51 protein-coding genes, 1 tRNA gene and 1 riboswitch (1 of these 53 running past the window's edge) are annotated in these 56,274 nt (G+C 68.7%); of the genes, 27 read left to right on the forward strand and 25 right to left on the reverse strand.

Annotated features, from left to right (window positions below):
* The 3 genes from ACQGNW_RS15965 to rimO all read right to left on the reverse strand — a co-directional run.
* On the reverse strand, positions 1-155 hold the start of the coding sequence (locus tag ACQGNW_RS15965) for an ADP-ribosylglycohydrolase family protein (RefSeq protein ID WP_426664216.1). 874 nt of this gene lie to the left of the window's left edge; the window shows 155 of its 1,029 coding nt (coding positions 1-155); the start codon lies at positions 153-155; the stop codon falls past the left edge of the window.
* 104 nt (positions 156-259) lie between these two features.
* Positions 260-1,105, reverse strand: coding sequence for a DUF3025 domain-containing protein (locus ACQGNW_RS15970; RefSeq protein WP_426664217.1), 846 nt, complete (start codon positions 1,103-1,105; stop codon positions 260-262).
* Between the two features lie 94 nt (positions 1,106-1,199).
* A complete protein-coding gene (rimO, locus tag ACQGNW_RS15975) occupies positions 1,200-2,537 on the reverse strand; it encodes a 30S ribosomal protein S12 methylthiotransferase RimO (protein ID WP_426664218.1) in 1,338 nt (445 codons plus the stop codon).
* A 269-nt stretch (positions 2,538-2,806) separates the two neighbouring features.
* On the opposite strand from rimO, the gene ACQGNW_RS15980 reads away from it, so the two are divergent.
* Positions 2,807-3,484, forward strand: coding sequence for a dienelactone hydrolase family protein (locus ACQGNW_RS15980; RefSeq protein ID WP_426664220.1), 678 nt, complete (start codon positions 2,807-2,809; stop codon positions 3,482-3,484).
* Positions 3,481-3,948 (forward strand): HIT domain-containing protein, encoded by a 468-nt coding sequence (locus ACQGNW_RS15985; protein ID WP_426664222.1) that lies wholly within the window; start codon positions 3,481-3,483, stop codon positions 3,946-3,948. The genes ACQGNW_RS15980 and ACQGNW_RS15985 overlap by 4 nt, the downstream gene beginning before the upstream one ends.
* A 65-nt stretch (positions 3,949-4,013) precedes the next feature.
* On the opposite strand, the gene ACQGNW_RS15990 is transcribed toward ACQGNW_RS15985, so the two are convergent.
* The 4 genes from ACQGNW_RS15990 to apbC form a co-directional block, all read right to left on the reverse strand.
* On the reverse strand, positions 4,014-4,523 hold the full coding sequence (locus tag ACQGNW_RS15990; RefSeq protein WP_426664223.1) for a hypothetical protein: 510 nt from the start codon (positions 4,521-4,523) through the stop codon (positions 4,014-4,016).
* Positions 4,524-4,618: 95 nt separating this feature from the next.
* Positions 4,619-5,188 carry a dCTP deaminase gene (dcd, locus tag ACQGNW_RS15995; RefSeq protein WP_426664224.1) on the reverse strand — a complete coding sequence of 190 codons (570 nt, stop codon included), beginning with the start codon at positions 5,186-5,188 and terminating at the stop codon, positions 4,619-4,621.
* Between the two features lie 91 nt (positions 5,189-5,279).
* A complete protein-coding gene (locus ACQGNW_RS16000; protein ID WP_426664225.1) occupies positions 5,280-5,816 on the reverse strand; it encodes an NADPH-dependent FMN reductase in 537 nt (178 codons plus the stop codon).
* Positions 5,813-6,907, reverse strand: coding sequence for an iron-sulfur cluster carrier protein ApbC (gene apbC, locus ACQGNW_RS16005; protein WP_426664226.1), 1,095 nt, complete (start codon positions 6,905-6,907; stop codon positions 5,813-5,815). The genes ACQGNW_RS16000 and apbC overlap by 4 nt, the downstream gene beginning before the upstream one ends.
* A 154-nt stretch (positions 6,908-7,061) precedes the next feature.
* Here apbC and ACQGNW_RS16010 point away from each other — a divergent pair, with 154 nt between their 5' ends.
* Positions 7,062-7,529: a DUF2147 domain-containing protein gene (locus ACQGNW_RS16010; RefSeq protein ID WP_426664227.1), complete on the forward strand. Its 468-nt coding sequence runs from the start codon at positions 7,062-7,064 to the stop codon at positions 7,527-7,529.
* 52 nt (positions 7,530-7,581) lie between these two features.
* On the opposite strand, the gene ACQGNW_RS16015 is transcribed toward ACQGNW_RS16010, so the two are convergent.
* On the reverse strand, positions 7,582-8,214 hold the full coding sequence (locus tag ACQGNW_RS16015) for an HAD family hydrolase (RefSeq protein WP_426664229.1): 633 nt from the start codon (positions 8,212-8,214) through the stop codon (positions 7,582-7,584).
* Positions 8,215-8,388: 174 nt separating this feature from the next.
* On the opposite strand from ACQGNW_RS16015, the gene metG reads away from it, so the two are divergent.
* The 3 genes from metG (at position 8,389) to nth (ending at position 11,901) form a co-directional block, all read left to right on the forward strand.
* Positions 8,389-10,476: a methionine--tRNA ligase gene (metG, locus tag ACQGNW_RS16020; RefSeq protein ID WP_426664230.1), complete on the forward strand. Its 2,088-nt coding sequence runs from the start codon at positions 8,389-8,391 to the stop codon at positions 10,474-10,476.
* A 53-nt stretch (positions 10,477-10,529) separates the two neighbouring features.
* Positions 10,530-11,135 carry an RnfABCDGE type electron transport complex subunit B gene (locus ACQGNW_RS16025; RefSeq protein ID WP_426664231.1) on the forward strand — a complete coding sequence of 202 codons (606 nt, stop codon included), beginning with the start codon at positions 10,530-10,532 and terminating at the stop codon, positions 11,133-11,135.
* 127 nt (positions 11,136-11,262) lie between these two features.
* On the forward strand, positions 11,263-11,901 hold the full coding sequence (gene nth, locus ACQGNW_RS16030; protein WP_426664783.1) for an endonuclease III: 639 nt from the start codon (positions 11,263-11,265) through the stop codon (positions 11,899-11,901).
* Between the two features lie 204 nt (positions 11,902-12,105).
* Here nth and ACQGNW_RS16035 read toward each other — a convergent pair whose 3' ends face one another.
* Complete coding sequence (locus ACQGNW_RS16035) at positions 12,106-13,428, reverse strand: OprD family outer membrane porin (protein WP_426664233.1); 1,323 nt, start codon at positions 13,426-13,428, stop codon at positions 12,106-12,108.
* Between the two features lie 245 nt (positions 13,429-13,673).
* Between ACQGNW_RS16035 and rnt the strand changes: the two genes are divergently transcribed.
* The 6 genes from rnt to phoU all read left to right on the forward strand — a co-directional run bounded on the left by rnt (position 13,674) and on the right by phoU (position 19,033).
* Positions 13,674-14,333, forward strand: coding sequence for a ribonuclease T (rnt, locus tag ACQGNW_RS16040; RefSeq protein ID WP_426664234.1), 660 nt, complete (start codon positions 13,674-13,676; stop codon positions 14,331-14,333).
* 134 nt (positions 14,334-14,467) lie between these two features.
* Positions 14,468-15,484, forward strand: coding sequence for a phosphate ABC transporter substrate-binding protein PstS (gene pstS, locus ACQGNW_RS16045; RefSeq protein WP_426664784.1), 1,017 nt, complete (start codon positions 14,468-14,470; stop codon positions 15,482-15,484).
* Between the two features lie 163 nt (positions 15,485-15,647).
* On the forward strand, positions 15,648-16,613 hold the full coding sequence (gene pstC / locus ACQGNW_RS16050; RefSeq protein ID WP_426664785.1) for a phosphate ABC transporter permease subunit PstC: 966 nt from the start codon (positions 15,648-15,650) through the stop codon (positions 16,611-16,613).
* On the forward strand, positions 16,613-17,479 hold the full coding sequence (pstA, locus tag ACQGNW_RS16055; protein ID WP_426664236.1) for a phosphate ABC transporter permease PstA: 867 nt from the start codon (positions 16,613-16,615) through the stop codon (positions 17,477-17,479). Before pstC ends, pstA begins: the two co-directional genes overlap by 1 nt.
* A complete protein-coding gene (pstB, locus tag ACQGNW_RS16060; protein ID WP_426664237.1) occupies positions 17,472-18,290 on the forward strand; it encodes a phosphate ABC transporter ATP-binding protein PstB in 819 nt (272 codons plus the stop codon). Before pstA ends, pstB begins: the two co-directional genes overlap by 8 nt.
* Positions 18,291-18,301: 11 nt before the next feature.
* Complete coding sequence (phoU, locus tag ACQGNW_RS16065) at positions 18,302-19,033, forward strand: phosphate signaling complex protein PhoU (protein ID WP_426664238.1); 732 nt, start codon at positions 18,302-18,304, stop codon at positions 19,031-19,033.
* Between the two features lie 72 nt (positions 19,034-19,105).
* On the opposite strand, the gene ACQGNW_RS16070 is transcribed toward phoU, so the two are convergent.
* From ACQGNW_RS16070 to rnr, 3 genes are read right to left on the reverse strand one after another with little or no spacing between them, the layout of a single operon-like run.
* The gene (locus ACQGNW_RS16070) at positions 19,106-19,366 is read right to left on the reverse strand and encodes a CBU_0592 family membrane protein (protein ID WP_426664239.1); all 261 of its coding nucleotides are present in this window, start codon (positions 19,364-19,366) and stop codon (positions 19,106-19,108) included.
* Positions 19,363-20,109, reverse strand: coding sequence for a 23S rRNA (guanosine(2251)-2'-O)-methyltransferase RlmB (gene rlmB / locus ACQGNW_RS16075; protein ID WP_426664240.1), 747 nt, complete (start codon positions 20,107-20,109; stop codon positions 19,363-19,365). The genes ACQGNW_RS16070 and rlmB overlap by 4 nt, the downstream gene beginning before the upstream one ends.
* Positions 20,106-22,712 carry a ribonuclease R gene (gene rnr, locus ACQGNW_RS16080; RefSeq protein ID WP_426664241.1) on the reverse strand — a complete coding sequence of 869 codons (2,607 nt, stop codon included), beginning with the start codon at positions 22,710-22,712 and terminating at the stop codon, positions 20,106-20,108. Before rnr ends, rlmB begins: the two co-directional genes overlap by 4 nt.
* Before the next feature lie 135 nt (positions 22,713-22,847).
* Between rnr and ACQGNW_RS16085 the strand changes: the two genes are divergently transcribed.
* Both ACQGNW_RS16085 and ACQGNW_RS16090 read left to right on the forward strand, forming a co-directional pair.
* Positions 22,848-22,932: transfer RNA gene (locus tag ACQGNW_RS16085), tRNA-Leu, on the forward strand.
* A gap of 76 nt (positions 22,933-23,008) precedes the next feature.
* Positions 23,009-23,635 carry an HAD family hydrolase gene (locus ACQGNW_RS16090; RefSeq protein ID WP_426664243.1) on the forward strand — a complete coding sequence of 209 codons (627 nt, stop codon included), beginning with the start codon at positions 23,009-23,011 and terminating at the stop codon, positions 23,633-23,635.
* Here the strand turns inward: ACQGNW_RS16090 and ACQGNW_RS16095 are convergent.
* Positions 23,623-24,033, reverse strand: a complete 411-nt coding sequence (locus ACQGNW_RS16095) for a VOC family protein (RefSeq protein WP_426664244.1) — start codon at positions 24,031-24,033, stop codon at positions 23,623-23,625. The genes ACQGNW_RS16090 and ACQGNW_RS16095 overlap by 13 nt on opposite strands.
* Before the next feature lie 188 nt (positions 24,034-24,221).
* A riboswitch (glycine riboswitch) is annotated at positions 24,222-24,321 on the forward strand.
* Positions 24,322-24,359: 38 nt separating this feature from the next.
* Here ACQGNW_RS16095 and gcvP point away from each other — a divergent pair.
* From gcvP to ACQGNW_RS16120, 5 genes are all read left to right on the forward strand, one after another.
* Complete coding sequence (gene gcvP / locus ACQGNW_RS16100; RefSeq protein WP_426664245.1) at positions 24,360-27,248, forward strand: aminomethyl-transferring glycine dehydrogenase; 2,889 nt, start codon at positions 24,360-24,362, stop codon at positions 27,246-27,248.
* Between the two features lie 473 nt (positions 27,249-27,721).
* Positions 27,722-29,866, forward strand: a complete 2,145-nt coding sequence (gene ovoA / locus ACQGNW_RS16105; RefSeq protein WP_426664246.1) for a 5-histidylcysteine sulfoxide synthase — start codon at positions 27,722-27,724, stop codon at positions 29,864-29,866.
* 241 nt (positions 29,867-30,107) lie between these two features.
* A complete protein-coding gene (locus ACQGNW_RS16110) occupies positions 30,108-31,271 on the forward strand; it encodes a MalY/PatB family protein (protein ID WP_426664248.1) in 1,164 nt (387 codons plus the stop codon).
* A gap of 212 nt (positions 31,272-31,483) precedes the next feature.
* Positions 31,484-31,660, forward strand: coding sequence for a hypothetical protein (locus tag ACQGNW_RS16115; RefSeq protein ID WP_426664250.1), 177 nt, complete (start codon positions 31,484-31,486; stop codon positions 31,658-31,660).
* Positions 31,661-31,873: 213 nt separating this feature from the next.
* The gene (locus tag ACQGNW_RS16120) at positions 31,874-32,500 is read left to right on the forward strand and encodes a hypothetical protein (protein WP_426664251.1); all 627 of its coding nucleotides are present in this window, start codon (positions 31,874-31,876) and stop codon (positions 32,498-32,500) included.
* Positions 32,501-32,715: 215 nt separating this feature from the next.
* On the opposite strand, the gene ACQGNW_RS16125 is transcribed toward ACQGNW_RS16120, so the two are convergent.
* Positions 32,716-35,370: a M1 family metallopeptidase gene (locus tag ACQGNW_RS16125; RefSeq protein WP_426664253.1), complete on the reverse strand. Its 2,655-nt coding sequence runs from the start codon at positions 35,368-35,370 to the stop codon at positions 32,716-32,718.
* A gap of 220 nt (positions 35,371-35,590) precedes the next feature.
* On the opposite strand from ACQGNW_RS16125, the gene ACQGNW_RS16130 reads away from it, so the two are divergent.
* From ACQGNW_RS16130 to ACQGNW_RS16140, 3 genes are all read left to right on the forward strand, one after another.
* Entirely contained in the window at positions 35,591-36,853 is a 1,263-nt protein-coding gene (locus tag ACQGNW_RS16130; protein ID WP_426664254.1) for a sensor histidine kinase, read from the forward strand.
* Positions 36,850-37,620 (forward strand): LytR/AlgR family response regulator transcription factor, encoded by a 771-nt coding sequence (locus ACQGNW_RS16135; RefSeq protein WP_426664256.1) that lies wholly within the window; start codon positions 36,850-36,852, stop codon positions 37,618-37,620. The genes ACQGNW_RS16130 and ACQGNW_RS16135 overlap by 4 nt, the downstream gene beginning before the upstream one ends.
* 65 nt (positions 37,621-37,685) lie before the next feature.
* Positions 37,686-37,904: a hypothetical protein gene (locus ACQGNW_RS16140; RefSeq protein WP_426664257.1), complete on the forward strand. Its 219-nt coding sequence runs from the start codon at positions 37,686-37,688 to the stop codon at positions 37,902-37,904.
* Here ACQGNW_RS16140 and msrA read toward each other — a convergent pair.
* The 4 genes from msrA to ACQGNW_RS16160 form a co-directional block, all read right to left on the reverse strand.
* Positions 37,901-38,410, reverse strand: coding sequence for a peptide-methionine (S)-S-oxide reductase MsrA (gene msrA, locus ACQGNW_RS16145; RefSeq protein WP_426664258.1), 510 nt, complete (start codon positions 38,408-38,410; stop codon positions 37,901-37,903). The two genes, ACQGNW_RS16140 and msrA, sit on opposite strands and share 4 nt — an antisense overlap.
* The gene (gene msrB / locus ACQGNW_RS16150) at positions 38,410-38,856 is read right to left on the reverse strand and encodes a peptide-methionine (R)-S-oxide reductase MsrB (protein ID WP_426664259.1); all 447 of its coding nucleotides are present in this window, start codon (positions 38,854-38,856) and stop codon (positions 38,410-38,412) included. Before msrB ends, msrA begins: the two co-directional genes overlap by 1 nt.
* Positions 38,857-39,058: 202 nt before the next feature.
* Positions 39,059-39,802, reverse strand: a complete 744-nt coding sequence (locus tag ACQGNW_RS16155; RefSeq protein WP_426664261.1) for an anti-sigma factor family protein — start codon at positions 39,800-39,802, stop codon at positions 39,059-39,061.
* Positions 39,799-40,290, reverse strand: a complete 492-nt coding sequence (locus ACQGNW_RS16160; protein WP_426664262.1) for an RNA polymerase sigma factor — start codon at positions 40,288-40,290, stop codon at positions 39,799-39,801. Before ACQGNW_RS16160 ends, ACQGNW_RS16155 begins: the two co-directional genes overlap by 4 nt.
* Positions 40,291-40,411: 121 nt before the next feature.
* Here ACQGNW_RS16160 and ACQGNW_RS16165 point away from each other — a divergent pair, with 121 nt between their 5' ends.
* Positions 40,412-41,653, forward strand: a complete 1,242-nt coding sequence (locus ACQGNW_RS16165; RefSeq protein ID WP_426664263.1) for a S8 family serine peptidase — start codon at positions 40,412-40,414, stop codon at positions 41,651-41,653.
* Between the two features lie 105 nt (positions 41,654-41,758).
* Positions 41,759-42,595 (forward strand): hypothetical protein, encoded by an 837-nt coding sequence (locus ACQGNW_RS16170; protein ID WP_426664264.1) that lies wholly within the window; start codon positions 41,759-41,761, stop codon positions 42,593-42,595.
* Between the two features lie 95 nt (positions 42,596-42,690).
* Here ACQGNW_RS16170 and ACQGNW_RS16175 read toward each other — a convergent pair whose 3' ends face one another.
* The 6 genes from ACQGNW_RS16175 to miaA form a co-directional block, all read right to left on the reverse strand.
* Positions 42,691-43,983, reverse strand: a complete 1,293-nt coding sequence (locus ACQGNW_RS16175) for an adenylosuccinate synthase (protein ID WP_426664265.1) — start codon at positions 43,981-43,983, stop codon at positions 42,691-42,693.
* Between the two features lie 117 nt (positions 43,984-44,100).
* Positions 44,101-44,973 (reverse strand): protease modulator HflC, encoded by an 873-nt coding sequence (hflC, locus tag ACQGNW_RS16180; RefSeq protein WP_426664266.1) that lies wholly within the window; start codon positions 44,971-44,973, stop codon positions 44,101-44,103.
* A complete protein-coding gene (gene hflK / locus ACQGNW_RS16185; RefSeq protein WP_426664267.1) occupies positions 44,970-46,052 on the reverse strand; it encodes an FtsH protease activity modulator HflK in 1,083 nt (360 codons plus the stop codon). The genes hflC and hflK overlap by 4 nt, the downstream gene beginning before the upstream one ends.
* A 175-nt stretch (positions 46,053-46,227) precedes the next feature.
* Positions 46,228-47,667, reverse strand: coding sequence for a ribosome rescue GTPase HflX (gene hflX / locus ACQGNW_RS16190; RefSeq protein WP_426664268.1), 1,440 nt, complete (start codon positions 47,665-47,667; stop codon positions 46,228-46,230).
* A 63-nt stretch (positions 47,668-47,730) separates the two neighbouring features.
* Positions 47,731-48,009: an RNA chaperone Hfq gene (hfq, locus tag ACQGNW_RS16195; protein WP_426664269.1), complete on the reverse strand. Its 279-nt coding sequence runs from the start codon at positions 48,007-48,009 to the stop codon at positions 47,731-47,733.
* 159 nt (positions 48,010-48,168) lie between these two features.
* Positions 48,169-49,116, reverse strand: coding sequence for a tRNA (adenosine(37)-N6)-dimethylallyltransferase MiaA (miaA, locus tag ACQGNW_RS16200; protein ID WP_426664271.1), 948 nt, complete (start codon positions 49,114-49,116; stop codon positions 48,169-48,171).
* Positions 49,117-49,327: 211 nt separating this feature from the next.
* Between miaA and tdh the strand changes: the two genes are divergently transcribed.
* From tdh to kbl, 3 genes are all read left to right on the forward strand, one after another.
* Positions 49,328-50,362: an L-threonine 3-dehydrogenase gene (gene tdh / locus ACQGNW_RS16205; protein WP_426664273.1), complete on the forward strand. Its 1,035-nt coding sequence runs from the start codon at positions 49,328-49,330 to the stop codon at positions 50,360-50,362.
* Positions 50,363-50,559: 197 nt separating this feature from the next.
* A complete protein-coding gene (locus ACQGNW_RS16210; RefSeq protein WP_426664274.1) occupies positions 50,560-54,216 on the forward strand; it encodes a DUF748 domain-containing protein in 3,657 nt (1,218 codons plus the stop codon).
* Positions 54,217-54,298: 82 nt separating this feature from the next.
* A complete protein-coding gene (gene kbl, locus ACQGNW_RS16215; RefSeq protein ID WP_426664275.1) occupies positions 54,299-55,495 on the forward strand; it encodes a glycine C-acetyltransferase in 1,197 nt (398 codons plus the stop codon).
* Here kbl and ACQGNW_RS16220 read toward each other — a convergent pair.
* Entirely contained in the window at positions 55,492-56,241 is a 750-nt protein-coding gene (locus tag ACQGNW_RS16220; RefSeq protein WP_426664277.1) for a hypothetical protein, read from the reverse strand. The genes kbl and ACQGNW_RS16220 overlap by 4 nt on opposite strands.
* Positions 56,242-56,274: the final 33 nt, after the last annotated feature.

Raw genomic sequence — 56,274 nt, forward strand, 5'->3', positions numbered from 1 at the left:
TGCGACGACGCGCCGGCCGGCAATCCCTCGTGATAGCGCCCCGGCTTTGGCGCCGTGTAGTCGCTGATCCAGTCGCCGTAGTCGCGCCGGAGCGCATCGAGGTCGTAGTACCAGTGCGGCCCCAGGGCCAACGCATCGCCGATGAAGGCACCCATCAGGGCGCCCTGGATACGGCTTTTTCTCGAAATGGAAGATGGCGTTTGCGGCATGTCGGTGGGCCTGCGATGCGACGACGGCAAGTCATCGTACGCCTGATTCATCACCGTGCCGCGCAGGTTGCCGTCCCACCGGCCTCGCTGCGCAGTTCAAGCGCCGCGGGATAGCGGCGCCCCGCCCGCGCCGGCAGGAAGCACGGCGCTTCGGCGAAGAACGTTTCGCGCCCGTTGTCGGCATGCCAGCCGGGCACGCCGGCCAGCGGCAGGGGCCGCAGCTCCAGTGGATCGCACAGCAGCTGGCCGGCATGGATCGCCCGCGCGCTGGCGTGGATGACCGGCGCGGTCGAGACATCGGGACCCGCCACCACCAGCGCCTTGCCCACCAGCAACTGCGCAGGCGTCAGCGCGTGTTCCAGCAGGGCGTGGCCGAACAGCTCGACGCGGATGCGGCCGTCCAGCCAGGCCGCGCGTTCGCGCCAGAACAGGCCGTGCCAGTCGTGCGCATCCCACAGCGGGAGCAGCGACGGATCGCGCAGCGCCACCACCACGCCGGCTTCGTCGAAGTGGGTGAGCGCGTATTGGGCGCGCGAGCGTTGCCTGGTGCCCATGTGCGCGATCTCGGCCATCTGCCGCGCGTTGAGGGCGCGCTTCAGGGCGGCATGGCGCAGCCAGACCAGCGCGTTGAACAGGTCGTGCCAGTTGTGTTCGCGGGTGGCAATCTCGCCGCGTTCGGCGATGCGCTGTTCGTAGTGCAGGCCGTCGGCCAGCAGTGCGCGATTTTGCGCCACGAAGCGTTCGCGCATGCCGTCGGGACGAGCGGCGTTGAGCGCCTCGATGTCGGGCCAGTCGCCGCTTTCGACCAGGCCGGCGTACTCGCGCCATGCCGCCAGCGGCATCCGCCCGAACACCTGCGGATCGACCGCATCGCGGACAGGCGCGATGTATTTCATGCGCCCGTCCATGGGCGCGGCATCCCGCTGCTCGTCATGGCACGCGCTCCAGGCTTCGCATCGACGCCAGCAGCGGCCATCCCTGGCCGCACTCTCAAATGATTTTCAACGCGGGATGCGCCAGGCGCGCATGCAGGTCGTGCTCGCTCGCCGCCTCGACCACCACGTCGACGAACTGGCCGGGCTTGAGGCCCTGCCCATCGGCGATCAGCACGCTGCCGTCGATCTCCGGCGCGTCGGCGGCGGAGCGGGCCACGGCGCCCTCGGCGTTCGCCTCGTCCACCAGCACCTTGAGCGTGCGGCCGATCTTGCGCTGCAGCTTGGCGGCGGAGATTTCCGCCTGCACGGCCATGAACTGTTCGAGGCGGTCTTCCTTCAGCTCCTCGGAAACCGCGCCAGGCAGCTCATTGGCCCTGGCACCTTCCACCGGCGAATAGGCGAACGCGCCCACGCGGTCGAGCTCGGCCTCGCGCAGGAAGTCCAGCAGCTCTTCGAACTCCGCGTCGGTTTCGCCGGGGAAGCCGACGATGAAGGTGCTGCGCAGAGTGAGGTCGGGCACCAGCTTGCGCCAGTTGCGGATGCGCTCCAGCGTCTTGTCGATGTTGCCGGGGCGCTTCATCAGTTTCAGGATGCGCGGGCTGGCGTGCTGGAACGGGATGTCCAGGTACGGCAGGACCTTCCCTGCCGCCATCAGCGGCATCACCTCGTCCACATGCGGATACGGGTAGACGTAGTGCAGGCGCGTCCACGCACCCAGCTCGGCCAGGCCCTCGCACAGTTCGGTCATGCGCGTGCGCCAGGCCTTGCCGCGCCACTCGCGCTCGGCATACTTCAGGTCCACGCCGTAGGCGCTGGTGTCCTGCGAGATCACCAGCAGCTCCTTCACGCCGCCCTTGACCAGCTTCTCGGCCTCCAGCAGCACCTCGTCGACCGGGCGCGAGACGAGGTCACCGCGCATCGACGGGATGATGCAGAAGCTGCAGCGGTGGTTGCAGCCTTCGGAGATCTTGAGGTACGCGTAGTGCTTGGGGGTGAGCTTGACGCCGGTGTCCGGCACGATGTCGAGGAACTTGTTGCGCCTGGGCGGCAGCGCCTCGTGCACGGCGTGCATCACGCTGGCGTAGTCCTGCGGGCCGCTGATCGAGAGCACGTCGGGGTAGGCCTCGCGGATCAGCTCGGCGCGCTTGCCGAGGCAGCCGGTGACGATCACCTTGCCGTTCTCGTTGAGCGCGGTGCCGATCGAGTCCAGCGACTCCTGCACCGCGGCGTCGATGAAGCCGCAGGTGTTCACAACCACCGCATCGGCCTCGCCGTAGCTGGGCACGATCTCGTAGCCCTCGACCTTGAGCTGGGTGAGGATGCGCTCGGAATCCACCAGCGCCTTGGGGCAGCCAAGGCTGACGAAACCGATCTTCTGCGTGGCCTGTGACATGGCGGCGGCAACCGAGGGGCAAAGGGGAACGGTGGATTATACGGATATGCAGCCGGGGCCGAGACTTCGGCCACGAACCCGCCGTTCCGGCGCAGGCGGGTTTCCTGAAGGCAGGTGTCTGCCCTCCAGTGGCGGCATGACCCGGACTGGCGCGATCGCCACTGGGTTTCGGCGCGCGCCGTAACGACGACCCGGGCATCGCGCCTTCACCCGCCGCCAGCACGCGCGCGGGCTAGAATCCCCGCACCGCCGCACTGGAGACGCCCGCCATGGGCCAGCACATCAACATCCCCACCTCGCGCACCCAGTGCATCGGCGGTTACCTCGCCAAGCCCGAGGGCGAGCCGAAAGGCGGCATCGTGGTGGTGCAGGAGATCTTCGGCGTCACCGAACACATCCGCGGCGTGGCCGACCGCTTCGCCGCCGCCGGTTACACCGCGATCGCGCCCGCCTTCTTCGACCATCTCGAAGCCTGGCTCGAACTGGACTACGACGAGGTGGGCATGGCGCGCGGCAAGGCGCTGGTGTCCGAGCTGGGCCTGGACCGGCCGCTGGAGGACGTGGCCAGCGCCGCCGAGGCGATCGCCTCGTCCGGCAAGATCGGCGTGGTGGGCTACTGCTGGGGTGGCACCGTGGCACTGCTCGCGGCGCTGCGCCTGGGCCTGCCTGCGGTGAGCTACTACGGCGCGCGCAACCTGTCCTTCCTCGGCGAGAAGCCGAAGGCGCCGGTGATGTTCCACTTCGGCGAGCACGACACCTCGATCCCGGCGGAGGCGGTGGCGAAGCACCGCGAGCTGCTGCCGCAGATGGAGGTGTACACCTATCCCGGCGCGGGCCATGCGTTCAACCGTGACGTGCCGGGCGACAAGCATTACCACGAGGCCAGCGCGAAGCTGGCCTGGGAGCGCACGCTCGCGTTCTTCGACCGGCAGCTGGCCGGCGCATGAGCGAGGCCGGTTTCGCGACCGATCCGCGGCTGCAGGCCGACACCCGCCACGTCGCCACGCTGCCGCTGTGCGACCTGCGGCTGATGGACGACGCCCGCTACCCGTGGCTGGTGCTGGTGCCGCGCCGCGCGAGGATGGTGGAGATCGCCGACCTCGCCGAGGCCGACCAGCAGCAGCTGTGGCGCGAAGCGAACCAGGCCGCCGCCGCGCTGCGCGCCGTGGCGCCCTGCGACAAGCTCAACTTCGGCGCGCTGGGCAATATCGTCCACCAGCTGCACCTGCACGTGGTGGCGCGCACGCAAGGCGACGCGGCCTGGCCCGGCCCGGTCTGGGGCAGCGGCGCCGCCGTGCCGTACGCCACCGGGACACTGGCCGCGCGGCTGGCTGCGCTGCGGCAAAGGCTCGAAGAACAGGATAGTGCGGCCATGGATGGCCGCCCGTTTGACCCTCGCGATCAAGGATGATCGCAAGAGCAAAGCAAAAGCCCGCGGATCGCTCCGCGGGCTTTTCGCCGGACCGGGTGGCGCGCCTACCGCTGCTGCTGCGCGGCCTGGTCCATCGAATCGCAGCCCGCGGCGGTCTTGCACTGCTGGCCGTCGTCTATCTTCACCGGCGCGTGGTGATCCTGCAGCTTGCGCGCCTTGGTGTTGATCGCGTTGATCTCGGTGAGCTGGCCGCCGTTGTCGTAGTACACGGTGAAGCCGTAGTCGATCGCCATGCGCGCCATGTACTGCAGGTGCACCTTGCGGATCTTGGAATCGTCGCTGGGCAGCAGCAGCACCGTCTTGGGCAGCTTGCCGGTGTCCTTGAGGTAGGCGAAGTGGCTGCCGGTGTCCAGCGCCGACAGCACCGCGCCGTCGACCACGAACTGGCCTTCCTTGTAGGCCTCGACGGTGGCGTCGAACTTGCCCTTCCACTGGGCGGTGCTCGCCGCGCCCTTGGTGCCGCCGCCGAACATGTGGCAGCCGCCCAGCAGGAACGCACTGCCAAGCACCAGCGCGGCCGCGGTGCGGGTCAACAGGGTGGAAAGACGGGTCATCGGGATCTCCTGCGCGAAGCGGTCGTGATGGCCCTGCGAGTGTAGCGCCGGGCCGCATGCGTGACGGCCGCAGCACGCGGCCGTGGGGTGCCTGTTCAGGTACGCGGCAGGGTCACGCCCTGCTGGCCCTGGTACTTGCCGCCGCGGTCGCGGTAGCTGGTTTCGCAGGGCTCGTCGGATTCGAAGAACAGCATCTGCGCCACGCCCTCGTTGGCGTAGATCTTCGCCGGCAGCGGCGTGGTGTTGGAGAACTCCAGCGTCACGTGGCCCTCCCACTCCGGCTCCAGCGGCGTCACGTTGACGATGATGCCGCAGCGCGCATACGTGCTCTTGCCCAGGCACACCACCAGCACGTCGCGCGGGATGCGGAAATATTCGACGGTGCGCGCCAGCGCGAAGGAGTTCGGCGGGATGATGCACACGTCCGACACGATGTCCACGAAGCTGTTCGGGTCGAACGCTTTCGGGTCGACGATGGTGGAATTGATGTTGGTGAACACCTTGAACTCGCGCGCGCAGCGCACGTCGTAGCCGTAGCTGGAGGTGCCCCAGGACACCGCGCGGCTGCCGTCCTCGCGCAGCTTCATCTGGCCCGGCTCGAACGGCTCGATCATGCCGTGGCCCTCGGCCATGCGGCGGATCCACTTGTCGGACTTGATGCTCACATGCGCTCCGCGGTCGTGGAGCCCGGCCGGGCCGGGCGAAAGCGGCAAAAATACATGGTCGGGGCGCCTGCGCGCCAGCACGGCGGACCGCTCAGGCCAGTTCGGCCACCAGGCAATCCAGCGCCGCGCGCAGTTCGGCGCAGCGCTCCGCGCTGGCCAGCACCTGCTCCACCGTGCAGCCCGCTCCGGGCAGCGCCACCGGCATGGGTCGCGTCGCCAGCAACCCGGCCGCCATCGTGCGCAGGATTTCCGCCAGCGCTTCCTGCGCATGGTACGAGCCGCGTGCGGCGGTGTTCAGCAGCAGCACCGGCTTGCCGGGGAATTCCAGGCTGCCGACCAGCCAGTCCAGCAGGTTCTTGAACGCACCGGGCACGCCGTGGGCGTATTCGGGGCAGGCGACCAGCAAGGCGTCGGCGCCACCCACGGCTTCGCGCAGCGCCAGCACGGCGGGCGGCAGCGGGTCGCGTTCGTCGTCCGGGTTGAACAGCGGCAACGCGGCGAGATCATCGTACAGCGCCAGCTCCAGCGTCGCCGGCGCCAACCGGCACGCGGCTTCCAGCGCGGCCCGGTTGGACGAGACCCGGCGCAGGCTGCCACACAGGCACAGCACGCGCCGTGGCGCGCTCATGCGGCGGGCACGCCCTGCACCACGATCTTTCCCAGCCCCAGCGACTTGTTGCGCGGCTGGCGCGACAGCCGCCCGGCGGCGTTGCGCGCGATCTCGCGGTAGCGCGCGGCGAGATCGGATTCCGGCATCGCCACCACGGTGGGGTTGCCGCCGTCGGCCTGCTCGCGGATGCGGATGTCCAGCGGCAGCGAGCCGAGGTAGGCCACGCCGTACTGCTCCGCCATGCGGAGGCCGCCGCCCTCGCCGAAGATGTGTTCCTCGTGGCCGCAGTTCGAGCACACGTGGGTGGCCATGTTCTCCACCACGCCGAGCACCGGCACCTCGACCTTCTCGAACATCTTGAGCGCCTTGCGCGCGTCCAGCAGGGCGATGTCCTGTGGCGTGGTGACGATCACCGCGCCGGCCACCGGCACCTTCTGCGCCAGCGTGAGCTGGATGTCGCCGGTACCGGGCGGCAGGTCGATGACGAGATAATCGAGCATCTCCCAGCGCGAGTCGGTGAGCAACTGCATCATCGCCTGCGTCACCATCGGGCCGCGCCAGATCATCGGCGTCTCCTCGTCGACGAGGAAGCCGATCGACATCGCCTGCAGGCCGTGCGCCTGCATCGGCGTGATGCTCTTGCCGTCGGGCGACTCCGGCTTGCCGCTGATGCCGAGCATGCGCGGCTGGCTGGGGCCGTAGATGTCCGCGTCGAGCACGCCCACCCTGGCGCCCTCGGCCCTGAGCGCCAGCGCGAGGTTCACCGCCACCGTCGACTTGCCCACGCCGCCCTTGCCCGAGGCCACCGCGATGATGTTCTTCACGTTCGGCAGCGGCGCCAGCGCGCCCTGCACCTTGTGCGACTGAATGCGGCTGGTGACGGAGACCGTGGCCGCCGCGATCGCCGGATCGGCCTCCAGCGCCCACTTCGCCTGCGCCGCCAGCGCCTCGACCGCGCCGGCGGCGGGATAACCGAGCTGCAGGTCCACCGACACCTTCGCGCCGTCCACGCCCACCGCACGCACGGCCTCGGCCAGCGGCGCGCCGGTATGGGTGTCGATGGTCTCGCCGAGGAGGCGGCGGACCAGGGCTTCGTTCGCCTGCGTCATGTCGGGTCGGGCTTCGTTGCGGATGGGGACGGCGCATTATGCCAGCCGCGGCCGCGGCACCGGCTGATGCAGATCAGCATGGCGCGGCGCAGCTTGACGGCCCCGCCGGGCACCGGCACGCTCGGACCATACTCTTTCGTACGGGAGGATCGCCATGAAGCAAGCAGTTCGCCTCGCCCTCGCCTTCGGCCTGCTGCTCGGCGCGGGCGTCGTTTCCGCCGCCGACATCGACACGCCGGTCGGCACCTGGAAGCAGGTGGACGACGTCACCGGCAAGGTGAAGTCCATCATCCAGATCACCGAGACCAACGGCGAGCTGCAGGGCAAGGTGATGCAGCTCCTGAACCGCAGCCCCGAGGACGTCGCCCGCGACGGTGAGCACCCGAAGTGCACCAAGTGCGACGGCGTGCGCAAGGATCAGCCCATCGAGGGCATGACCATCATGTGGGGCGTCAGCAAGGACGGCGACGTGTGGGACGGCGGCAGGATCCTCGACCCCAAGAACGGCAGGATCTACAAGGTGAAGCTGACGCTGGAGGACGGCGGGCAGAAGCTCGACGTGCACGGCTACATCGGCTTCGCCCTGCTCGGCCGCAGCCAGACCTGGCAGCGGCAGCCGTAGGCGCCGGCGCCACGGTCGGTGGAAACAGCGCGGGCCATCGGCCCGCGCTTTTTTACGCCGTTACCAGCCCGTGCGAAGCCAGCCACTGGCGCAGGCCATCGGGGCCACGGAACCACCACGCCCGCATGCCCAGCGCTTCTGCCGCGTCGACGTTGCGCCGCGCGTCGTCGATGTAGACCGCACGCCCCGGTTCGATCGCGTAGCGCTCGAACAGCCGTTGGTAGATGCGCGGGTCCGGCTTGATCAGCCGTTCCTCGCCCGAAACCACGATGCCCTCGAACCAGTGCAGGAAGCCGAACCTTTCGATCTCCTTCGCGAGCGGGAAAGTTTCGTGCGACCAGTTGGTCAGCGCGTACAGGCGCACGCCGCGCTGCTTCAATTCTGCGAGCAGGTCGACGCTGCCCTGGATCACGCCGCCCAGCATCTCCCTCCACCCGTCGCGATAGGCTGCGATCAGGCCGGCATGCCCGGGAAATTGCGCGCTCAGGCTGTCCACCGCCTCGCGCCATGGGCGGCCCGCGTCCTGCTGCTCGTTCCACGCGCTGGTACAGACTTCGGCGAGGAAACGTTCCATCGCCGCCTCGTCGTCGAACAGCCGGCGGTAGAGGTAGCGCGGATTCCAGTCGATCAGTACGCCGCCGAGGTCGAAGACCACGGTGTCGATCGTGTCGTGCTTCGCGCCCATCGTCACCCGCCGCCGCGTCCAAAACAGCGGCCAATGTAAACAATCGCGCCCGCGGCGTCAGCGGCTTCGCACCAGCCGGCAGGCAATACGCCGGGCACGCTGCCGCCGTCCACCGGAGTAGGCGGGCGAGCCCGCATGCCATAATCGCCAACCCATCCGCCTGCACGAGAAGCCATGAGCCGCCGCCTGCTCGTCACCAACGCCCTGCCCTACGCCAACGGCCCGCTGCACATGGGCCACCTGCTGGGCTACATCCAGGCCGACATCTGGGTGCGCGCGCAGCGGATGATGGGCAACGAGGTGGCCTACGTCTGCGCCGACGACGCGCACGGCACGCCGATCATGTTGGCTGCCGAAAAGGCCGGGCTGGCGCCCGAGGTGTACATCGAAGGCATCCGCCAGGGCCATGAAGCGGATTTCGCCGCCTTCGGCGTGGCTTTCGACCATTACCACTCCACGCACTCGGACGAGAACCGCGCGCTGGCGTCGCTGATCTACACCCGGCTGCGCGACGGCGGCTTCATTGCCCGCCGCGACATCCAGCAGCTGTACGACCCCGAGAAGCAGATGTTCCTGCCGGACCGCTACATCAAGGGCACCTGCCCGAAGTGCGGCACGCCGGACCAGTACGGCGACAACTGCGAGAACTGCGGCGCCACCTACGCACCCACCGACCTGATCAACCCGTATTCGGTGATGTCGGGCGCCACGCCGGTACTGAAGGATTCGGAGCACTACTTCTTCGAGCTCGGCAAGTTCGAGAACCTGCTGCGCGACTGGTTCGGTGGCAGGTACTCCCACGGCAAGCCGGTGGCGAACGCGGGCGTGGCGGCCAAGCTGCGCGAATGGCTGGACGGCGGGCTGAAGGACTGGGACATCTCGCGCGACGCGCCCTACTTCGGCTTCCCCATCCCCGACGCGCCGGGCAAGTTCTTCTACGTGTGGCTGGACGCGCCGGTGGGCTACCTCGCCAGCTTCAAGGCGCTGTGCGAGCGCACCGGGCTGAAGTTCGACGACTACCTCGGCGCCGCCAGCACCGCCGAGATGCACCACTTCATCGGCAAGGACATCATCAACTTCCACGGCCTGTTCTGGCCCGCGATGCTGCACGGCGCACAGATGCGCGTGCCCACCGCGCTGCACGTCAACGGCTACCTCACGGTGAACGGCGCGAAGATGTCCAAGTCGCGCGGCACCTTCATCCAGGCGCGCACCTACCTCGACGCCGGGCTCGATCCCGAGTACCTGCGCTACTACTTCGCCAGCCTGCTCAACGACACGCCGGTGGACGTGGACCTCGACCTCAAGGCGTTCGAGGAGCGCGTCAACTCGCACCTGGTCGGCAAGTGGGTGAACATCGCCAGCCGCACCGCGGGCTTCGTGCACAAGTTCTTCGAAGGCCAGCTGGCCGCACAATTTGACAAGCAAGAATCCGAACTCTGGCGCGTACTCCAATCTCACTACGACGACGTACCTAAGCTCTATGAAGAAGGCGAGTTCGCCGAGATCACGCGCAAATTTGTGCTGATGGCGGACCTGGTGAACGGCTATATCGCCGATAAGGCTCCGTGGATACTCGCCAAAGACGAATCGCGTCGCCATGAGCTGCACCAAGTGTGCTCATTCTCACTAACCTCATTTCGTCTACTGGCAGGCCTACTTAAACCCATCCTGCCCACCACGGTGGCCGCCGCCGAGCAGTTCCTCGCCGCGCCCATCGTCGGCTTCACCGACGCATGCGACGCGCTGCACGGCCACACCATCAGCGTCTTCGAACCGCTTCTCGCGCGCCTCGACCCCAAGCGCATCGAGGTGATGGTCGAGGCCTCGAAGGAATCGCTGGGCGCGCCCGCGCCCGCCCCCGAAACCGCCAGGAAGAAGCCCGTGAACGACACCGCCAAGCCCGCCCCTGCCACCACCGACGCGCCCGCCACCATCACCATCGACGATTTCGCCAAACTCGACCTGCGCGTGGGCAAGGTGCTGGCCTGCGAGTTCGTGGACGGTTCCGACAAGCTGCTGCGCTTCGAGCTGGACGCCGGCGCGCTGGGCAAGCGGCAGATCTTCTCCGGCATCCGCGCCGCCTACGAGGAGCCTGCGAAGCTGGTCGGCCGCAACGTGGTGTTCATCGCCAACCTCGCGCCGCGCAAGATGCGCTTCGGCCTCTCCGAGGGCATGATCCTCTCCGCCGGCGACGGCGGCAGCGACCTGTTCCTGCTCGATGCCGACCAGGGCGCCAAGCCGGGCGCCACGGTGCGCTGAGCCCTGCTCGCTCTCCCCGCCGGGGAGAGGGCCAGGGTGAGGGGACACACGCCGTGACACAGCAACTCGCCGACCGCATCGACGCAATCCTGCCGCAAACGCAATGCGAGCAATGCGGCTATCACGGTTGCCGGCCCTACGCGGAAGCGATCGCTCGCGGCGAGGCGGAGATCAACCAGTGTCCGCCCGGCGGCGCGGCCGGCATCGCGAAACTTGCGGCACTGCTGGATCGGCCAGCGCTGCCGCTGAACCCCGCCAGCGGCGTGGAAAAACCGCGCATGCTGGCACGGGTAATCGAGGACGAATGCATCGGCTGCACCAAGTGCATCCAGGCCTGCCCGGTGGATGCCATCGTGGGCGCGGCCAAGCTGATGCATACCGTGCTGGCCGACGACTGCACCGGCTGCGAACTGTGCGTGCCCGCCTGCCCGGTGGACTGCATCGTGCTGGAACCGATGCCAGCGGAACAGATCGACCAAGCGCATGCCGATGCGGCACGCGAGCATTTCCTGAAACGCGGGGCGCGGCTTGCGCGCGAAGCAGCCGAGCGCGAGGCGGAGCTGGCCGCGCGCAAGGCAGCCGTCGACACCGCAGAGGCCAGCAATCCGGTGCTGGCCGCGCTGGCTCGCGCCCGCGCGAAACAGGACAAGTCGCCATGAAGCGACCACCCTCCGCGCCGTCACTCCGGCGAAAGCCGGAGTCCAGCGCCTTTCGTAAACATCCAAGGCACTGGATGCCAGCTTTCGCTGGCATGACGAGGCCGGTGCGAGGCGTTTCGCCATGCCCATGAAACGTGCCGATGTGGTCGAACTGTTCGCCCGCCTGCGCGAGCTGAACCCGCAGCCCACCACCGAACTCGCCTACACCACGCCGTTCGAGCTGCTGGTGGCCGTGGTGCTCTCCGCGCAGGCCACCGACGTGGGCGTGAACAAGGCCACGCGCAAGCTCTATCCGGTGGCGAACACGCCGCAGGCGATCCTCGCGCTGGGCGAGGAGGGGCTGAAGAAGTACATCAGCACGATCGGCCTGTTCAACGCCAAGGCAAAGAACGTGATCGCGCTGTGCGGCATCCTCGTCGAACAGCACGGCGGCGAGGTGCCGCGCACCCGCGAGGCGCTGGAAGCGCTACCCGGCGTGGGCCGCAAGACCGCGAACGTGGTGCTCAACACCGCTTTCGGCGAGCACACCATCGCCGTGGACACGCACATCTTCCGTGTCGCCAACCGAACCGGCCTCGCGCCCGGCAAGGACGTGCGCACGGTGGAGGACAAGCTGGAAAAAGTGGTGCCTGCGGAATTCAAGCGCGATGCCCACCACTGGCTGATTCTGCACGGCCGCTACGTGTGCAAGGCGCGCAAGCCGGACTGCCCGAACTGCGTGATCCGCGACCTGTGCCGCTACAAGCACAAGACGCCGGCTCCCTGAACCGGCACCGGGCGGCGACAGCGTGGCCAGCAACCGGAGCGGCTGCCGGACAACGCACCTGCCCGGCTGGCACAAAAGCAAACGGCGGGCATCATGCCCGCCGTTTTCCGTCCCTGGGTCGAACTCCCTTGCGATAAACGATTCCGCGGTACCCGCCGCCCGTCCCGGGGATGCTCCGTCCCATACCCGTGGCGGCGATGCGACTCAGAACTTGTAGGCGATCATCACACGGTTGTAGGTGAACGAGCCGTTGCCCGGGTTCAGGCCATTGGCGCCGCCGCTGGAACGCTCCCAGCGATTGCGCAGCGACAGGCCCTTGAGCACGCCGTCCAGGTTGTAGGTCAGGTCCACGTAGACGTCGTGGCTGTCGCCGCGAAGCGCAGTGGTGTACTTGGCGTAGGCCACCATGACGTTCAACTTGTCGTTGAGCAGGTTGTAGGTCAGCTTGGTCTTCCACGCGTGGCCCGGCCCCTGCTCCACCAGGCCGCGAATCATCGAGGTGGTATACAGCGGGTCGGTGGCGTAAGCGGCGGTGTACGGCGAAATGATCGCACCGTCGCCGACCGCACCCGACTGCTGGTCGATCTTGTTGTAGGCCACTTCGAACTTGCCGTGCGGGATGTTCACGCCGACGTCGGCGCCCCACGCGCGGCTCTTCACCTTGCTGCCCGCCACGCCGAACAGCTTCGCGCTGTTCTGGACCAGGATCGAGCTCGAACCAGCGGTCTCGTCCATGTACTGGCCGGCGATGAACGGATCGAAGCCGGTACCGGTCTTGAAGGTGTAGGTGCCGTCGGCATAGCCCATGCGGGCAAAGTCGATGAAGTCGTAGTACCAGGCCTGGCCCTTGAAGCCGCCGGCGGCGTAGAGCGCACCGGCCGCCCACGTGCCACGGGCCGCACGGGCGGTGCTCGGCAGGCCGCCGATGCCGCCGTAGGAAGAGTCGCCGCGATAGGTGGCGGGATAGTACAGATTGTCGAAGTGGAAGGAATCCGAGGTGCGGCCCTTCCAGCCGAAGCTGCGCAGGCCGACCAGATCCCAGCCCTTGGCCGGCTTGAAGTCGACCATGGCGGCCTGGTAGGCCGCGGGCATCACGCGCGAATCGCTAGAACCCATCCACGGCGTGTTGAGGTACTGCTGGCCGACACGCACCAGCGTGTTGTCGGCCTTGTACTGCACGTAGGCCTGGCTCAGCGCGCTGACCGAATTGCCCGGCCCCATCAGCGTGGTGTCGATCTTGGAGGTCGTGGATGCCTGCATGCCGAATGCGTTCGCGCTGACCAGCGAGGCGCCCAGGCTGAATCCGCCGCCGAACTCGCCGGTCTGCGCATTCAGCAGGATCGCGCCGGACAGGGCCCGCGCGTCCGGCACGGAATTGGTGGAATAGATGCGGTTGAAGTTGTACAGGCGCAGCTCGCCGTCGACATGTCCCTGCGTGAAGATGTTGTCGGTGGTGTCCGCGTGGGCGCTGAAGCTGGCGTAGCTGAGCGCAAGGCCCACGGCGGCGACGATCAAGGTATTACGCATGAGGCAGTGCTCCGCAATCTTGGGTTGGACTGGCCGGTGTCCGTGGCGGATTCGCCGCGCGCACCGGATTGTTTGGAAATCGTTGTGATGGCGCAAGAATGAGCGACGCCTGTTACAGGCACGCACCAATTTCATGACAGAGAGGTGACATTGCCAGCCGGGACGACCCGCTGCCCGCGGAGTCGACCCGAAGCGGATGTCCCCGCCCGGAACTCCTGAGGCGGCTCAGCCGCTATGATGGTGCGGTGCATCCTCCTTCCTTTTCCACCTCAAACCAACTTTCCCAGCGCTTCCGCGGCTTCCTGCCGGTGATCGTGGACGTGGAGACCGGCGGTTTCGACGCCGAGCGCGACGCCCTGCTGGAGATCGCCGCGGTCACCGTGGGCATGGACGCACACGGTTTCCTGCACCCGCAGGCCACCGTGCATGCCCATGTGGAACCGTTTCCTGGCGCGAACCTCGATCCGCGCGCGCTGGAGGTCACCGGCATCGACCCGGACAATCCGCTGCGCGGCGCCCTGAACGAGCGGGCCGCGCTGGAACACGTGTTCCAGGCGGTGCGTGCCGCCGTGCGCGACAGCGGCTGCCAGCGCGCGATCCTGGTGGGCCACAACGCCGCGTTCGACCTCGGCTTCGTCAACGCCGCGGTGCGCCGCACCGGCCACAAGCGCAATCCGTTCCACCCTTTCAGTTGCTTCGACACGGCCACCCTGGGCGGCCTCGCCTACGGCCAGACCGTGCTCAGCAAGGCGGTGCAGGCCTCCGGCCGCGAGTTCGACACGCGGGAAGCGCATTCGGCGATCTACGACGCCGAATCCACCGCCGCGCTGTTCTGCGGCATCGTCAACCGCTGGCGCCAACTGGAGATGTTCGAGCGCGAGCGGGTCGGGGTCGATGCCGGCTGAGCGCCCCGGGCGACGCTGTCATCTTTCTGCAACATTCATCTCATTTCATTGCAACACGCCACCGCTGCAATGGCAGGCACCGGGCGCCGCCCGTGCACTCCCAAGGAGCCATCGTGTTGACCTCATCCCGTTTCATGTTCCGCCTCGGCGCGTTCACCGCGATCGCCGCCGCCTGCTCGCTGGGCGCCCTGTCCGCCCAGGCCACCGACATCACCGGTGCGGGTTCCAGCTTCGTGTATCCGGTGATCTCGAAGTGGTCGGCCAGCTACGCAGAGAAGACCGGCAACCACGTCAACTACCAGTCGATCGGCTCGGGCGGCGGCATCGCCCAGATCAAGGCCGGCACCGTCGACTTCGGCGCTTCCGACATGCCGCTGGATCCGGCGACCCTGCAGAAGTTCGGCTTCGGCCAGTTCCCCGACGTGATCGGCGGCATCGTGCCTGCGTTCAACGTGCAGGGCGTGGCGCCGGGCAAGATGGTGCTGGACGGCGCGACCCTGGCCGACATCTACCTGGGCAAGATCACCAGCTGGAACGACCCGGCCATCGCCAAGCTCAACCCGGGCCTGAAGCTGCCTTCCGCCAAGATCACCGTCGTGCACCGCTCGGACGGTTCGGGCACCACCTTCAACTTCTCCGACTACCTGTCCAAGGTCAGCCCGGAGTGGAAGTCCAAGGTCGGCGAAGGCACCGCCGTGAACTGGCCGACCGGCATCGGCGGCAAGGGCAACGAGGGCGTCTCGGCCTACATCAAGCAGATCCCGAACTCGCTGGGCTATGTCGAATACGCCTACGCCCTGCAGAACCACATCGGCTACGCGCTGATGAAGAACGCCGCGGGCAAGGTGGTCAAGCCGATGACCTCCAGCTTCCAGGCCGCCGCCGCCACCGCGGACTGGGCGCACGCCAAGGACTTCGACCTGCTGATGACCAACGCGCCGGGCGCCGACGCCTGGCCGATCACTGCCACCTCGTGGGTGATCATGTACAAGCAGCCGAAGAACCTGGCCAACACCAAGGTGACCTTCGACTTCTTCAAGTGGTCCTACGAGCACGGCCAGGACCAGGCCCGCTCGCTGGACTACGTGCCGCTGCCGCCCAGCCTGGTGCAGCAGATCGAGAGCTACTGGAAGACCCAGTTCAAACTGTAAGCTGTGCAACCGGCCCGTCCTCCTCCGGGAGGACAGGCAGGGCGACGGTTCCCGGGCGGGCCGCCACGCGGCACCGCCCGGAAACCGCGTCCCGACCTGCAGGCCAGCTTCCCCGGAACAGCAGGAACGAAAACCCACTTTCCGCGAAGGCCGCATGTCATCGATTTCCGCCACGACCCGATCCGTCGCCGATGCCGACAGCCGCAGCGCCGCGGATGCGCGCCACGACCGGCTGTTCCGCCGGCTGCTCAAGGCCTGTGCGCTGCTGGTGCTGGCCACCCTGCTCGGCGCCGCGCTGTCGACCCTCTGGGGCGGGCGCGAGGTGCTGTTCGGCCACGGCCTGCACTTCCTCACCAGCGACGCCTGGGATCCGGTCGCCGACAACTACGGCGCGCTGGCGCCGATCTTCGGCACCCTGGCGACCTCGCTGATCGCGCTGATCCTCGCCGTGCCGACCAGTTTCGGCATCGCCCTGTTCCTCACCGAGATCGCGCCCAACTGGCTGCGCGGCCCGGTCGCCACCGCCATCGAACTCTTGGCCAGCATCCCGTCGATCATCTACGGCATGTGGGGTCTGTTCGTGTTCGTGCCCTTCATGTCGAGCATCGAGCCGTCGCTGAGCGACACGCTGGGCAAGCTGCCGCTGGTCGGCCAGCTGTTCCAGGGCCCGCCGATGGGCCTGGGCGTGCTCACCGCGGGCATCGTGCTGGCGGTGATGATCCTGCCGTTCATCTGCTCGGTGATGCGCGAGGTGTTCCAGACCGTGCCGACCCGGCTGAAGGAATCCTCCTACGCGCTGGGCTCGACCACCTGGGAGGTGGTCTGGGACATCGTGCTGCCGTACACCCGTTCGGCGGTGATCGGCGGCATCTTCCTGGGACTGGGCCGCGCGCTGGGCGAGACCATGGCGGTGACCTTCGTGCTGGGCAACTCGTACAACATCACCTCGTCGCTGCTGATGCCGGGCACCTCGATCTCCTCCAGCATCGCCAACGAGTTCAACGAGGCGGTGGGCACGCACCGCTCGGCACTGATCGCGCTGGGCTTCCTGCTGTTCGTGGTGACCTTCGTGGTGCTGCTGATCGCCCGCCTGATGCTGCGCCGCCTGGCCAAACGGGAGGGCAACTGATGGCTGCCATCCACACCCGCCGGCGCATCGTCAACGTCATCGCGCTGCTCCTCAGCAGCTGCGCCACCCTGATCGGCCTGATCTTCCTGGCCTGGATCCTGTGGGTCACGCTGAAGAGTGGCCTGCACGCGATCAACTGGCGCCTGTTCACCAAGATCACCGCCTACGCCGACCAGGGCGGCCTGTCCAACGCCATCGTGGGCAGCCTGATCATGGACACGATCGCGCTGCTGATCTGCGCGCCCGTAGGCGTACTGGCCGGCACCTTCCTCGCGGAATACGCCCACCGCTCGAAGCTGGGCGCCACCATCCGCTTCCTCAACGACATCCTGCTGTCCGCGCCGTCGATCGTGCTCGGCCTGTTCGTCTACGTGATCATCGTGCTGCCGATGTCGAACCTCACCCACGGCTCGGTGTCGTTCTCCGGCTTCGCCGGCGGCGTGGCACTGGCGCTGATCGGCCTGCCGGTGATCGTGCGCACCACCGACGAGATGCTGCAGCTGGTGCCCGGCACCCTGCGCGAGGCCGCGCTGTCGCTGGGCATCCCGCAGTGGAAGATGACCGTCCAGGTGCTGATGCGCGCGGCCACCTCCGGCATCGTCACCGGCGTGCTGCTGGCGCTGGCGCGCCTGGCCGGCGAGACCGCGCCGCTGCTGTTCACCGCCTTCGGCAACAACTTCATGGCGGTGCACCCGCTGGACAAGATGGAGAGCCTGCCGGTGGCGATCTACCAGTACACCAACGACCCCAATCCGGCGTTGCACGGCATCGCCTGGGCAGGCGCGCTGCTGATCACGCTGTTCGTGCTCGCCCTGAGCCTGCTGACCCGCCTGCTGTTCACGCGCAAGAAGGTTTCCCATGACTGATTTCGCCGCCAACGATGCCGTGGGCAGCGCCGACGCGGCCGTGGCCAGCGCCGCCGCCCGCACCAAGATCGAAGTGCGCGGGCTGGACTTCTACTACGGCGGGTTCCATGCCCTGCGCGGCATCGACATGGACATCCCCGAGAAGCAGGTCACGGCGATCATCGGGCCGTCCGGCTGCGGCAAGTCCACCCTGCTGCGCATCTTCAACCGCATCTATGCGATCTACCCCAAGCTGGTCGCCACCGGCCGCGTGATGCTGGACGGCGAGAACGTGCTCGATCCGGCGTACTCGCTGAACCGGCTGCGCAGCAAGGTCGGCATGGTGTTCCAGAAGCCGGTGCCGTTCCCGATGACGATCTTCGAGAACGTCGCCTACGGCATCCGCCACCACGAGAAGCTGTCGAAGGCCGACATGGAGGCGCGCGTCGAGCAGGCGCTGCGACGCGCCGCGCTGTGGGACGAGGTGAAGGACAAGCTCAAGCAGAGTGCGCTGGGCCTCTCCGGCGGCCAGCAGCAGCGCCTGTGCATCGCGCGCGGCATCGCGCTGCGCCCCGAGGTGCTGCTGCTGGACGAGCCCACCTCGGCGCTCGACCCCATCGCCACCAGCCGCATCGAGCAGCTGGTAGAGGAACTCAAGCGCGACTACACCATCGTCATCGTCACCCACAACATGCAGCAGGCCGCGCGCGTCTCCGACCGCACCGCGTTCATGTACATGGGCGAGCTGATCGAGTTCGACGACACCGAGAAGATCTTCACCAAGCCCTCGAAGAAACAGACCGAGGACTACATCACCGGCCGCTTCGGCTGAGCGAGGCAACCATGAGCACCGGCAAGGAACACATCATCAAGAGCTACGACGACGAACTGGCGCGCCTCACCGGCGAACTGGTGCGCATGGGCGAGCTGGCGGTGGGCCAGCTGGAAGCCGCCATCGACGTCGTGGAGCGCCGCGACGAACGCGCCGCGCAGCACGTGGTGGGCAACGACGACGCGATCGACCAGCTCGAGCAGGAGATCAGCCACGACGTGGTGCGCCTGCTGGCGCTGCGTGCGCCGATGGCCGGCGACCTGCGCAACGTGTTCGCCGCGCTGCGCATCGCCGCCGACATCGAGCGCATCGGCGACTACGCCGCGAACGTGGCCAAACGCTCGATTCCGCTGTCGATGGCCGCGCCGATCAATCCCACCAGCGGCCTGGCCCACCTCGCCGAACTGGCCGCCGCCGAAGTGCGCGAAGTCCTGCAGGCCTACCGCGACCGCGACGCCGAACGCGCCTACCAGGTGTGGAAGGACGACGTGGAGCTGGACGACGCCTATACCGGCTACTTCCGCCAGCTGCTCACCTACATGATGGAAGACCCGCGCAACATCACGCCGTGCACGCACCTGCTGTTCATGGCGAAGAACATCGAGCGCATCGGCGACCACGCCACCAACATCGCCGAGAACGTGTGGTACCAGGTCACCGGCGAACCGCTCACCGCCCAGCGCAACAAGCGCGACCTCACCGCGAACCCGGAGCTGCCGAAGCTGGGCGATCGCAAGGAGTGAAGCCGCCCCGCGGCCAACGATCCAGGGCGTCATGCCGACGCCGCCCGGCATGACGGGCAGCAGGAGCGGCGTTCAGCGCTCTTCGCGCCGCAGCTGCACCCCGCGCGCGATGCCGTAGATGCCGATGGCGATCCACGCCACCTCGAGCAGGAACGCCGACCAGTTGAAGCTGCCGAACGTCAGCGACAGCAGCACGCCGAACGCGCCAAGGATGTTCATCAGCTGATAGGCCAGCTTGTGGCCCTGCAGCTTGCGGGCCTGCAGCAGGAAGTACGCCAGCAGCACCAGCAGCACGCCGACGTAGCCGGCCCAGTCGTACCAGTGGAAGGTCATCGCGATGCGCTCCTCTGCCGCAGGGCCTCGAACAGCACCACGCCGGTCGCCACGGAAACGTTGAGGCTTTCCATCGCGCCCGGCATCGGGATCTTCGCCGTGAAATCGCAGGTCTCGCGGGTGAGCCGGCGCAGGCCTTCGCCTTCGCTGCCCATCACCAGCGCCACCGGACCCTTGAAGTCGATGCCGTAGATCGACTGCTCCGTGTCGCCCGCCAGTCCGGTGATCCACACACCGGCATCCTTCAGCACTTTCAGCGTGCGCGCGAGATTGGTCACCGCGATCAGCGGCACGCGGTCCGCGCCGCCGGCGGAAGCGCGGCGCACCACCGGCGTAAGGCCGACGGCGCGATCCTTGGGCACGATCACCGCGGTGACGTTGGCCGCTGCCGCGCTGCGCAGGCAGGCGCCAAGGTTGTGCGGATCGGTGACGCCATCGAGCACCAGCACCAGTGCCGCGTCGCCGGCCCGCTCCAGCAGGTCCGGCAGATCGCCTTCCGTCGCCAGCGCAGGCGCTTCGTACAGCGCGGCCACGCCCTGGTGGCGCGCCTCGCCGGCGAGCCTGTCGAGCTGCTCGCGCGGGCGATGGTGCACCGGGATCTTCAGCGTCTTGGCGCGCTCGGCCAGCTCGTGCACGCGCGGGTTGCGCTGGCCGTTCTCGACCAGCAGTTCGCGCACGCGCGCGGCGTCGTTGTCCAGGGCACCATCAACCGGGTTGATGCCGACGATCCAGTGTTCGCTCATTTCCTGCCTTTCGGTTTCGGTGGTCGCGCAGCCGGCTGCTTCGCGGCGCGCGGCGCCTTCTGCGTGCTCTTGCCCGGCTTGCCGTCGCCCTTCGCCGCGGCGGCCTGCCCCGCCGGCTTGCGCGAACGCGCGGCGGCGGGCGGCGGATTATCGCGCGGCGGCGGCACGGTGGGGGATGCCGGTTGCTCGCGCCGCCCGAACATGCGGCCGATCGCCTGCGCCGCCTTGCCCACCATGCCCGGTGCCTTGGCGCCGGGCAACGAATAGCGCTCGCCGGCCGCGGCATAGTCGTAGGCGCGGGCCGCGCGGGTGGGCGGCGTGACGGCGGCACGCGGCGCCACCAGCCGGAAGTCGATCTTGCGATCCTCCAGGCTCGCCCGCAGCACCTGCACGCGCACGTGGTCGCCCAGCCGGTACTGCGCACCGGTGCGCTCGCCCTTCAGCAGGTGCCGCTGCGGATCGAAGTGGTAGTAGTCGTTGCTCAGCTGGCTGATGTGGACCAGGCCGGACACCTTGGATTCGTCCAGCTCCACGAACAGCCCGAACGAGGTGACGCCGGTGACCAGGCCCGCGAACTCCTCGCCCACGTGCTTGGCCATCCACGCGCACTTGTAGCGCTCGTCCACGTCGCGCTCGGCTTCCTCGGCGCGGCGTTCGCGCTGCGAGCAGTGCACCGCCATCGTGGCCATCTGCGCCGGGGTGTAGGCGTAGCCCACCGGCTTGCCGCCGGTGAGCGCATGGCGGATCGCGCGATGCACCAGCAGGTCGGGATAGCGACGGATCGGCGAGGTGAAATGCGCGTAGGCCGACAGCGCCAGGCCGAAGTGGCCGCGGTTGTCGGGCTGGTACGCCGCCATGCTCTGCGCGCGCAGCAGCACGCTCTGGATCAGTTCGCGCTCCGGCCGCTCCGCCACCAGGCGCAGCACGTCGGCGAAATCGGCGGGCGCCACCTCCTCCACCGGCGGCATGCGCAGCTTGAACTCGCGCAGGAACTGCTGCAGGTCGTCGTACTTCTCGGCCGGCGGCGGCTCGTGCGCGCGGAACAGCGCGGGAACCTTCCTCTTTTCGAGGAACAGCGCCGCCTGCACGTTGGCGGCGATCATGCATTCCTCGATCAGCTTGTGCGCGTCGTTGCGCTCGCTGGCGCCGGCCGACACCACCTCGCCGCGCTGGTCGAGGCGGAACTTCACCTCGGGCGTCTCGAAGTCGATCGCGCCGCGGCGGCCGCGCTGGGCCGCCATCGCCTTGTACAGCGCGTGCAGGTTTTCCAGTTGCGGCAGCACGTCGGTCACCGCGGCGAGCGCATCGGCGTCGCGCAGGCCCACCGCCTGCCACACCTGGTCGTAGGTGAGCCGCGCGTGCGAGCGCATCACCGCCGGGTAGAACTTCGACTTCGCCACCTCGCCTGCGCTGTCCACCACCATGTCGCAGACCATGCACAGGCGCTCGACCTTCGGGTTGAGCGAACAGATGCCGTTGGACAGCGTCTCCGGCAGCATCGGCACCACGAAGCCGGGGAAGTACGTCGACGTGCTGCGCTCGAAGGCCTCCTTGTCCAGCGCGCTGCCCACCGGCACGTAATGCGAGACGTCGGCGATGGCCACCACCAGCCGCCAGCCGCCGCCGCGCCGGGGCTCGGCATACACCGCGTCGTCGAAGTCGCGCGCGTCGGCGCCGTCGATGGTCACCAACGGCAGCTTGCGCAGGTCGACGCGGCCTTCGCGCTCGGCGGCGGTGACCTCGGGCTCCACCTCGTCCGCCTCGCGCGGCACCTCGGGCGGCCATTCGTGCGGCAGGTCGTGGCTGGCGATCGCCATCTCGATCAGCAGCGAAGGCTGCAGGCGCTCGCCCAGCACGGCGCGGATCGCGCCCAGCGGACCGCGATGCGGGGTGGGCGGATCGGTGATCTCGGCCACCACGATCTGGCCGGCGCGCGCGCCCTGCGTTTCGCCGGGCGGGATCATCACGTCCTGGTGCAGCCGGCGGTCGTCCGGCGCCACCAGGGTCACGCCGTTCTCCACCACCACGCGGCCCACCAGCCGCGGCGAGCGGCGTTGCAGCACCTCGGCGATGGCGCCCTGGCGGCGGCCGCGCCGATCCACGCCCACCACGCTGGCCAGCACGCGGTCGCCGTGCAGCACGCCGCGCATCTGCTGTGGCGAGAGGTAGAGGTCGTCGCCGCCCTCGTCGGGGCGCAGGAAGCCGTAGCCCTCGGCATTCGCCAGCACCACGCCGGGGATCAGGTCGAGCTTCTTCACCGGCGCGTAGCCGCCGCGCCGGCCCAGCAGCAGTTGGCCGTCGCGCACCATCGCGCCGAGGCGCTTGTGCAGCGCATACAGGTCGTCGGCATCGTGGAGGTCCAGCGCCTCGGCGATGCGCGCCTCGGTAAGCAGTTCGCCGCGCTCCTCCAGCAGGGTGAGGATGGCCTCGCGGCTGGGGATGGGGCGCTCGTAGCGCTGCGCCTCGCGCTCGGCGTACGGGTCGCGCTGGCCCGTGCGCCGGCGCTGGCCGACGACGGCCTCCGCGTTCTTGCGGGAGGCAGGGGTTTTCCGGGCAGGCGCGCGCTTGTCCGCGCGCTTGCCTTCCTTGTTCTTCTTGGTCACGAAATCGCCTTGTGTGTATGGCCGCGCCGCGCACGGTGCAGCCTGATGGATGGAGCCGTCAACAAAGTGTTGACAAGGTCGGGACCGATCCCTAATCTACGCGGCTCACGCAGCCCGAAGGTTCGCGCGACACCTGCCCAGGTGGCGGAATTGGTAGACGCACTAGTTTCAGGTACTAGCGGGTAAAACCGTGGAGGTTCGAGTCCTCTCCTGGGCACCAATTGTAGACGAAGCCCGCCGCGATGCGGGCTTTGTCGTTTCTGCGATCCGCGTTCACTCGGGTGCATGATCCGCCGATGCCGTCCTCGCCGCACGCGCTCGCTGCCCGTCGCCATTGGGTGTTCGACCTCGACGGCACGCTGACCGTCGCCGTGCACGACTTCGCCGCGATCCGCCGCGCGCTGGCGATCCGCGACGGCGAGGACATCCTCGCCCATATCGCCGCCCTGCCAGGGCACGAGGCCGACGCCAAGCGCAGATGGCTGCTCGAGCACGAACGGGCGCTTGCGCTGGCGTCGCGCCCGGCCGCCGGTGCGGTGACGCTGGTGCGCGCGCTCGCGGCGCGCGGCTGCCGCCTCGGCATCCTCACCCGGAACCTGCACGAGCTGGCCCTGCTCTCGCTGCAGGCGATCGGCCTGGCCGACTGCTTCGCGCCGGCCGACGTACTCGGCCGCGAGGACGCGCCGCCGAAACCCCACCCCGCGGGGCTGCAACGCCTGGCCGAGCGCTGGGCGACCGATCCCTCCCGGCTGGCCATGGTCGGCGACTACGCCTACGACCTGGCCTGCGCCCGCGCCGCTGGCGCACAGGCCGTGCTGGTGAATCTGCCTGACAATCGCTGGCCCGACCTCGCCGACTGGCACTTCGCCGACTGCGCCGCGCTGATGGGCGCGCTGGACGGCACGCCGGATCAGCCGCCCTGAGCCGGCCCCTTCAGCTCGACCATGTTTCCCTGCGGGTCGTAGCAGTAGATCGACGGACCTTCGCCACGCGCACCGTAGCGCAGGCCCAGTTCGCCGATACGCACACCGTGCGCCCCGAGGTGGGCGAGGATCGCGGCCTCGTCCCAATCCTCCACGCGCAGGCAGAGGTGGTCCATGTTGTGGCCTTCCGCGCCCGGTGCGGCGCCGCCTTGCCGGCCAAGCCTGCCGTCCATGCTGACCAGGTCGATCAGCGAGGCGCCGGCGCGCAACTGCACCAGGCCGATCTCGTCCTGCCGCCGCTCCTCGCGGCAGCCCAGCACGTCGCGGTAGAAGCGCTGCATCGCCCCGATGTCGATGGCGCGCAGCACGACGTGGTCGATTTCGCCGATGCGGATCATGGAGGCTCCGGGGACGGGGGAAACCGGAGCATAACGCGACGCTTTCGCAGGGGCCGCCTTCTCCGCCGCAGCCCCTGTATAATCGGGCGCTACAAACGCATGGTGGGAGAAGCGGCCGTTCCCCGGGGGGAACGCACCGCTGCCGAAGGCGCAACGCCCGTAATCGCTCAGGCTCCATACCATCCTGCGCATAGCACTCTGGAGAGACCGGTTGAATCCGGCGCCGAAGGGGCACGAAACGCGCTCGCGCGTCTCCAAACTCTCAGGCAAAAGGACAGAGGGGCGCCCCGCGTGCGGCTCGCACGTTGACTTCGGACGCCCCTGCCATGAGCCAGACCCCCTCTTCCCTGCGCGAGCTGGAAAACCACGACGCCTTCATCGCGCGCCACATCGGCCCCAACGACGCCGAGATCGCGCGCATGCTGCGCACCGTCGGCCACGATTCGCTGGAATCGCTGACCGAGGCGATCGTGCCCGCCAAGATCAAGTCCGCCGCGCCGCTGACACTGCCGCAGGCGATGACCGAGGTGGACGCGCTGGCGAAGATCCGCGCCGTCGCCGATCGCAACCAGGTGTTCAGGAGCTTCATCGGCCAGGGCTACTACGGCACCCACACGCCGAACGTCATCCTGCGCAACGTGCTGGAGAACCCGGCCTGGTACACCGCCTACACGCCGTACCAGGCGGAGATCTCGCAGGGCCGCATGGAGGCGCTGATCAACTTCCAGACCATGTGCGCCGAGCTCACCGGCATGGAGATCGCCAACGCCTCGCTGCTGGACGAGGCCACCGCGGCGGCCGAGGCGATGACGCTGGCCAAGCGCTCGGCCAAGTCGAAATCCGACACCTTCTTCGTGTCGAAGCACGTGCATCCGCAGACGCTGGAAGTGCTGCACACCCGCGCCGAGCCGCTGGGCATCAAGCTGCACGTGGGCGACGACGCCGAGGCCGCCGGCATGGACAGCTTCGGCGTACTGCTGCAGTACCCCGACACCGTCGGCCGCATCCACGACTACCGGGCGCTGGCCGACGCCGCCCACGCGCGCGGCGCGCTGGTGGCGGTGGCCACCGACTTGCTGGCGCTGACCCTGATCGCCGCGCCGGGCGAATGGGGCGCCGACATCGTGGTGGGCAACACCCAGCGCTTCGGCGTGCCGTTCGGCTTCGGCGGCCCGCACGCGGCGTTCATGGCCTGCCGCGACGCCTACAAGCGCTCGATGCCGGGCCGCCTGATCGGCGTCTCGATCGACGCCGAGGGCAACAAGGCCTACCGCCTCACCCTGCAGACCCGCGAGCAGCACATCCGCCGCGAGAAGGCCACCTCCAACATCTGCACCGCGCAGGTGCTGCTCGCGGTGATGGCCTCGATGTATGCGGTCTACCATGGCCCCGAAGGCCTGGTGCGCATCGCGCGCCGCACGCATCGCCTCGCCGCGATCCTCGCCGCCGCGCTGGGCAAGGCTGGCGTCGCGGTGGGCAAGGACTACTTCGACACCCTGCACGTCACCGGCATCGACGCCGCCGCGATCCACGCCAAGGCGGAAGCCGCGCGCATCAACCTGCGCCGCATCGACGCCCGGAGCGTGGGCATCAGCCTGGATGAGACCGCCACCCGCGCAGACGTGGCCGCACTGGCCGCGCTGTTCGGCGCCAGCATCGAGGACATCGACGCGCTGGACGCCGCCACGGCGGACGCGCTGCCCGCGACGCTGCTGCGCAAGAGCGCGTTCCTCACCCACCCGATCTTCAACACCCACCACAGCGAGCACGAACTGCTGCGCTACCTGCGTTCGCTGGCCGACAAGGACCTGGCCATGGACCGCACGATGATCCCGCTGGGTTCGTGCACCATGAAGCTCAACGCCACCGCCGAGATGATCCCGGTGACCTGGCCCGAGTTCGCCAACATCCATCCGCTGGCGCCCGCCGCGCAGACGCAGGGCTACAAGGAGCTGATCGACGGGCTGGAGGCGATGCTGGTGGAAATCACCGGCTACGACGCCGTGAGCCTGCAGCCGAACGCCGGTGCGCAGGGCGAATATGCGGGCTTGCTGGCGATCCGCGCCTACCACCGCTCGCGCGGCGAAGGCCATCGCGACATCTGCCTGATCCCCGAGTCCGCCCACGGCACCAATCCCGCCTCCGCACAGATGTGCGGCATGAAGGTGGTGGTGACCAGGTGCGACGCGAACGGCAACGTGGACCTGGAAGACATCCGCATGCAGGCGGAGAAGCACTCGGCCAACCTCGCCGCGATCATGCTCACCTACCCGTCCACCCACGGCGTGTTCGAGGAGGACGTGGTGGCGATCTGCGACATCGTCCACCAGCACGGCGGCCAGGTGTACACCGACGGCGCCAACATGAACGCGCTGGTGGGCGTGGCCAAGCCCGGCAAGTGGGGCTCGGACGTCAGCCACCTCAACCTGCACAAGACCTTCTGCATCCCGCACGGCGGCGGCGGCCCGGGCGTGGGTCCGTGCGCGGTGAAGTCGCACCTGGCTCCGTTCCTGCCCAAGGCGTTTGCCGAAGACGGCGTGCGCACCGCCGGCACCGGCCAGGGCGCGATGGTGAGCGCGGCCAGCTTCGGCTCGGCCTCGATCCTGCCGATCAGCTGGATGTACATCACGCTCATGGGCCAGCAGGGCCTGCGCAAGGCCACCCAGGTGGCATTGCTCAACGCGAACTACATCGCCAGGCGCCTGGCACCGCACTACCCCACCCTGTACACCGGCCGCAACGGCCTGGTGGCGCACGAGTGCATCCTCGACCTGCGCCCGCTCAAGGACGCCACCGGCATCAGCGCCGAGGACGTGGCCAAGCGCCTGATCGACTTCGGCTTCCACGCGCCGACGCTGAGCTTCCCGGTGGCCGGCACGCTGATGGTGGAACCCACCGAGAGCGAATCGCAGCACGAGCTGGACCGCTTCATCGACGCGATGATCCAGATCCGCGACGAGATCCGCGCGGTGGAGGACGGCCGCCTCGACCGCGACGACAACCCGCTGCGCAACGCCCCGCACACCGCGTTCGCGGTGAGCGCCAGCGAGTGGGCCCACGCCTACCCGCGCGAACTGGCCGCCTTCCCGCTGCCCAGCCTGAAGCTGCAGAAGTACTGGTCGCCGGTGGCGCGCGTGGACAACGTCTGGGGCGACAAGAACATCATGTGCGCCTGCATCCCGATGGATGCGTACAAGGAGGAGGCGGAAGCCTGAGCTTCCGCACGTCGTACTGTCGAAGAAGCCTCGCCTTGTGCGGGGCTTCTTCGTTTGGCGGCTCGTTCAACGTCTTCGCTTCGGTTACGCCGTAAAGGGCGCTTGTGCTATCGCCAGGAACAAGGCGGTTTCGGTCGCCTGCCGGCGCCCGAGCCACTTCTCTTTGGGCCAGCAAAGAGAAGTAGCCAAGAGAAATGGCCTGGTTCAATACGCCGAAATTACAAGCAGGCTGTGTCGAGGAGGTTGGATCGGCGCTCGCCGACACGAGCTTCACAGCGGCCACGCCGCGCCGTATCTGGAAACTGAGTCTTGGTGCTTGCGATCTGGATTGATCGCGAGCTCCGGGCATTGAATCCACGGCGGCGCGCCTCACGTATGACGGATGCGCGAGTTCGTCAGGCCGCGGGGTTGTGTCGCGTGCCAGAATGCGGGCTTCAGGCGCCAACGTTTCCCCGGGATCGAGAGGTATCGCCTTGAACGCTTCCACGCTCGCCGAGCCTGTGCCCCGCGCCGCCACCACGCCGCTGCCGCGCACGCCGAACCTGCACGAGACCGATCCCGCGCGCATGCGCGCGGTGCTGCGCGAGTATTTCACCAGCACCTTCGACCGCTACGAGTCGCTGTTCGAGACGCTGGCCGTCGACGCGGCGTGGTACGAGCCGCCGATCACGCTGCGCCATCCGCTGATCTTCTACTACGGCCACACCGCCACGTTCTTCGTCAACAAGCTGCTGCTGACGCGGATGATCGAGGAGCGCATCGACCCGCACCTCGAATCGGTGTTCGCCGTGGGCGTGGACGAGATGAGCTGGGACGACCTCGACGACACCCACTACGACTGGCCGAGCATCGCCGAGGTGAAGACCTACCGCCACAAGGTGCGTGTGCTGGTCACCCGGCTGATCGACGAGGCGCCGCTGACCCTGCCGATCGGCTGGGACAACCCGTGGTGGGCCATCGTCATGGGCATCGAGCACGAGCGCATCCACCTGGAAACCTCCTCGGTGCTGATCCGCCAGCACAAGCTGGCCTACGTGAAGCCGCACCCGGCGTGGTCGCCCTGCGCGCAGACCGGCGAGGCGCCGGAGAACACGCTGGTGAAGGTGCCCGCCGGCAAGGTCGCGCTGGGTCGCGACATCGGCAGCGCCGTCTACGGCTGGGACAACGAATACGGCCGCCACGAGGCCGAGGTGCCCGCCTTCGAGGCCAGCCGCCAGCTGGTCAGCAACCGTGAGTTCCTCGCCTTCATCGAGGCCGGCGGCTATACCCAGTCCGGTTACTGGGAAGACGAAGGCAACGGCTGGCGCGAATTCGCCAAGGCCGCCCACCCCTCCTTCTGGCGCCGCTCGGCCGAAGGCTGGCACCTGCGCCTGATGACTGGCGAAGTGCCGATGCCGTGGGACTGGCCGGTGGAGGTGAACTACCACGAGGCGAAGGCGTTCTGCCGCTGGAAATCCGCGCACGGCGGCCAGCCGGTGCGCCTGCCGACCGAGGACGAGTGGTACCGCCTGTACGCCGAAAGCCGGCGCGGCGTACCCGATGGCGAAACGCCGGACGCGAACATCAACCTCGCGCACTGGGCCTCGTCCTGCCCGGTGAACCGTTTCGCGCAGGGCGAGTTCTTCGACATCGCCGGCAACGCGTGGCAATGGACGGAAACCCCGATCTATCCGTTCGAGGGCTTCCAGGTGCACCCGATCTACGACGACTTCACCACGCCCACCTTCGACGGCCGCCACAACCTGATGAAGGGCGGCTCGTGGATTGCCACCGGCAACGAGGCCGAGCCCGCCTCGCGCTACGCCTTCCGCCGCCACTTCTTCCAGCACGCGGGGTTCCGCTACGTGGTGTCGAAGCACATGAAACCCGCGCCCGCCTCGCACTACGAGACCGACAAGCTGCTCAGCGAGTACGCCGAGTTCCACTACGGCGACAGCTACTTCAGCGTGCCGAACTTCCCTCAGGCGCTGGTGGAGCTGGCGATGACGGCGCTCGGCGACGCGCCGAAGCGCGCCGCGCTGGATCTCGGCTGCGCCTCCGGCCGCGCCAGCTTCGAACTGGCGCGCCACTTCGGCCACGTCACCGGCGTGGATTTCTCCGCGCGCTTCATCGGCCAGGGCGCGGCGCTGGCGCGCGGCGACAGCCTGCGCTACCTGCTGGCCGACGAAGGCGAGCTGGTCGAGTACAAGTCGCGCAGCCTCGCCGAGCTGGGCCTCACGGACGTCGCCCACAAAGTGGAGTTCTTCCAGGGCGACGCCTGCAACCTCAAGCCGCAGTTCACCGGCTACGACTTCATCCTGGCCGCCAACCTGATCGACCGCCTGTACAACCCCGCGCAGTTCCTCGAAGCGATCCACGAACGCCTGAACCCCGGCGGGCTGCTGATGATCGCCTCGCCCTACACCTGGCTGGCGGAACACACGCCGCGCGCAGACTGGCTGGGCGGCTTCAAGAAGGACGGCGAGAGCTTCACCACGCTGGACGGCCTCGACGCCGTGCTCGGCGCGCATTTCGAGCGGCTTGGCGAACCACAGTCGGTGCCATTCGTGATACGCGAGACGCGGCGCAAGTTCCAGCACACCTTGTCCGAGGTGACGCTGTGGCGGCGGCGCGCGTGAGCCACTTGGGTCGCCGCATCGACGTCCCTGCGCAAACGCACGGCTGCCCGGAATCCCCCCCCTCTCCCACCGGGAGAGGGGCTGGGGGTGAGGGTCCGGACCGGTCGCAACACCTCGCCGTGCCCGAACCCTCACCCGGCTGCCGCCACCCTCTCCCGAGGGGAGAGGGGCTCATTGGCCAAGGTTCGCGCGCATTCGAATCCCGCTTCGTGGTTGCCCGGCGCGGTTCGTGGGTCCGTCCATGACGTTCGACTTCGACCAGCCCGTCGACCGCAGCGGCACCCATGCGCTGAAGTTCGACGGCCGCTTGCAGAAATTCGGCAGCGACGCAGTCAAACCGCTGTGGATCGCCGACATGGACTTCGCGGTGCCGGCCTGCGTGAGCGATGCCGTGGTCGCCCGCGCGCGGCATCCGCTCTACGGCTACACGCAGTATCCCGACAGCCTGCTCCAGGCGCTGGTCGACTGGTGCATGCGCCGCCATCGCTGGCGCGTCGAACGCGAATGGCTGGTGCCGGCGTCCGGCGTGCTGGCCTCGCTGTCTGCCGCAGTGCAGGCCTGCACCGTGACGGGCGATGCGGTAATCGTGCAGCCGCCGGTGTACCACGGCTTCTTCCGCGCCGTGCAGGACAACGGGCGGCGCCTGCTGCACAACCCGCTGCGTGAAACCGGCGGCCGCTACGCGATGGATCTCGCGCAACTGGAACAGCTGGCCCGCGATGGCGCGCGCGCCCTGCTGCTGTGCAACCCGCACAACCCGGTCGGCCGCGCGTGGACGCCGGACGAGCTGGACGGCATGCTGCGCATCGCGCGTCGCCATAAACTCACCATCATCGCGGACGAAGTGCACGGCGACCTCGCACTGCCCGGCGCCAGCCATCATCCGCTGCTCGGCCTCGCGCAGGCGGACGACCGCATCATCGCCCTGCTCTCGCCCAGCAAGACCTTCAACCTGCAGGGGCTGGGGCTGTCCGTGATGGTCGCGCCGCGCGCGGACCTGCGCGACGCGCTGCGACGCGCGGTCGCCGCCCTGCACCTGGGCGACGCCAATCCCTTCGCCATCGCTGCCGCCGAAGCCGCGTGGCGTGGCGGCGACGTGTGGCTGCATGCCCTGCTGGCCTACCTCGCCGGCACGCGCGACTTCGTCGCCGATTACCTGCGTACGCACATCCCCGCGATCCGCGTGGTGCCGCCCGAAGCCGGCTACCTGCTGTGGCTGGACTGCCGCGCGCTGGGCCTGAACGACGCGGCGCTGCGCGACTTCTTCGTCCACCGCTGCAAGCTCGGCCTGAACCCCGGCACCGACTTCGGCCCCGGCGGCAGCGGCTTCATGCGCATGAACATCGGCACGCCACGGCAAAATGTGGAGGCAGCGTTGAAGGCCATCGAGATGGCGTTGGGGTAACGTTGCGTATCTCGGCCAACGGCTGCTGCCACCCGAAGCGGACAGTTCAAGGGGATATCAGGATGAAATGTCGGAGGTCGTTCCTGCTGCTCTCAATGATTCTAAGCGCGTGCGCGACGACACCAAGGGGCCCCAGTACGTACAAGGGAACCTATTTTTACAACTTCGAGTATGCGTACCTGACGCCCAAAGGGATGGACGAGCGGTGGTGCGTGAACGGCGACATGTCATCTGCCGAGCTACCCAAGGATTGGGGTACCGCTGATGTGGTGGTCCAAGGGGTTGTTGGTCCGGTTGGGCGCTACGGCAATCTCGGCGCCTGCAGGCGTGTCATTAACGTGATGAAGGTGCTGCAAATCAGCAATAAGCGCGGATTTTCAGATAAATAGTCATTGTTGAAAATGTCTTCTTTCGACCCGAAGCCGCCGTTCCAATGCCAGGTCTCTCTGTCCGGCTTTGCGTTTGGTTGTTAGCCGGGCGCGGTAGAGATAAGCTTCAGCAAGAACAAGGAGTTGCGCGAGGCTCTCTTTGCGCGACGGGGGGTATGACCGGACAGACTTGTCCGTATATTCAGTGGTTCGACGTCATAAGGAGAGAGTAGCATGCCAGAGCAAGGCCACATTCGCGTCCACGGTCATGGAGAGATTGAGGTCGAATTGATCGTCTCCTACCTCGCTGACTTACGGCACGCCTACAACTCCATCCTGGTCTTCGAATCCGCCATGGATGGTCTTAGCAGAAGCTATCGCGACTTCGGTTACCCGTTCTATTACGGCAATCTTGCGTTTCATTTGCCACGCCGCGGTATTCGAGCGGCGCGAGACTGGCCGTCAACGCCCGAAGAGGTTGCCTCGCTCGTGCCGAACGTGGAGCAGCTTGTCTTAGCCGGTGTGCGCCTTCAGTCTCCCGGGTTCTGGGACTTTGTTGGTAAACTGAATCCGCTTGAAGTCATCAGGCTATACCTCAACGATCGGCATGAACGGCGTAAGGATCGCGAATACCGCGAATCGGCTGAAGCACGCAAGCTGACGCTTGAAAACCTGAAACTGGAAAACGAGGTCATAGCCAGCAGGATTCAACTGGCGAAGGAACTTGGTGCGACGGAGCGTGACCTCGCACCGCTGCTGAATGAACTCGTCTTCCGTCCGCTCACGGGCCTTGATCGACACCAAGACAAGGGCGTCATCGAGAATGTCGAAGTTCCGCGCCTTCCAGGCCAGGGGCAGTAAGGCGCGGTGACGCCGAACCCCTCCATCAAGCGGACAGTTTTGAGCCGGCTGCGCCGCCTCAAAACTGCCGCTCATGTAGAACGTTGACTGTCCGCTTCTGGCCGAAAGCAGACGCCGAGGTCTCAGCAGCGGCCACGCACTGCCGGAGCCGACCACCCCCAGAACAAAAACAAGGCCCCGCATGCGGGGCCTTGTCGTGTCACTGAGGGAAAAACTCAGCCGCCGTTCTTCGCCAGCCACGCGTCCACCGCCGGCAGGCGATCCCTGCGGACCATCATGCGGTATTCGATGTTGGCGATCACGGTATCCGCGGGGCGACGCGCACCCGGGGCGATGGTGGCCTCGTAGGCCTTGATCTTGGCGATCATCGCCGGATCGAACGAACTGCCGCCCAGCGACGGGTAGTAACGGCTGCTGGAGGTGGTGTCGACCAGCTTGTCCACCTGCGCGCGGTGCGCCATGGCGAAGTCGTAGGCCATTTCCGGATGCCGCCAGGACACCTCGCGGATCATGCCCGCGCTGTTGGTCGCACCCGGCTCGTCGGTGAGCGCGAGGTCGAGCGCGCGCTGCGCCAGCGCCTTGTCCTCGGCGAAGGCGAGCATGCCGTACAGGCGATCCTTGATCATCGGCGACTTCTCGGCCCTGGCCTGGGCGTGCAGCTTGTCCCAGGTGGCTGCATCCGCATGCCGCGCCACGATGGCGAGGATGGTCTTGCGCAGCGCTGCCGGCACCGCCTTGGGGTCGGTGGCCTGCGCGTCGTAGCGGCGGCGCACCTCCTTCAGCATGTCCTGGTCGCCCAGGTCGGCCAGCGCGCCGATCAGCTGCGTGCGCAGCAGCGTGGTGGAGGTGCTCTCGCCCGGCTTCGCGTCCCAGCCCACGCGCGCGAACACCGGCTTCAACTGCGCGGTCGCATAGGCGCGGAAGCGCTGCTGGCGCGCGTCGTCGCCGCGGTAGTACTCGTCCAGCCCGACCAGGCTGCCGGCCACCTCCGCCCAGATTTCCGGCGCGGCATTCGCCGGCGTGGCCTTGGCCATGTCGAGGAAGTCCGACACCGGCTGCAGGCCGGCCATGCCTTCGGCCCAGCTGTCGCTCATCAGGCCGAGCTGGTCGATCGGCGCGAGCTTGCCGAAGTCCTGCTTCAGCGTGGCAAGCTGCGCCGGCGCGTACAGCGTGCGGTAGTAGCCGGTCTGCCCCGCGTTCACCAGCACCGGGCCACAGCCCTGCAGCTTCATCGTGGCCTGGCCATCCACCAGCGCGTTCGCGGGCTGGCCGCCCAGCGTTTCGGCGATCACCGGCACGTGCCAGCGCAGCGGCTGCTTGTTCGGGCGGTCCTTGGTGAACTCGCCCTGGCTGAGCTTGAGGGTGGTTTGGCCGTTGCTGCACATCGCCGAGTCCACCTTGATCAGCGGCACGCCCGGCTGCAGGGTGAAGTCATGCGCCACCTGGGTGATCGGCTTGCCGCCGGCCACGCCGTCCATCGCATGCCACAGGTCGTCGGACACCGTGTTGCCGTAGGCGTGGGCCTTGAGATAGTTGTGCACGCCCTGGCGCCAGGCCTCGGGGCCGACATAGGCCTCCAGCATGCGGATCACCGCCTCGCCCTTCGAATAGGTGATGACGTCGAACGCCTGGCTGGCCTGTTCCACCGTATCGATCTTCTGCACGATCGGGTGGGTGGTGGCCACCGCGTCGCGCGACATCGCGCCTTCGCGCACGCCCACGGTATCGAGCACGGTGTTCCATTCCGGGTGCCGCTTCTCGGTCTCGCGCTCGGCCATCCACGAGGCGAAGCCCTCGTTGAGCCACAGGTTGTCCCACCAGTTCATGGTCACCAGGTCACCGAACCACTGGTGCGCCATCTCGTGCGCCTCGACGTTGAACACCGCCATCTTGTCGCCCTGGGTGGAGATCGAGGGGTCGAGCAGCATCGCGTATTCGAACGTGAAGATCGCGCCCCAGTTCTCCATCGCCGAGAAGAACTGGCTGCTGCCCGGCGCGGCGATGTTGTCCAGCTTGGGCAGCGGGTACCTGATGCCGAAGTAGTCGTTGTAGTCGTGCAGCACCGCCTTGGCCGACTCCAGCGCGAACGCCGCCTGCGAACCCTTGCCCTTCTGCATGACCACGCCGATCTCGGTGCCGTCCGAGGTGGTGGTGGCGCGGTCGAAGTCGCCCAGGCCGAAGAACAGCAGGTAGGTGGACATCTTCGGCGTGGTGCGGAACGTCACCTTCGCCAGGCCGTGGCCGAGGTCGGTCCTCGAGGCCACCGGCATGTTGCTCACCGCCATCTCGCCCGTGGGCACGGTGACCGCGAGGTCGAACGTGGCCTTGTAGTTCGGCTCGTCCCACGAGGGGATGAAGCGGCGGGCGTCGGAATTCTCGAACTGGGTGTACAGCGCGCGCTTCTGGCCGGACTCCGTGGGGTAGTCGATCGCGAACAGGCCGTTGGCCTGGGTGCCGATGGTGCCGACGTAGTCCATCGCCAGCCGGTAGTGGCCCGGCGCGATGGGCTTGACGAAGCTGAAGGTGGCGGTCTGCTTCTTTTCGTCCACCGCCACCTTGGCCACGAGCGCGACGCCCTTGCCCGTCGCCGGCGCGAGAGTCACCGAGGAGAACTTCATGCCCAACGCGTTGAGCGTGATGCTGGCGGTGGGCTTCAGCACCTGGACGTCCACCGTCACCTTGCCGTCGAAGTTCAGCCTGTCCGCGTGCGGCACGATGGCCACCGCGTAGTGCGTGGGCCGCACGTTGCGCGGCAATTGCGTGGGCGTCTGCGACACGGCGGCAGCCGCGTGCTGCGCCGGCATCGCCAGCGTGGCGCCGGCGGAAACGGCGAGCGCCAGTGCGATCGCGGAAACCAGGGACTTGCGCATCGGAACCTCTCCTTGGAGGACAACGGTGGGTGGATTGCCGCCCATGGTGGCGCCGGGCGGGACGGTCAGGAATGGCCGGAAGTCATGCCTGCCGCGGCCGCTTCGCGCCGCCTTTCGCCCGTTCCGCGCCCGCCGAACCCGGTTTTGTCGCAGGCCCGGCGCAACCCGCGGAATCGGCCGCTATGCTCGCTCCCGACGATCGGCCAGTGGGGACACCCTCGTGATCAGGAGCTTCTTCTTCGTGGCACGGCTGGTCCTCGCCTGGCTGCTCGGGCTGACCTTCGTTCTCGCCCTGGTCGCCAGCAGCGGCCCGTTCCGCAGCACGCAACCGCTGCCGGAAATCATCGTCGCCGTGGTGCTGGCGCTGGTGGTGACCGGCGCGTTCTCCCACCTGCGGCGCGTGCGCCTGATCGCCGGGCAGGTGACCCCGGATACGCTGGGCAACCGCCAGCGCCGGCAGATCGAGTTGCCGTTCGAAGCCGGTGAAGCGTTCGACATGCTCGATGCGACGATCCGCGAGCTGCCCTACACCGAGGATATCGAGAGCGCCCGCGACAGCCTGCAGGTGCGGGCCAAGGTGCGCCACCCGCATCCCTACGGCCGCGGCATGCGCGGCTGGCTCAATCCCTTCAGCTGGGTGGGCAGCTGGCGCAACCAGATCTTCGCCACGGTGACGCCGGGGGAAGGCACCGGCAGCGTCACCCTGCTGTGCGAACCGGAGAGCGGCGCCTGGACCGACTGGTTCCGCGTGGACGACGGCAGCAACCTGGTCAACGCCGATGCGGTCACCCGCGCCCTCGCCCGCCGCGTGGCGGAACGCCGCCGCCGCGAACAGCAGGCTGCCGCGCAGACCGCCACCGACAAGGAGCTGGCGCAGGCGAAGCTCAACCTGTTGCACGCGCAGGTGGAGCCGCACTTCCTCTACAACACGCTGGCCAGCGCGCAATACCTCACGCGCAGCGAGCCGGCGCAGGCGGACCGCATGCTCGGCCACCTCATCCAGTACCTGCGCCACTCGCTGCCCAGCGCGGAGGAGACCCTGTCCACGCTCGGCGAGGAACTGGAACGCGCCCGCGCCTACCTCGAGATCCTGAAGATCCGCATGGGCGCGCGGCTGGAACTGAAGATCGAGGTGCCCGACGCGCTGCGCGCCGTCAGGCTGCCACCGATGATGCTGCAGACGCTGGTGGAGAACGCGATCAAGCACGGCCTGGAACCCAAGCCCGGCGGCGGCACGGTGTGGATCTTCGCCCGCCGCGACGACGGCAGCGTGGCGATCACCGTAGCCGACGACGGCCAGGGCTTCGGCCCCACGGGCGGCGGCACCGGCATCGGCCTGAAGAACGTGCGCGAACGGCTGCAGCTGGTGTACGGCCCGCGCGCCTCGCTGGCGGTGGTGTCCAACGTGCCGGAAGGCGTGGCCGCCACGATCACCGTGCCGGCGCAGCAGGCCGCGACGAACCCGACGGAGGCGCAGCCATGACCCGCGCCGTGATCGCCGAGGACGAACCGCTGCTGCGCGACGCGCTGGGCCGGCTGCTCGGCGAAGCCTGGCCGGAGCTGGAGGTGATCGCCGCGTGCGAGAGCGGCGCCGAGGCGCTGGACGCCATTGCCACGCAGCAACCGGACGTAGCCTTCCTCGACATCCGCATGCCCGGCTTGAGCGGCCTGGAAGTGGCCGCGGCAGCCGCCGAAGCCAGCCCCGCCACGCAGGTGGTGTTCACCACCGCCTACGACCAGTACGCCATCGACGCGTTCGAGCGCGGCGCGATCGATTACCTGCTCAAGCCCATCGCCATCGAGCGCCTGGCCGCCACCGTGGAACGGCTGAAGCGCCGCGCCGGCGCCGGCCAGGCCGCCCGCGGCGACCTCGCCCTGCTGCTGCGCGAGCTGGCGCAAGGCGCCGCGCAGAGCGGCACCGCGCCGCCGCTCACCTGGATCATCGCCGGTACCGGCCGCGAGACGCGGCTGATCATGGTGGACGACGTCGCCTACTTCCGCGCCGACCACAAGTACACCGTGGCGATGACCGCCGACGGCGAGGCCCTGCTGCGCAAGCCGATCCGCGAACTGCTGGAGCAGCTCGACCCGGCCGTGTTCAAGCAGATCCACCGTTCCACCATCGTCAACCTGAAAGCGATCGCCGCCATCGTGCGCGACGACAGCGGCAAGGGCACCGTGCGCCTCAAGCAACGCCCCGAAACCCTCACCGTGAGCCAGCCCTTCATGGCGCTGTTCCGCAACATGTGACTCCCCGCGCACAGCTCGCCATGCGCGGCTGAGCGCAAGACCCAACCACCAAGGGAAAACCCATCATGCTTAAGCTGACTCTGGCCGGCTTGGCCGGCCTTTGCCTGGCCGCGTGCGCCTCGCAACCCATCGACCACCACCTGCTGCGCCTGCACGCCGAACGCGACTGCCAGGTACGCGCCGCCGTCGCGCCCGCCTACGCCGTGGACAGCACCGGCGTTGGCCTGCGCAACGTCGCGTTCGACCGATGCATGCGCGCCGCGGATGTCGCGAAAGCGCGTTAAGCCGCGCCCTCGCGGCGCGGCAACCGCCAGCCCGGCCGCACGAAGTGGCAGGTGTAGCCGTCGGGGTAGTGCTGCAGGTAGTCCTGGTGCTCGGGTTCGGCTTCCCAGAAATCGCCCAGCGGCTGCACCTCGGTGACCACCTTGCCCGGCCACAGGCCGGAGGCGTCCACGTCGGCGATGGTGTCCTCGGCGATGCGCCGCTGCGCCTCGCTGGCGTAGAGGATCATCGAACGGTAGGAACTGCCGCGGTCGTTGCCCTGCCGGTTCGGCGTGCTCGGATCGTGGATCTGGAAGAAGAACTCCAGCAGCCCGCGGTAGCTGATGCGCGCGGGATCGAACACGATCTCCACCGCCTCGGCATGCGTGCCGTGGTGGCGGTAGGTGGCATTGGGTACGTCGCCGCCGGCATAGCCCGTGCGCGTGGACAGCACGCCCGGCTGCTGGCGCAGCAGTTCCTGCACGCCCCAGAAGCAGCCTCCGGCGAGCACGGCGCGCTCGGTAGCCATCATTCGCCCTCCACCTGGTCGAGGTACGCGCCGTAGCCCTGCGCCTCCATCTCGGCGCGCGGCACGAAGCGCAGCGACGCGGAGTTGATGCAGTAGCGCAGACCGCCGCGCTCGGCGGGGCCATCCGGAAAGACGTGCCCCAGGTGGCTGTCGCCCTGCGACGAACGGACCTCGGTGCGGATCATGCCGTGCGTGGTGTCGCGCAGCTCGCGCACGCTCGCCGGCTGCAGCGGCCTGGTGAAGCTGGGCCAGCCGCAGTGCGAATCGAACTTGTCGGAGGAAGCGAACAGCGGCTCGCCCGACACCACGTCCACGTAGATGCCCGCGGCCTTGTTGTGCAGGTGTTCGCCGGTGCCGGGGTACTCGGTGGCGTTCTCCTGCGTGACGCGGTATTGCTCGGGCGTCAGGCGCGCCAGGGCTTCGGGTGTCTTGCGATACTCGGGCATGGCAGGTCTCCAGCGGTGGATCGACGCCGATCGAGATGGGGGCGCGCGCAGCCGATCCAAGAACCGGCCGGCAGCAAACGCTCCGGCATGCGGCGATCAGGCACACGGATCCTCGGGCACGACAATGTCGTCGCGGCCGGCACCGGTTCGGACACCCGCGCATCGGCGTGCAGGATCACCGGCGACGCCACCGTCGGAGCCTTCAGCGCCAGCCTGCCGCCCTCGCGGCGCGCTCCTGCTGCGCATCGAACACCTCGCCGCGCAGGCGGGCGTCGACCGCGGCCTGCACCGCGGGTGGCAGGCTGCTCGCCGCCTGGCGCAACTCGCCGCTTTCGGCCGGAGCCGACGGCTCCAGCACGGGCAGCGCCCAACCCCTCGCCGTGTGGCAGGCCAGCCCGGCGCGCGCCGGCGCCGTGTGGACGGTGAACGTGCGGCAGACCTGCCCGTCGGCAGCGCGGAAACTCAGGCCGATCGACACCGGGGCGTGCGCATCCGGCTCGCTCGCCAGCGCCTGGTCGAGCGCGCGGCCGAGCACGCCGGCGGCATAGGGCTCGCCGTTCCGCACGCGCACCAGCTCGTTGCCGGCATGCCACCACAGGCCGACGGCAAGCAACGCGATCGACGCCGCCAGTGCGGCGCCCGGCATCAGCCAGCGACGCGGCGCGCGACGACGGGTGGTGTCCGCACCACGTCCGCGCTCGGGCACCGTGGACAGAGCGGCCGGCCTGGCTTGCGATTGCAGCAGGGCGGACAGTCGCGCCGGCACCGGCTCGTCAAGCACCGGATCGAACGCGGCATGCAGCCGGTCCTTCAGCGCCCGCGCCTGCCGCACGCGGCGGGCCAGTACCTCGTCCTGCGCCAGCGCGGCATCGATGCGCGCGGCTTCGGCCGCGTCGAGCTCGCCGTCCACGTAAGCCTGCAGGATGTCGTCGTCGATCGGGTTCATGCGTCGTTCCCAAGAAGGGCCTGCAGGGTGGCACGGGCGCGGGCCAGCCGGCTGGTGACGGTTCCCACCGGCACCTCCAGCATCGTGGCCGCCTCGTCGTAGGACAGGCCTTCGACCAGCACAAGCGCCACCACTTCGCGGTGGTCCGGCGGCAGCGCCGCCAGGGCCTGCGCCAGCTCCAGCTGCTGCGCAGGCAGCGCCGCGCTGCCATCGGCCACCGCCGCGCCGGCGTCCTCGGGCGCGAACAGATGCTGCGCGCGGCCGCGTGCGCGCAACTCGTCGCGCCAGGCGTTGCGCGCGATCGCGAACACCCACTTGTCCAGCGCGGCGTCCGGCCGCCACTGCGCGGATCGGGCCAGCGCGCGTTCCAGCACGACCTGCACCAGGTCGTCGGCATCGGCCGCCTGCCCCGCCAGTGCCCGCGCCAGGCGGCGCAGGCGCGGCAGCAACGCAATCAGCCCTTCACGCACGGCATCGCTCGCATGCACGCATCACCTTCCACTACGTCTGGACGGGCGCATTCCTTCCCTCGGGGACAGCTCTGCGGTTCGAGGGCATAAAGAAAACCCATGCTAGCATCCGGCCCCGTCGCTCCCGAGGTGTCCGGCGATGTCACTGCGTCGTGCTTCCGCGCTGTCCGTTCCGGTGCTGGCCATGGTGCTCGCACTGGCCGGGAACGCCCCCGCACAGGCACAGCTGCTGGGCCCGGCGCAACGGGTGCTGCCGAACGTACCACTTCCCTCCACGCCCCTGCCCGCCACGGTGCCCGGCGCAAACCTGCAAGGCGTCGACCACCTGCTGCGGCGGCCGCTGGCCCTGGGCCTGAAGGTACAGGTCGACCGGCTTTTGCGCCGGGAACCGCGGCGCGTCACCGTTGACCCCAAAGGCGCACCGGTCCTGCGCGGCGAATTCCTCGCCATGGGCCTGTCGGATGCCCAGCGCGATGCCGTGCAGGTGCAGGGTTTCACCGTGGATCGCGCGAACTCGGCGGACGCCACGCTCGGGCTGGATCTCGCGGTGCTGCACGACACCCGCGGACGCGGCACGCGGCAAGCCATGCGTGACCTGCAGCACGCCGCGCCGGATGCCGCGTTCACCTACCAGCATCTCTACCTCCCCGCAGGCGATGCCGGCACAGCGTCCGTCGCGGATTCGCCGGCTGCCGTGCCGGGGCGCAGCGTGGGCATGGTCGACGGCGGTGTCGACCCGGCCGATCCCGCACTGGCGCAGGCGCGCCTCGAAACGCACGGCTGCGGCAGGACCACCGCCTCGCGGCATGGCACGGCGGTCGCCGCGCGCCTCGTCGCCGGCGATGCGGACACCCTGTATGCCGCCGACCTGTGGTGCGGCGACGAGGTCGGCGGCGCCACCTCCGGGCTGGTGGACGCACTCGCGTGGATGGATCGCGAGCACGTGGCGGTGATCAACATCAGCCTGGTCGGGCCCGACAACCCGGTGCTCGCCCACGCGGTGCAGGCGATGATCGCGCGCGGCCACGTGCTGGTCGGCGCGGCCGGCAACGACGGCCCCGCGGCGCCGCCGCTGTTTCCGGCGGCCTATCCCGGCGTGATCGGCGTCGGCGCCGTCGACGCGCGCGGCCGCGTGCTGCCGGAGTCCGCCGCCGGCAGGCAGGTGGCGTTCTGCGCACTGGGCGTGGTCGGCAGCGGCCGCGACATGCTGCGCGGCACCTCGTTCGCGGCCCCCATCGTGGCGCGCAGGGCCGCCCAGGTGGTGGATGTTCCCCAGCCCGGAGCGGCGGCCCAGGCGCTGCAGCGCCTGATCGGCGAAGCCCGCACCCTCGATGCCCAGGGGCGCGACCCGCGTTGCGGCCACGGCCTGCTGTCGCCCTGAGCTGAACACGAAGCAACAATCGCCAGCCGGCATGGAAGGACGCCCCGGCTTCACGCGTAGCGGTCTCCGGAAGCCGCGGATTCGCCGCCGGCTGGAGACCCCGACATGCGCAACACGAAACTCAGCAACAAGACCCTCGGTGTCGCCCTGTGCGCCAGTGCACTTGCCCTGGCGTCGATGACCAGCGCACATGCCCAGGTACTGGGCGGTTCGGTCGCCGGCGGCATCGCCGGCAGGATCGGCCAGATCCCTGCGGCGCCTGGCCAGATCGGCGGCATCGCACAGGGTGCAGGCCACTTCGCCCCGCCCCCCGTCGACACCGGCGCCGTGACGCAGCGCGCACAGCGCCTGCATCGGCATGCGGTATCGAACGCGAATCGGGTGACGCAGGCCGCGGGCCAGGCGAACGGCCAGGCCAGCGCCAGCGGCAGCGCATCCGCGTCCGGCGGCTTCGACGGCTCCGCGGTGGGCAGCGTCGCCAGCCAAGCCGCCAATGCCGCCACCGGCCAGGCGAGCTCGGCCGCCTCGAGGGCCCGGCAGGACGCCATGAACGCCGTGGCCCGCGCCCGCAACGCGGCCGACGACGCCCGCACGGATGCCGACAACGCTGCCCAGGCCGGCATCGGCAAGGCCCGGCAGGTCGCCGCCAAAGGCACGTCCACGGCCCGCTCGCTGGGCTCGCAGGCCGCCGGCAAGGTGAAGAATGCGGCCTCGTCCGCCGCGAACGGCGCGGGTGGCGGACTCGGCTCGCTCACCGGCGCCAACGGCAGCTCGGCCGTCGGCGCTTCGGGTTCGGGCAGCGCCAGCGGCAACGCGAACACCGGCTCCGGCGCGGCCGCGAACGGCTCGGCCAACGGCCAGGCCAGCAGCTCGTTCGGCCGTGGCGTGTCGGCCTCGGCGCAGGCCAACGGCAGCGCGGACGCGGATGCGCAGGGGCATTGATCCCCGAGCCGCCGCGCCTGGACAGCACCATGCGAAACGAAGAAGGCCCCGCTCGCGGGGCCTTCTTCGTGGCTCGATTCAGGCAGGCGGAGCGATCAGGCGAACGGGTCGTCCAGCACGATGGTGTCGTCGCGGTCGGCGCCGGTGGCGACGATGGCGAGCTTGCAGCCGGAGAGCTCCTCCACTGCGCGCAGGTAGGCACGGGCGGCGGCCGGCAGCTTGTTCCAGTCGCGGATGCCGGCGGTGGATTCCTGCCAGCCCGGGAACTCCAGGTACACCGGCTTGCACTCCTCCCAGCCGTCCGCATCCAGCGGCGCCAGCTCGCGGCGCTTGCCGCGGTACTCGTAGGCGATGCAGACCTTGATCGTCTCCAGGCCGTCGAGCACGTCGAGCTTGGTGATGGCCAGGCCGTTGATGCCGTTGATCTGCACGGCGCGCTTCAGCGCCACCAGGTCGATCCAGCCGCAGCGGCGCGGGCGGCCGGTGCTGGCGCCGAACTCGTTGCCGACCTTGCGCAGCCGCTCGCCCATCTCGTCGTGCAGTTCCGTGGGGAACGGGCCGCCGCCGACGCGGGTGGCGTAGGCCTTGCAGATGCCCAGCACGTAGTCGATGTCGTGCGCGCCCACGCCGGTGCCGGCGAGCGCGCCGCCCACCGTGGTGTTGGACGAGGTGACGTAGGGGTAGGTGCCGTGGTCGATGTCGAGCAGCGCACCCTGCGCGCCTTCGTACAGGATGTTGCCGCCCGCCGCGCGCACGTCGTGCAGGATGGTGGCCACGTCGTCCACCAGCGGCTTGATGTACTCGCCCCAGGCCAGCGCATCCTTCAGCACGGTGTCGTAGTCCACCGGCTCGGCCTTCAGCCACTGGGTGAGGATGAAGTTGTGGTAGTCCACCGCGCTCTTCAGCAGCGCGGGCAGCTCGTGTGGGTACATCAGGTCGGCCACGCGGATCGAGCGGCGCGCCACCTTGTCCTCGTAGGCCGGGCCGATGCCGCGGCCGGTGGTACCGATCGCGCTCTTGCCGGCGGCGACCTCGCGCGCTTTGTCCACCGCGATGTGGTACGGCATGATCAGCGGCGTGGCCGGGCTGATCTTGACGCGCGAGCGCACGTCCACGCCGTTGGCCTCCAGTTCGGCGACTTCCTTGATCAGGGCCTCGGGCGACAGCACCACGCCGTTGCCGATCAGGCACTGCGCGTCGTCGCGCAGGATGCCCGAGGGGATCAGGTGCAGCACGGTCTTCTTGCCCTTGATGACCAGGGTATGGCCCGCGTTGTGGCCACCCTGGAAACGCGCCACCGCGCTGACCCGTTCGGTCAGCAGGTCGACGATCTTGCCTTTGCCTTCGTCGCCCCACTGGGCTCCGAGGATGACAACTGACTTGCCCATGACGTTCTCGCTCAAAGTTGAAGCGCTCCTCGGCGGAGCGCGAAAAGGTACCTGTGTCGGCGCCCAGCCGCCGTGAATTCCATCAGTGACGCATGCTTCCGACCCGCGACGCGGCACTCAATGCTTGGCCGGCTCCGGGTTGCCGAAGTAGCGCAGGAACTCCGAGTCGGGCCGGAGGATCAGCACGCCGTTGCCGCTTTCGAACGACTTCTTGTAGGCGGCGAGGCTCCGGTAGAACGCGAAGAACTCGGGATCCTGGCTGTAGGCCTGCGCGTAGATCGCCGCGGCCTGGGCGTCGCCCTCGCCGCGCACCTTGGCGGCGTCGCGCTCGGCATCGGCACGCAGCACCTGGCCCTGGCGGTCGGCATCGGCCTTGATCTTCTCCGCCACCTCCTGGCCGGTGTAGCGCAGTTCGTTGGCGAGCTGCAGGCGTTCTGCGCGCATGCGCTTGTACACCGACTCGCTCACTTCATCCGGCAGGTCGATGCGCTTGATGCGCACGTCGACCACGGCGATGCCGAGGTTCCTGCGCGCCGAGGCATCGGTCTGCTGGCGCACCCGCTCGGTGATGTCCTTGCGGCCGCCGGAGATCAGGTCCTGCAGCGTGCGCGCGTTGAACTCGAAACGCAGTGCGTCCTTGATGATCGGGGTCAGCCGCTGCTCCGCCTGCAGCTGGTCGCCGCCGGTGGCGCGGTAGTAGGCCGCATTGTCGGCGATCCGCCACTTCACGTAGAAGTCGACGTTGACGCTCTTCTTCTCGGAGGTGAAGTAGCGCTCCGGCTGCGCATCGAGCGACAGGATGCGCTTGTCGAAATGCAGTGCCTGCTGGACCACCGGCAGCTTGAAGTGCAGGCCGGGAGGGTAGTCCGCGCGCACGATGCGGCCGAACTGCAGCAGCAGCGCGCTCTGCCCCTCGTTGACCACGAATACGCTGTTGAGGCCGAGCAGCACCAGCACGATGACGACGGCGATCACGACGATCCGTTTCATGGCTGGCTCCCCTTGCCCGCGGCCGCATCGCTGCCGGAGCCGGCCGGTGCCGGCGCCGCCACCGCGGCGGCCTTGCCGCCGGCATCGGGCACAGCGCGCGTGTGCTGGCCCGCCGGCAGGTTGATGATGTTGCGCCCGCCCGAACCGTCGATCACCTTGGGGTTGTCGGCCATCACCTGTTCCATAGTCTCCAGCCACAGCCGCTTGCGGGTCACCGCGGGCGCGGCCTTGTATTCCTTCAGCAGCAGGTCGAAGCGGGCCGTATCGCCCTGCGCGCGGGCGACGCGTTCGGCCTTGTAGCCTTCGGCCTCGGCGGCGATGCGTGCCGCATCGCCGCGCGCCACCGGCACTACCTTGTTGGCGTAGGCCAGCGCGGCGTTCTCGATGCTCTGCTTGTCTTCGCGCGCGTTGTTGACGTCGTCGAACGCGTCCTTCACCTCGGCAGGAGGCGCCACGTTCTGGAAACTCACCTCGGTGACGCGCAGGCCGCTGTCGTAGGAGTCCAGCGTCTTCTGCAGCGCCTGCTGCGCCTCGCTCACCAGGTTGGCGCCCGCGGCGGAGAGGATCTGGTCCATGTCGCTGCCGCCGATCACCGAGCGCACCGCGGCCTCGGCCGCCGCGCTCACGCTGCTGTCGGGATCGCTCACCGAGAACAGGTACTTGCGCGCATCGTCCACCTGGTACTGCACGGTGAAGTCGATGGTGATGATGTTCTCGTCGCGGGTGAGCATGGAGACGCGGTCGTTGACCGAGCGGATGCGCGTGGCCTCGACCTTGTCCACCGCCTCGATGGGCTGCGGCAGCTTGAGGTGGAAGCCGGGCGCCAGCGTGCGCGCGTATTCGCCAAAGCGCAGCACCACGCCGACCTGGCGCGCACCGATGATGGTGTAGCTGCTCATCAGGAGGCCCACCACGACGAGCACGACGACCGCGGTGAGGATGCCGCCGGGACCACGGCCCAGCCGCCCGAGGTGGCTGCCGAGGTTCTTCAGCACCTGCTCCGGCGAGAACTTGCTGCCGCCAGGGCGCTGCCGGTTCCACGGATCGCGCTGCCCGCCGCCGGGTTCATTCCAGGCCATTGTCAGTCTCCTTCGGGCCGCTGGGAGGCCGGCAAACCGCGCCGGAACGCATCAGGTTGAACGGAAATCGCATGAGGCGTGACCGGGCTGCATGTCGGTGTGCCGCCGGATATTTTTCGGTCGCACAAACGGCTGGCATTCTATCAGAGCCGGATGAAATCCGGGCAGGCCGCAGCTAGTCCGCCAGCAGCGCGCGCAGCAGCGCGGTCTCCGCCGCACTGCCGCCGTTGAGCGGCGCGATCACGCTGCGCGGCGCGTCGATGTGCAGGCACCAGCCGTGTTCGTCCACCTGCTCGCCGGCGATCGCGCCCGCCGCCTTGAGCCGCGCGTGCAACCGCCCCGCCGTCAGCGGCAGGCGCAACTCCGACCGCACCCGCTCGCCGCCCAGCAGCTCGCCCAGCGCCTGCCGCAGCAGGTCGATGCCGGCGCCGGTGGCGGCCGACAGCCACACCGCCTGCGGCCTGCCATCGGCATCGCGGTCGATGCGCGGCTGCATCGTCGCAGCCGGAACAGAGCTTTCTTGAGGAGTGCAGCCAAGGACGGCTGCTTCTTGATCTTCGCCGGCAAGGACGCCGGCACCAACTTCCAAAGTGCGACCATGGATGGCCGCTTCCTGATCTTCCCCAGCAGGGACGCTGGCACCCACCAGATCTATCTTGTTGAACACGCGCAATTGCGGCACATCGCCCGCACCGATCTCCTCCAGCACCTGGTCGACCACATGGCGCAGCGGCTCGCGCTCCTCGTCGGCGGCATCGCTGACGTGCAGCAGCAGGTCGGCATCGCGCGCCTCGGCCAGGGTGCCGCGGAACGCCGCCACCAGGTCGTGCGGCAGCTCGCGGATGAAACCCACGGTGTCGGCGATCACCGCCGGCCCGCAGGCAAGGTCGTCGAGCCGGCGCACGGTGGGATCCAGCGTGGCGAACAGCTGGTTGGCGGCGTACACGCCCCCGGCGGTCAGCGCATTGAACAGGGTGGACTTGCCGGCATTGGTGTAGCCCACCAGCGCCACCCGCGGCACCGTGTTGCGCAGGCGCGCGCGGCGCTGCTGGCCGCGCTGGGTCTGCACCCTTTCCAGGCGCTTGGTGAGCTGCTTCACCCGCTCGGCGAGCAGGCGGCGGTCGGTTTCCAACTGGGTCTCGCCGGGGCCGCGGTTGCCGATGGCGCCGCCACGCTGGGCGTCCAGGTGGGTCCAGCCGCGCACCAGCCGGGTGGCGATGTGCTTGAGCTGGGCCAGCTCCACTTCCAGCTTGCCTTCGTGCGAACGGGCGCGCTGGGCGAAGATGTCCAGGATCAGGCCGGCGCGGTCGACCACGCGCGCGCTGAGATGCTTTTCGAGGTTGCGCTCCTGCACCGGGCTCAGCAGGTGGTCGACCAGCACCAGGTCGGCGCCCAGCGCACGTACCATCTCGGCCACTTCATCGGCCTTGCCGCTGCCGATGTAGTAGCGCGGATTGGGTGCCTCGACACGGGCGGAGACGCTGCCCAGGACTTCTGCACCGGCGGACTTCACCAGCTCGGCGAACTCGGCGGCGCGGCGCTCGGCGTCGCCGCTGCCGCGCGCGTGCGGCAGCACGAGGACGGCACGCTCGCCTTTCTTCTGACGATCAAACACGTTGGACGACGGCCTCTCGGAACCGGGGCGGTTCCGCTTTCATGTGGGCCGCCAGGGGATCAATCAAGCTTCCGGCGCGTCGGCGGCCGGCACGGCGTCGGCATGCGCGTCGTGGTTGTCGTGGCCGTTGCCGAGGCGGACGTTGCGGCTGGGCACCACGGTGGAGATGGCGTGCTTGTAGACCATCTGGCTGACCTGGTTGCGCAGCAGCACCACGAACTGGTCGAACGACTCGACCGTGCCCTGCAGCTTGATGCCATTGACCAGGTAGATGGCCACCGGCACGCGCTCGCGGCGCAAGGCGTTCAGAAAAGGATCCTGCAGCGATTGTCCCTTGGACATTTCTTGTTCTCCCCTGTGCGGCAAACCGGCCGGGGGAAAAGACGCCAGCGGCGCCCCGGCCCAACTGCGGGGATGTTAACCGGGTTCAAGGGCTTGAAGGAAGCGGTTTTTCGGGGAATCGGCGCACGAAAATGGGACGGGTCCGGCACCTCGGTCTCGTCAGCTTGCCCCGAGGAACAGCCCGACGGCCCCGGCCGTCGGCGCGAGCGGCGGCGCGGACTCCGGATCGACCACGCGCGCATCCAGTTCGGCGCGCAGCCAGGTGATCTGCCGCTTGGCCAGCTGGCGCGTGGCGAAGATCGCGCGGTCGCGGAATTCGGCGGCGCCGAAGCGGCCGTCCAGGTGCTCCCAGCCCTGCCGGTAGCCCACCGCACGGATCGCCGGCAGATCGGCGTGCAGGTCGCCGCGCGCGCGCAGTGCGTGCAGCTCGTCGAGGAAACCCGCCGCCAGCATCGCGTCGAAGCGCTCGGCGATCCGCGCGTGCAGCGGCCGGCGGTCGCGCGGCAACAACGCCAGCTTGAGGACGCGCCACGGGAACACCCCGCTGCGGCCGCCGCGCTGCAGTTCGGACAAGGGCTGCCCGCTCAGCTCGATCACCTCGAGCGCGCGCTGCAGGCGCTGGGCATCGTTCGGGCCGATCCGTGCCGCCGCGACGGGATCGAGCCGCGCCAGCCGCGCATGCATGGCCGGCCAGCCGATGCGGGCGGCCTCGTCCGCCAGGCGCGTGCGTAGCACCGGATCGGCTTCGGGCAGGTCGGACAGCCCGCGCTGCAGCGCGCGGAAGTACAAGCCCGTGCCGCCCACCAGCAGCGGCACCCTGCCCTGCGCCGTGATCGCCCGCATCGCCGCCAGCGCATCGTCGCGGAACTCCGCCGCGGAATACGGCTGCGCCGGATCGCGGATGTCGATCAGCGCGTGCGGATGACGCGCCAGCGTGGCCGCATCGGGCTTGGCCGCGCCGATGTCGAGGCCGCGGTAGACCAGCGCCGAATCCACGCTCACCAGTTCCACCGGAAAGCGGTCCGCCAGCTCGCAGGCGAGCGCGGTCTTGCCCGAGGCCGTGGGGCCCATCAGGAAGATGGCAGGGGGGCGGACGTCGAGGCTCATGCGGATCGGGCTGGCACCAGGTGCGCAAGGGTAACCCACCCGCGCCTGCACAAAACTTCGCCAGTCCATGACAAGTGACTGACGCGGCGGCGTGGATCGGAGTTGTCCACATGCTTGTCCAGCGGGTATCCACACTGCCTGTGGACAGATCGGGCAAGGATCTATAATTGACGCTTTCCCCGCCCGTCCGGGCCAGCCATTTGGATTCCCCATGCCGCAGACGATGAAAGCCCTGGTCAAGCGCAAGCCCGAGCAGGGCATCTGGATGGAAGAGGTGCCGGTGCCCGAGGTCGGCCCGAACGAGGTGCTGATCAAGATCGAGAAGACCGCGATCTGCGGCACCGACCTGCACATCTACAAGTGGGACGAGTGGAGCCAGCGCACCATCAAGCCCGGCCTCACCATCGGCCACGAGTTCGTCGGTCGCATCGTGGAGATCGGCCCCGGCGTCACCGGCTACAAGGTGGGCGACCGCGTCTCCGCCGAAGGGCACATCGTCTGCGGCCATTGCCGCAACTGCCGCGCCGGCCGCCAGCACCTGTGCCCGAACACCGTCGGCATCGGCGTGAACCGCAACGGTGCGTTCGCCGAATACATGACCATGCCGGCCTCGAACCTGTGGCCGATCCCGGACCAGATCCCGTCCGAGCTGGCCGCGTTCTTCGACCCCTACGGCAACGCCGCGCACTGCGCGCTGGAGTTCGACCTGATCGGCGAGGACGTGCTGATCACCGGCGCCGGCCCGATCGGCATCATCGCCGCCGGCATCGCCAAGCACGTGGGCGCGCGCAACGTGGTGGTCACCGACGTCAACGACTACCGCCTGAAGCTGGCCGCCGACATGGGCGCCACCCGCGTGGTCAACGTGGCGAACCAGTCGCTCAAGGACGTGATGAAGGACCTGCACATGGAAGGCTTCGACGTCGGCCTGGAGATGAGCGGCAACCCGCGCGCGTTCAACGACATGCTCGACTGCATGTACCACGGCGGCAAGATCGCCCTGCTCGGCATCCAGCCCAAGGGCGCCGGCATCGACTGGGACAAGGTGATCTTCAAGGGCCTCACCCTGCAGGGCATCTACGGCCGCAAGATGTACGAGACCTGGTACAAGATGACGCAGATGGTGCTGACCGGCTTCCCGCTGCAGAAGGTGCTGACCCACCAGATCGCCATCGACGATTTCCAGCGCGGCTTCGACCTGATGGCCGAGGGCAACTGCGGCAAGGTCGTCTGCAGCTGGACCTGAGGCCACCGGCCTGATCCGCCGGCCGCCGCGTGCGGCCGGCGCGTCCCACCGCTGATCGAACTTGCGCTTCACGCGGCCGAGGCTGGGCGGCGGACGGGCTTGTCCGTACACTTCGGTACGGACCCGCAGGGGCACCGGGTCCGGTGCCGGTGGCGTCCAACCGCGCCGCCGGAATGCGGCGTACTGGGAGTGCTTCGATGCGCATCCGTCGTTTGCTGGAAGACCCCCGCGCCGCGCGCGCGCTGAACCGTACGCGTGAACTGGCCCGCTCCCGGCGAACACGCCGCACGCTGGCGATCGTCGCGGCCGCACTGGTGCTGTTCGGCCTGCTCGGCTTCTTCGCCGCGCCGCCGATCCTGCGCGGACAGATCGAAAAACGCGCCAGCGCGGCGCTGTCCCGCCCGGTGACCGTGGGCGCGGTGCACTTCAACCCGTTCACCCTGCGCCTGCAGCTGGACCGCCTGCATATCGGCGGGCGCGACGGGAAGACTGCCTTCGTCGACGTGGACGAGGCGGTGATCAACGCCTCGTGGACCTCGCTTTTCCGCATGGCGCCGGTGCTCGATGCGCTGCGGCTCGACCACCCGCAGATCCACCTGGCGCGCAGCGCGGACGGCCGCTTCAACTTCTCCGACCTGATCGACCGCTACGCCGCCAAACCGGGGGCCCCGCCCTCGCCGCCGGCCCGTTTCGCGCTGGCCAACGTCCAGGTGCACAACGGCGACATCCGCTTCGACGACCAGCGCACCCGGGCCAGCCACCGCATCGACCAGCTCGACGTGGGCATCCCGTTCCTGGCCAACCTGCCCAGCGACACCGACATCTACGTGCAGCCGCTGCTGGCGATGCGGGTGGACGGCAGCCCGCTGCGCATCGACGGACAGACCAAGCCGTTCGCCGACTCGCGCGAATCGATCATGCGTTTCCAGTTCGACAAGCTGGACCTGCCGCGCTACCTCGCCTACGTGCCTGCGGCCGCGCTTCCGGTATCCATCCCGAAGGGCCTGCTGAGCGGCGTGCTGGACCTGCACTTCGTGCAGAGCCAGCCGACCCCGCAGCTCAAGCTCACCGGCCACCTGCAGCTGGACAGCTTCGCGCTGGCGACGCGCCAGGACGTACCGATCCTCGACCTGGGCCACGGCGGCGCACAGCTGGTCGACGTACAGCCGCTGGCGTCGCGCTATCACCTCGGCACCGTGGTGCTGGACCACGCCGCGCTGAGCTACCGGCAGGGCGCCGACGGCCACAGCAACTTCGATGCGTTGACCGCCGGCACGCCCGCCGCGGCCGACAAGGCGCCCACCGACCTGCGCATCGACGGGCTGTTCCTGACCGACAGCGCCGTGCACTACACCAACGCCACGCAGCAGACGCTGGATATCTCCCGTGTGCGCGGCGCACTGCACGGCCTGAGCCTGCTGAAGGCGCCCGCCGGCACGCTGAACCTGGCGGCCGCGCTGGGTGGCGGCGACATCACCGCCCGGGGCACGCTGGACCTGGCGGCCGGCCAGCTCAAGGCCGCGCTCGGCCTCAAGCAGGTGGCGGTGGCGCCGCTGCAGGCGATCGCCGCGCCCGACCTGCGCGCACCGGTCACCCAGGGACGGCTCGATGCCGGCGGCCAGCTCGCGCTGGACTGGGGCAAGGCGGTCAACGTGCACCTGACCGATGCGCATGCCACGGTGAGCGATTTCGCGCTCGCCCCGCAGCAGAAGGAACACGGTCCGGCGATGGCGTGGGGCCGGCTCGACGCGGCGATCACGCTGTTCGACCTGGCCAGTCGCCAGGTACAGCTGGGCGACGTCACCCTGCACCGCCCCGCGCTGGACATCGAGCGCGCGCGCAACGGCAAGCTGAGCCTGATGGAGCTGTTGCCGGAAGCACCGGCCACACCGAAGGGCGCCTCGTCCCCGGCCGCGCCCTGGCACTGGCAACTGGGCCGCCTCGCGCTGGACGACGGCAGCGTGGACTTCACCGATCTCGCCGCCGGCACGCGCCCGGTGAAGACCCGGCTCACGGCGATGAAGGGACACCTGGACGGTCTCAGCGACAAACTCGGCGATGCGCGCCCGTTCGCGCTCGCCGGCACGATCGACCGCGGCAGCTTCGACGCCAGCGGCACGCTGCGCCCCGATCCGCTCGGTGCCGACCTGAAGCTGACCACACGCAACCTGGACATTGCCCGCTTCGTGCCCTACCTCGACGTGCCGTTGAACGTAACGGTCGCCAGCGCGCGCCTGACCAGCAATGGCCAGCTGCGCTACGACGCGCGTGGCCGCACGCCCTCGCTGCGCTACCGCGGCAATGCGGCACTGGAACGGGTCCGCGTGCAGGACAAGCTGACCGGCGACGACTTCCTGCGCTGGCGCACGCTCACCGCCTCACGGCTGGACGCGGCGACCGGGCGGTCCACGCCGCGGGTGGATGTCGGTGCGCTGGTGCTCACCTCGTTCTACGCCCGCGTGATCATCAACGCCGACGGCCGGCTGAACCTGGCCGACGTGGTGGCCTCGCCGGCATCCGCGCCGGTGTCGGTGACCCGCGCCGAGGGCAGCGTGCCACCCCCGGCCGCCACCGCGCCCACGCCGCCACCGGCCGCCTCGACCGCGGTGGCGCAAGCGCCCACCGCGGCAACCAGCGCCGCGCCGGCGGCCGAGATCCACCTGGGCGGCATCACCCTGGTGAACGGCCAGCTCAACTACACCGACAACTTCATCAAGCCCAACTACACCGCCAACCTCACCAAGCTCACCGGCAAGATCGGCGCCTTCGGCACCAAGCCCGGCGACCCGCCGGCCGAGCTTAACGTGCAGGCCGCGCTGGACGAGAACTCGCCGGTGGACATCAGCGGCACCATCAACCCGCTGCAGCCGGTCGCCTTCCTCGACATCAAGGGCAAGGCCGACGAGGTGGAGCTGACCCGACTGGCCGCCTACTCGCGCAAGTACGCCGGCTACCCGATCACCTCGGGCAAGCTCAACGTGGACGTCCACTACCAGCTCGACAACCGCAAGCTGGAGGCCGACAACCACATCTTCATCACCCAGCTCACCTTCGGCGACCGCGACAACAGCCCCGGCGTGAAGCACCTGCCGGTGAAGCTGGCGGTGGCGCTGCTGCGGGACACCGAGGGCAACATCGACGTGAACCTGCCGGTGTCCGGCTCGCTGGACGATCCGCAGTTCAGCGTCGGCGGGCTGGTCTGGCGGGCACTGGTCAACCTGGTCGCCAAGGCGGTGACCGCGCCGTTCCGCCTGCTCGGCGCCGCATTCGGCGGACCGGGCGCGGACCTCGGCTACGTCGAGTTCGCGCCCGGTTCGGCCATCCTCGATGCCAAGGCGCAGGAGCGGCTGGGCAAGCTGGTGGCGATCCTTGAGAAGAAGCCTTCGCTGAAGCTGGACATCATCGGCCGGGTCGACCCGACCAAGGACCGCGACGGCCTGCGCAAGGTCACCGTGGAGAACCTGATCCGCCGCGAGCTGGTGCTCGACGAAAAGGGCAAGGACGCCGACGTGTCCGATGCCGCCCTTGCCGACGTGCGGGTGACGCCGGACCAGGTCGAGAAGTACCTCAAGCGGGCCTACAAGCACGACGACATCCCGAACAAGCCGCGCAACTTCCTCGGACTGAAGAAGTCGCTGGACCCGGACGAGATGCGCGGCCTGATGGAAGCCAACGTGGCGGTGGACGAGCCGGCGATGCGCGACCTGGCCAAACGCCGCGCCGACGCCGTGCGCAGCTGGCTCACCGGCAAGCTCGATGCCGCCCGCTACGACGAGAAGCCGGTGGTGCTCGATGCCAAGGGCATCGACGACAAGGGCAAGACGACGCGGGTGGACTTCGGCCTGCACCAGTAGCGGCGGCCGGCGGCGGGGCTTCCTTCACAGCCCCGCCGCGAGCGGCGACAATACCGCTTTGCCCACGCACAAGGTCCCCGCCATGAGCTACCCCGGCCAGTCCCGTTTCGCCGCCGAACTCGCCTCCATCCGCGAGCAGGGCCTGTTCAAGGCCGAGCGCGTGATCGTCTCGCCGCAGTCCGCCGAGATCGAGCTGGAGGGCGGCCGCAAGGTGCTCAACTTCTGCGCCAACAACTACCTGGGCCTGGCCGACCACCCGGAGGTGATCGCCGCCGCCAAGGAGGCGCTGGACACCCACGGCTTCGGCATGGCCTCGGTGCGCTTCATCTGCGGCACGCAGGATCTGCACAAGCAGCTGGAAGCGAAGATCGCGCAGTTCTTCGGCACCGAGGACACCATCCTCTATGCCGCCTGCTTCGACGCCAACGGCGGCCTGTACGAGCCGCTGCTGGGTGAGGAGGACGCGATCATCTCCGACGCGCTCAACCACGCCTCGATCATCGACGGCATCCGCCTGTGCAAGGCCAGGCGCTACCGCTACGCCAACAGCGACATGGCCGACCTGGAGCGGCAGCTGCAGGCCGCCGACGCGGCCGGCGCGCGCACCAAGCTGATCTCCACCGACGGCGCGTTCTCGATGGATGGCTTCATCGCGAAACTCGATGAGATCACCGCACTGGCCGCGAAGTACAACGCGCTGGTGCACATCGACGAGTGCCACTGCACCGGCTTCCTGGGCCAAACCGGCCGCGGCTCGGCCGAGGTCAACGGCGTGATGGACAAGATCGACATCTTCACCGGCACGCTGGGCAAGGCGCTGGGCGGCGCGCTCGGCGGTTTCACCACCGGCCACGCGGAAATCATCGAGATGCTGCGCCAGCGCTCGCGGCCGTACCTCTTCTCCAACTCGCTGCCGCCGCACGTGGTGGCTGCCGCGGTCAAGGTGTTCGACATGCTCGAGGCCGCCGGCGACCTGCGCGCCAGGGTCCAGGAGAACACCCGCTATTTCCGCGAGCGGATGACCCAGGCCGGCTTCGACATCAAGCCCGGCGTGCACCCGATCGTGCCGGTGATGATCTACGACGCGCCCAAGGCCCAGGCCATGGCCGCCGCGCTGCTCGACGAGGGTATCTACGTCACCGGCTTCTTCTACCCGGTAGTACCGCAGGGCCAGGCGCGCATCCGCACCCAGATGAGCGCGGCGCACACCCGCGAACACCTGGACCGCGCCGTTGCGGCATTCACCAAGGTGGGCAGGCAGCTGGGCGTGATCGTTTAAGGCGTTCCCGGCAACAGGCTGAGGTCCGGACGATAACGCCAGGTCTCGCTGCGCATCTCGCGCACCGAGACAGCCAGGTCCGCGAGCGCCGCCGGATCGCCGGCCAGCCGACGCTCCAAACCCTCGGGAAAGGCGTCGTAGCTGGCCCAGTCCGTCCGCGGCACCATCAGCATGTATTGCGGTGTTTCGCCGCCCACCACCAGGCGGTACCAGGTGTGCGGCGGCGCGTCCTTCGCATGAGCGAGCGTGCGGTGCAATGCTGCCAGCACGCGCTCGAAGCGCCGCTCGGTACCGGGCCGCACCTGCACGTAGGTCACCTCGACCTGCGAGGAGGGATGCTGCTCCTCGAGCGGCGCTCCCGTGCTGAAGGCACGCAGCAGACGATAGGTGGGCCTGGCGGTCGGCGTCGCATGGGGCGCGGCAGTGCGGGCGAAATCGGCGCCGTCCCCGGCCGGATCCACCCGCCGGTCGAAGGCGGCGAAGGGCTCGCCCAGGCTGGCGTCGACGAACCAGCCGGCGTGTGGACCGTCCTCGATGGTCCATGCATACCAGGCCAAGGCATCGTGGTGCGCACGGTGCCAGTCCAGGTGATGGCGGTAGCCCTCCTCGAAAGCCGGAGCCTGGCCTGGCTTGGGCTGGTACGCATAGAAGTGCGCGGCATCGCCGGACTGCGCATGGGATGCGGCCACGGGCAACAGCATCAGGCACAGCGCGGCGAGACGGCGACGGATTCGCAAGGACGGCATGGGGATCTCCTTGGTAGGGTTTGCCGGGCGGGC

This window comes from Rhodanobacter aciditrophus, assembly GCF_050026795.1.
In the GTDB taxonomy this organism is placed as follows: domain Bacteria; phylum Pseudomonadota; class Gammaproteobacteria; order Xanthomonadales; family Rhodanobacteraceae; genus Rhodanobacter_A.

Excerpts from the sequence above, each read along its gene's own strand:
- ACQGNW_RS15970 (WP_426664217.1), bottom strand. The coding sequence starts at position 1,105 with ATGAAATACATCGCGCCTGTCCGCGATGCGGTCGATCCGCAGGTGTTC.
- rimO (WP_426664218.1), bottom strand. The coding sequence starts at position 2,537 with ATGTCACAGGCCACGCAGAAGATCGGTTTCGTCAGCCTTGGCTGCCCC.
- ACQGNW_RS15980 (WP_426664220.1), top strand. The coding sequence starts at position 2,807 with ATGGGCCAGCACATCAACATCCCCACCTCGCGCACCCAGTGCATCGGC.
- ACQGNW_RS15985 (WP_426664222.1), top strand. The coding sequence starts at position 3,481 with ATGAGCGAGGCCGGTTTCGCGACCGATCCGCGGCTGCAGGCCGACACC.
- ACQGNW_RS15990 (WP_426664223.1), bottom strand. The coding sequence starts at position 4,523 with ATGACCCGTCTTTCCACCCTGTTGACCCGCACCGCGGCCGCGCTGGTG.
- ACQGNW_RS16000 (WP_426664225.1), bottom strand. The coding sequence starts at position 5,816 with ATGAGCGCGCCACGGCGCGTGCTGTGCCTGTGTGGCAGCCTGCGCCGG.
- apbC (WP_426664226.1), bottom strand. The coding sequence starts at position 6,907 with ATGACGCAGGCGAACGAAGCCCTGGTCCGCCGCCTCCTCGGCGAGACC.
- ACQGNW_RS16010 (WP_426664227.1), top strand. The coding sequence starts at position 7,062 with ATGAAGCAAGCAGTTCGCCTCGCCCTCGCCTTCGGCCTGCTGCTCGGC.
- ACQGNW_RS16015 (WP_426664229.1), bottom strand. The coding sequence starts at position 8,214 with ATGGGCGCGAAGCACGACACGATCGACACCGTGGTCTTCGACCTCGGC.
- metG (WP_426664230.1), top strand. The coding sequence starts at position 8,389 with ATGAGCCGCCGCCTGCTCGTCACCAACGCCCTGCCCTACGCCAACGGC.
- nth (WP_426664783.1), top strand. The coding sequence starts at position 11,263 with ATGAAACGTGCCGATGTGGTCGAACTGTTCGCCCGCCTGCGCGAGCTG.
- ACQGNW_RS16035 (WP_426664233.1), bottom strand. The coding sequence starts at position 13,428 with ATGCGTAATACCTTGATCGTCGCCGCCGTGGGCCTTGCGCTCAGCTAC.
- pstS (WP_426664784.1), top strand. The coding sequence starts at position 14,468 with ATGTTCCGCCTCGGCGCGTTCACCGCGATCGCCGCCGCCTGCTCGCTG.
- pstA (WP_426664236.1), top strand. The coding sequence starts at position 16,613 with ATGGCTGCCATCCACACCCGCCGGCGCATCGTCAACGTCATCGCGCTG.
- pstB (WP_426664237.1), top strand. The coding sequence starts at position 17,472 with ATGACTGATTTCGCCGCCAACGATGCCGTGGGCAGCGCCGACGCGGCC.
- phoU (WP_426664238.1), top strand. The coding sequence starts at position 18,302 with ATGAGCACCGGCAAGGAACACATCATCAAGAGCTACGACGACGAACTG.
- ACQGNW_RS16070 (WP_426664239.1), bottom strand. The coding sequence starts at position 19,366 with ATGACCTTCCACTGGTACGACTGGGCCGGCTACGTCGGCGTGCTGCTG.
- rlmB (WP_426664240.1), bottom strand. The coding sequence starts at position 20,109 with ATGAGCGAACACTGGATCGTCGGCATCAACCCGGTTGATGGTGCCCTG.
- ACQGNW_RS16090 (WP_426664243.1), top strand. The coding sequence starts at position 23,009 with ATGCCGTCCTCGCCGCACGCGCTCGCTGCCCGTCGCCATTGGGTGTTC.
- ACQGNW_RS16095 (WP_426664244.1), bottom strand. The coding sequence starts at position 24,033 with ATGATCCGCATCGGCGAAATCGACCACGTCGTGCTGCGCGCCATCGAC.
- gcvP (WP_426664245.1), top strand. The coding sequence starts at position 24,360 with ATGAGCCAGACCCCCTCTTCCCTGCGCGAGCTGGAAAACCACGACGCC.
- ACQGNW_RS16110 (WP_426664248.1), top strand. The coding sequence starts at position 30,108 with ATGACGTTCGACTTCGACCAGCCCGTCGACCGCAGCGGCACCCATGCG.
- ACQGNW_RS16120 (WP_426664251.1), top strand. The coding sequence starts at position 31,874 with ATGCCAGAGCAAGGCCACATTCGCGTCCACGGTCATGGAGAGATTGAG.
- ACQGNW_RS16125 (WP_426664253.1), bottom strand. The coding sequence starts at position 35,370 with ATGCGCAAGTCCCTGGTTTCCGCGATCGCACTGGCGCTCGCCGTTTCC.
- ACQGNW_RS16135 (WP_426664256.1), top strand. The coding sequence starts at position 36,850 with ATGACCCGCGCCGTGATCGCCGAGGACGAACCGCTGCTGCGCGACGCG.
- ACQGNW_RS16140 (WP_426664257.1), top strand. The coding sequence starts at position 37,686 with ATGCTTAAGCTGACTCTGGCCGGCTTGGCCGGCCTTTGCCTGGCCGCG.
- msrA (WP_426664258.1), bottom strand. The coding sequence starts at position 38,410 with ATGGCTACCGAGCGCGCCGTGCTCGCCGGAGGCTGCTTCTGGGGCGTG.
- msrB (WP_426664259.1), bottom strand. The coding sequence starts at position 38,856 with ATGCCCGAGTATCGCAAGACACCCGAAGCCCTGGCGCGCCTGACGCCC.
- ACQGNW_RS16155 (WP_426664261.1), bottom strand. The coding sequence starts at position 39,802 with ATGAACCCGATCGACGACGACATCCTGCAGGCTTACGTGGACGGCGAG.
- ACQGNW_RS16165 (WP_426664263.1), top strand. The coding sequence starts at position 40,412 with ATGTCACTGCGTCGTGCTTCCGCGCTGTCCGTTCCGGTGCTGGCCATG.
- ACQGNW_RS16170 (WP_426664264.1), top strand. The coding sequence starts at position 41,759 with ATGCGCAACACGAAACTCAGCAACAAGACCCTCGGTGTCGCCCTGTGC.
- ACQGNW_RS16175 (WP_426664265.1), bottom strand. The coding sequence starts at position 43,983 with ATGGGCAAGTCAGTTGTCATCCTCGGAGCCCAGTGGGGCGACGAAGGC.
- hflC (WP_426664266.1), bottom strand. The coding sequence starts at position 44,973 with ATGAAACGGATCGTCGTGATCGCCGTCGTCATCGTGCTGGTGCTGCTC.
- hflK (WP_426664267.1), bottom strand. The coding sequence starts at position 46,052 with ATGGCCTGGAATGAACCCGGCGGCGGGCAGCGCGATCCGTGGAACCGG.
- hfq (WP_426664269.1), bottom strand. The coding sequence starts at position 48,009 with ATGTCCAAGGGACAATCGCTGCAGGATCCTTTTCTGAACGCCTTGCGC.
- miaA (WP_426664271.1), bottom strand. The coding sequence starts at position 49,116 with ATGAGCCTCGACGTCCGCCCCCCTGCCATCTTCCTGATGGGCCCCACG.
- tdh (WP_426664273.1), top strand. The coding sequence starts at position 49,328 with ATGCCGCAGACGATGAAAGCCCTGGTCAAGCGCAAGCCCGAGCAGGGC.
- ACQGNW_RS16210 (WP_426664274.1), top strand. The coding sequence starts at position 50,560 with ATGCGCATCCGTCGTTTGCTGGAAGACCCCCGCGCCGCGCGCGCGCTG.
- kbl (WP_426664275.1), top strand. The coding sequence starts at position 54,299 with ATGAGCTACCCCGGCCAGTCCCGTTTCGCCGCCGAACTCGCCTCCATC.
- ACQGNW_RS16220 (WP_426664277.1), bottom strand. The coding sequence starts at position 56,241 with ATGCCGTCCTTGCGAATCCGTCGCCGTCTCGCCGCGCTGTGCCTGATG.